General features: G+C 62.8%; 50 protein-coding genes and 1 tRNA gene. 26 read left to right on the top strand and 25 right to left on the bottom strand.

What is annotated here, in order from left to right; genetic code table 11:
- Window positions 1-457 precede the first annotated feature (457 nt).
- The 5 genes from THIDRDRAFT_RS12220 to THIDRDRAFT_RS12195 all read left to right on the top strand — a co-directional run bounded on the left by THIDRDRAFT_RS12220 (window position 458) and on the right by THIDRDRAFT_RS12195 (window position 4,320).
- Entirely contained in the window at window positions 458-652 is a 195-nt protein-coding gene (locus THIDRDRAFT_RS12220) for a CsbD family protein (RefSeq protein WP_007041164.1), read from the top strand.
- Window positions 653-729: 77 nt separating this feature from the next.
- Window positions 730-897: a DUF1328 domain-containing protein gene (locus THIDRDRAFT_RS24590; RefSeq protein ID WP_007041163.1), complete on the top strand. Its 168-nt coding sequence runs from the start codon at window positions 730-732 to the stop codon at window positions 895-897.
- Window positions 898-1,168: 271 nt separating this feature from the next.
- Complete coding sequence (locus tag THIDRDRAFT_RS12205; RefSeq protein WP_007041161.1) at window positions 1,169-2,146, top strand: YihY/virulence factor BrkB family protein; 978 nt, start codon at window positions 1,169-1,171, stop codon at window positions 2,144-2,146.
- A 17-nt stretch (window positions 2,147-2,163) separates the two neighbouring features.
- Window positions 2,164-2,973 carry a TrkA C-terminal domain-containing protein gene (locus THIDRDRAFT_RS12200; protein ID WP_007041160.1) on the top strand — a complete coding sequence of 270 codons (810 nt, stop codon included), beginning with the start codon at window positions 2,164-2,166 and terminating at the stop codon, window positions 2,971-2,973.
- Window positions 2,974-3,024: 51 nt separating this feature from the next.
- Window positions 3,025-4,320 (top strand): DUF2254 domain-containing protein, encoded by a 1,296-nt coding sequence (locus THIDRDRAFT_RS12195; protein ID WP_007041159.1) that lies wholly within the window; start codon window positions 3,025-3,027, stop codon window positions 4,318-4,320.
- 80 nt (window positions 4,321-4,400) lie between these two features.
- Here THIDRDRAFT_RS12195 and THIDRDRAFT_RS12190 read toward each other — a convergent pair whose 3' ends face one another.
- The 5 genes from THIDRDRAFT_RS12190 to THIDRDRAFT_RS12170 all read right to left on the bottom strand — a co-directional run bounded on the left by THIDRDRAFT_RS12190 (window position 4,401) and on the right by THIDRDRAFT_RS12170 (window position 8,543).
- Window positions 4,401-4,595 (bottom strand): hypothetical protein, encoded by a 195-nt coding sequence (locus tag THIDRDRAFT_RS12190; protein WP_007041158.1) that lies wholly within the window; start codon window positions 4,593-4,595, stop codon window positions 4,401-4,403.
- A gap of 14 nt (window positions 4,596-4,609) precedes the next feature.
- Window positions 4,610-5,602, bottom strand: a complete 993-nt coding sequence (locus THIDRDRAFT_RS12185) for an aldo/keto reductase (protein ID WP_007041157.1) — start codon at window positions 5,600-5,602, stop codon at window positions 4,610-4,612.
- 15 nt (window positions 5,603-5,617) lie between these two features.
- Complete coding sequence (locus tag THIDRDRAFT_RS12180) at window positions 5,618-6,589, bottom strand: cation diffusion facilitator family transporter (protein ID WP_007041156.1); 972 nt, start codon at window positions 6,587-6,589, stop codon at window positions 5,618-5,620.
- Window positions 6,590-6,809: 220 nt separating this feature from the next.
- Entirely contained in the window at window positions 6,810-8,096 is a 1,287-nt protein-coding gene (locus THIDRDRAFT_RS12175; RefSeq protein ID WP_007041155.1) for a phospholipase D-like domain-containing protein, read from the bottom strand.
- 36 nt (window positions 8,097-8,132) lie between these two features.
- The gene (locus tag THIDRDRAFT_RS12170; protein ID WP_007041154.1) at window positions 8,133-8,543 is read right to left on the bottom strand and encodes an NINE protein; all 411 of its coding nucleotides are present in this window, start codon (window positions 8,541-8,543) and stop codon (window positions 8,133-8,135) included.
- A 379-nt stretch (window positions 8,544-8,922) separates the two neighbouring features.
- Here THIDRDRAFT_RS12170 and THIDRDRAFT_RS12165 point away from each other — a divergent pair, with 379 nt between their 5' ends.
- Entirely contained in the window at window positions 8,923-9,342 is a 420-nt protein-coding gene (locus THIDRDRAFT_RS12165) for a DUF1523 family protein (RefSeq protein WP_007041153.1), read from the top strand.
- Between the two features lie 238 nt (window positions 9,343-9,580).
- On the opposite strand, the gene THIDRDRAFT_RS12160 is transcribed toward THIDRDRAFT_RS12165, so the two are convergent.
- Together THIDRDRAFT_RS12160 and THIDRDRAFT_RS12155 are read right to left on the bottom strand one after the other, a co-directional pair.
- On the bottom strand, window positions 9,581-10,339 hold the full coding sequence (locus tag THIDRDRAFT_RS12160; protein WP_007041152.1) for a PRC-barrel domain-containing protein: 759 nt from the start codon (window positions 10,337-10,339) through the stop codon (window positions 9,581-9,583).
- Between the two features lie 100 nt (window positions 10,340-10,439).
- Window positions 10,440-11,105 carry a ferredoxin reductase domain-containing protein gene (locus THIDRDRAFT_RS12155; RefSeq protein ID WP_007041151.1) on the bottom strand — a complete coding sequence of 222 codons (666 nt, stop codon included), beginning with the start codon at window positions 11,103-11,105 and terminating at the stop codon, window positions 10,440-10,442.
- A 384-nt stretch (window positions 11,106-11,489) separates the two neighbouring features.
- On the opposite strand from THIDRDRAFT_RS12155, the gene THIDRDRAFT_RS12150 reads away from it, so the two are divergent.
- The 6 genes from THIDRDRAFT_RS12150 (at window position 11,490) to THIDRDRAFT_RS12125 (ending at window position 18,601) form a co-directional block, all read left to right on the top strand.
- The gene (locus tag THIDRDRAFT_RS12150) at window positions 11,490-12,881 is read left to right on the top strand and encodes an MBL fold metallo-hydrolase (protein WP_007041149.1); all 1,392 of its coding nucleotides are present in this window, start codon (window positions 11,490-11,492) and stop codon (window positions 12,879-12,881) included.
- Window positions 12,882-13,120: 239 nt separating this feature from the next.
- Window positions 13,121-13,552: a CBS domain-containing protein gene (locus THIDRDRAFT_RS26180; RefSeq protein ID WP_159105407.1), complete on the top strand. Its 432-nt coding sequence runs from the start codon at window positions 13,121-13,123 to the stop codon at window positions 13,550-13,552.
- Window positions 13,553-13,605: 53 nt separating this feature from the next.
- Window positions 13,606-15,597: an ATP-dependent zinc metalloprotease FtsH gene (ftsH, locus tag THIDRDRAFT_RS12140; protein ID WP_007041147.1), complete on the top strand. Its 1,992-nt coding sequence runs from the start codon at window positions 13,606-13,608 to the stop codon at window positions 15,595-15,597.
- Window positions 15,598-15,725: 128 nt separating this feature from the next.
- A complete protein-coding gene (locus THIDRDRAFT_RS12135; protein ID WP_007041146.1) occupies window positions 15,726-17,186 on the top strand; it encodes a glutamate synthase subunit beta in 1,461 nt (486 codons plus the stop codon).
- Window positions 17,187-17,363: 177 nt separating this feature from the next.
- Window positions 17,364-17,870: a PRC-barrel domain-containing protein gene (locus THIDRDRAFT_RS26175; protein WP_007041145.1), complete on the top strand. Its 507-nt coding sequence runs from the start codon at window positions 17,364-17,366 to the stop codon at window positions 17,868-17,870.
- 182 nt (window positions 17,871-18,052) lie between these two features.
- Window positions 18,053-18,601: an NADPH-dependent FMN reductase gene (locus tag THIDRDRAFT_RS12125; protein ID WP_007041144.1), complete on the top strand. Its 549-nt coding sequence runs from the start codon at window positions 18,053-18,055 to the stop codon at window positions 18,599-18,601.
- Window positions 18,602-18,631: 30 nt separating this feature from the next.
- Here THIDRDRAFT_RS12125 and THIDRDRAFT_RS12120 read toward each other — a convergent pair whose 3' ends face one another.
- The 6 genes from THIDRDRAFT_RS12120 to THIDRDRAFT_RS12100 all read right to left on the bottom strand — a co-directional run bounded on the left by THIDRDRAFT_RS12120 (window position 18,632) and on the right by THIDRDRAFT_RS12100 (window position 26,291).
- On the bottom strand, window positions 18,632-19,981 hold the full coding sequence (locus tag THIDRDRAFT_RS12120) for a class II fumarate hydratase (RefSeq protein WP_007041143.1): 1,350 nt from the start codon (window positions 19,979-19,981) through the stop codon (window positions 18,632-18,634).
- An 87-nt stretch (window positions 19,982-20,068) separates the two neighbouring features.
- A complete protein-coding gene (locus THIDRDRAFT_RS26170; protein ID WP_007041142.1) occupies window positions 20,069-20,227 on the bottom strand; it encodes a hypothetical protein in 159 nt (52 codons plus the stop codon).
- Window positions 20,228-20,436: 209 nt separating this feature from the next.
- On the bottom strand, window positions 20,437-20,724 hold the full coding sequence (locus THIDRDRAFT_RS12115; RefSeq protein WP_007041141.1) for a sll1863 family stress response protein: 288 nt from the start codon (window positions 20,722-20,724) through the stop codon (window positions 20,437-20,439).
- A gap of 298 nt (window positions 20,725-21,022) precedes the next feature.
- Window positions 21,023-21,637, bottom strand: a complete 615-nt coding sequence (gene wrbA / locus THIDRDRAFT_RS12110) for an NAD(P)H:quinone oxidoreductase (protein WP_007041140.1) — start codon at window positions 21,635-21,637, stop codon at window positions 21,023-21,025.
- 362 nt (window positions 21,638-21,999) lie between these two features.
- A complete protein-coding gene (locus THIDRDRAFT_RS12105; protein ID WP_007041139.1) occupies window positions 22,000-25,125 on the bottom strand; it encodes an efflux RND transporter permease subunit in 3,126 nt (1,041 codons plus the stop codon).
- A complete protein-coding gene (locus tag THIDRDRAFT_RS12100; RefSeq protein ID WP_050984711.1) occupies window positions 25,122-26,291 on the bottom strand; it encodes an efflux RND transporter periplasmic adaptor subunit in 1,170 nt (389 codons plus the stop codon). The genes THIDRDRAFT_RS12105 and THIDRDRAFT_RS12100 overlap by 4 nt, the downstream gene beginning before the upstream one ends.
- Window positions 26,292-26,548: 257 nt before the next feature.
- On the opposite strand from THIDRDRAFT_RS12100, the gene THIDRDRAFT_RS12095 reads away from it, so the two are divergent.
- The 6 genes from THIDRDRAFT_RS12095 to THIDRDRAFT_RS12070 all read left to right on the top strand — a co-directional run bounded on the left by THIDRDRAFT_RS12095 (window position 26,549) and on the right by THIDRDRAFT_RS12070 (window position 35,949).
- Window positions 26,549-26,836 carry a hypothetical protein gene (locus THIDRDRAFT_RS12095; protein WP_139058714.1) on the top strand — a complete coding sequence of 96 codons (288 nt, stop codon included), beginning with the start codon at window positions 26,549-26,551 and terminating at the stop codon, window positions 26,834-26,836.
- Between the two features lie 26 nt (window positions 26,837-26,862).
- The gene (locus tag THIDRDRAFT_RS12090) at window positions 26,863-27,897 is read left to right on the top strand and encodes a sodium:calcium antiporter (protein WP_007041137.1); all 1,035 of its coding nucleotides are present in this window, start codon (window positions 26,863-26,865) and stop codon (window positions 27,895-27,897) included.
- Between the two features lie 193 nt (window positions 27,898-28,090).
- A complete protein-coding gene (locus THIDRDRAFT_RS12085) occupies window positions 28,091-30,958 on the top strand; it encodes a sensor domain-containing protein (RefSeq protein ID WP_086009932.1) in 2,868 nt (955 codons plus the stop codon).
- Window positions 30,959-31,219: 261 nt separating this feature from the next.
- A complete protein-coding gene (locus tag THIDRDRAFT_RS23825) occupies window positions 31,220-33,850 on the top strand; it encodes a CHASE domain-containing protein (RefSeq protein ID WP_007041135.1) in 2,631 nt (876 codons plus the stop codon).
- A 17-nt stretch (window positions 33,851-33,867) separates the two neighbouring features.
- A complete protein-coding gene (locus tag THIDRDRAFT_RS12075) occupies window positions 33,868-34,245 on the top strand; it encodes a response regulator (RefSeq protein ID WP_007041134.1) in 378 nt (125 codons plus the stop codon).
- 36 nt (window positions 34,246-34,281) lie between these two features.
- Entirely contained in the window at window positions 34,282-35,949 is a 1,668-nt protein-coding gene (locus THIDRDRAFT_RS12070) for a diguanylate cyclase (protein ID WP_040844720.1), read from the top strand.
- A gap of 133 nt (window positions 35,950-36,082) precedes the next feature.
- Here the strand turns inward: THIDRDRAFT_RS12070 and THIDRDRAFT_RS12065 are convergent.
- The 5 genes from THIDRDRAFT_RS12065 to soxX form a co-directional block, all read right to left on the bottom strand.
- Window positions 36,083-36,167: transfer RNA gene (locus THIDRDRAFT_RS12065), tRNA-Leu, on the bottom strand.
- A 116-nt stretch (window positions 36,168-36,283) separates the two neighbouring features.
- Entirely contained in the window at window positions 36,284-36,958 is a 675-nt protein-coding gene (locus THIDRDRAFT_RS12060; RefSeq protein WP_007041132.1) for a rhodanese-like domain-containing protein, read from the bottom strand.
- A gap of 74 nt (window positions 36,959-37,032) precedes the next feature.
- The gene (locus THIDRDRAFT_RS12055) at window positions 37,033-37,590 is read right to left on the bottom strand and encodes a hypothetical protein (protein ID WP_007041131.1); all 558 of its coding nucleotides are present in this window, start codon (window positions 37,588-37,590) and stop codon (window positions 37,033-37,035) included.
- Window positions 37,591-37,654: 64 nt separating this feature from the next.
- Complete coding sequence (soxA, locus tag THIDRDRAFT_RS12050) at window positions 37,655-38,497, bottom strand: sulfur oxidation c-type cytochrome SoxA (protein ID WP_007041130.1); 843 nt, start codon at window positions 38,495-38,497, stop codon at window positions 37,655-37,657.
- Window positions 38,498-38,523: 26 nt separating this feature from the next.
- A complete protein-coding gene (gene soxX, locus THIDRDRAFT_RS12045; protein ID WP_007041129.1) occupies window positions 38,524-38,904 on the bottom strand; it encodes a sulfur oxidation c-type cytochrome SoxX in 381 nt (126 codons plus the stop codon).
- Between the two features lie 353 nt (window positions 38,905-39,257).
- Between soxX and soxB the strand changes: the two genes are divergently transcribed.
- Window positions 39,258-41,039: a thiosulfohydrolase SoxB gene (gene soxB, locus THIDRDRAFT_RS12040; protein ID WP_007041128.1), complete on the top strand. Its 1,782-nt coding sequence runs from the start codon at window positions 39,258-39,260 to the stop codon at window positions 41,037-41,039.
- Window positions 41,040-41,134: 95 nt separating this feature from the next.
- On the opposite strand, the gene THIDRDRAFT_RS12035 is transcribed toward soxB, so the two are convergent.
- The 4 genes from THIDRDRAFT_RS12035 to nifJ form a co-directional block, all read right to left on the bottom strand.
- A complete protein-coding gene (locus THIDRDRAFT_RS12035) occupies window positions 41,135-42,853 on the bottom strand; it encodes a cation acetate symporter (protein WP_007041127.1) in 1,719 nt (572 codons plus the stop codon).
- Window positions 42,850-43,158 carry a DUF485 domain-containing protein gene (locus tag THIDRDRAFT_RS12030; protein WP_007041126.1) on the bottom strand — a complete coding sequence of 103 codons (309 nt, stop codon included), beginning with the start codon at window positions 43,156-43,158 and terminating at the stop codon, window positions 42,850-42,852. Before THIDRDRAFT_RS12030 ends, THIDRDRAFT_RS12035 begins: the two co-directional genes overlap by 4 nt.
- Window positions 43,159-43,483: 325 nt before the next feature.
- Window positions 43,484-44,500, bottom strand: coding sequence for a dihydroorotate dehydrogenase-like protein (locus THIDRDRAFT_RS12025; protein ID WP_007041125.1), 1,017 nt, complete (start codon window positions 44,498-44,500; stop codon window positions 43,484-43,486).
- A gap of 78 nt (window positions 44,501-44,578) precedes the next feature.
- A complete protein-coding gene (gene nifJ, locus THIDRDRAFT_RS12020) occupies window positions 44,579-48,160 on the bottom strand; it encodes a pyruvate:ferredoxin (flavodoxin) oxidoreductase (RefSeq protein WP_007041124.1) in 3,582 nt (1,193 codons plus the stop codon).
- Window positions 48,161-48,471: 311 nt separating this feature from the next.
- On the opposite strand from nifJ, the gene rimI reads away from it, so the two are divergent.
- The 6 genes from rimI (at window position 48,472) to THIDRDRAFT_RS25595 (ending at window position 53,319) form a co-directional block, all read left to right on the top strand.
- On the top strand, window positions 48,472-48,942 hold the full coding sequence (gene rimI, locus THIDRDRAFT_RS12015) for a ribosomal protein S18-alanine N-acetyltransferase (protein ID WP_007041123.1): 471 nt from the start codon (window positions 48,472-48,474) through the stop codon (window positions 48,940-48,942).
- A gap of 95 nt (window positions 48,943-49,037) precedes the next feature.
- Window positions 49,038-50,618, top strand: coding sequence for a peptide chain release factor 3 (locus THIDRDRAFT_RS12010; RefSeq protein ID WP_007041122.1), 1,581 nt, complete (start codon window positions 49,038-49,040; stop codon window positions 50,616-50,618).
- Window positions 50,619-50,738: 120 nt separating this feature from the next.
- Window positions 50,739-50,984: a BolA family protein gene (locus THIDRDRAFT_RS12005; protein ID WP_007041121.1), complete on the top strand. Its 246-nt coding sequence runs from the start codon at window positions 50,739-50,741 to the stop codon at window positions 50,982-50,984.
- Window positions 50,985-51,089: 105 nt separating this feature from the next.
- Window positions 51,090-51,344 carry a group II intron maturase-specific domain-containing protein gene (locus THIDRDRAFT_RS12000; protein WP_007041120.1) on the top strand — a complete coding sequence of 85 codons (255 nt, stop codon included), beginning with the start codon at window positions 51,090-51,092 and terminating at the stop codon, window positions 51,342-51,344.
- A 346-nt stretch (window positions 51,345-51,690) separates the two neighbouring features.
- Window positions 51,691-52,638 carry an IS1595 family transposase gene (locus tag THIDRDRAFT_RS11995; protein WP_007041119.1) on the top strand — a complete coding sequence of 316 codons (948 nt, stop codon included), beginning with the start codon at window positions 51,691-51,693 and terminating at the stop codon, window positions 52,636-52,638.
- A gap of 171 nt (window positions 52,639-52,809) precedes the next feature.
- Window positions 52,810-53,319 carry a hypothetical protein gene (locus tag THIDRDRAFT_RS25595; RefSeq protein WP_139058713.1) on the top strand — a complete coding sequence of 170 codons (510 nt, stop codon included), beginning with the start codon at window positions 52,810-52,812 and terminating at the stop codon, window positions 53,317-53,319.
- A gap of 178 nt (window positions 53,320-53,497) precedes the next feature.
- On the opposite strand, the gene THIDRDRAFT_RS26165 is transcribed toward THIDRDRAFT_RS25595, so the two are convergent.
- The 3 genes from THIDRDRAFT_RS26165 to THIDRDRAFT_RS11985 all read right to left on the bottom strand — a co-directional run bounded on the left by THIDRDRAFT_RS26165 (window position 53,498) and on the right by THIDRDRAFT_RS11985 (window position 55,145).
- On the bottom strand, window positions 53,498-53,659 hold the full coding sequence (locus THIDRDRAFT_RS26165) for a hypothetical protein (protein WP_159105405.1): 162 nt from the start codon (window positions 53,657-53,659) through the stop codon (window positions 53,498-53,500).
- Window positions 53,660-54,377: 718 nt separating this feature from the next.
- Entirely contained in the window at window positions 54,378-54,650 is a 273-nt protein-coding gene (locus THIDRDRAFT_RS27315; RefSeq protein ID WP_083827478.1) for an HGGxSTG domain-containing protein, read from the bottom strand.
- Window positions 54,651-54,674: 24 nt separating this feature from the next.
- On the bottom strand, window positions 54,675-55,145 hold the full coding sequence (locus THIDRDRAFT_RS11985) for a hypothetical protein (protein ID WP_007041117.1): 471 nt from the start codon (window positions 55,143-55,145) through the stop codon (window positions 54,675-54,677).
- 693 nt (window positions 55,146-55,838) lie between these two features.
- Here THIDRDRAFT_RS11985 and THIDRDRAFT_RS24580 point away from each other — a divergent pair.
- A partial coding sequence (locus THIDRDRAFT_RS24580; protein WP_007041116.1) for a transposase occupies window positions 55,839-56,041 on the top strand: 203 nt, incomplete at its 3' end.

Genomic DNA, 56,041 nt, shown 5'->3' with positions numbered 1-56,041 from the left:
TTGCGCTCAAGCGCGCGTGCGGCTGGGAATGCGGATCGTGCCGCTACGGAATCTGCAGGTCGTCATCCTGGCGCCCTCGGGTGCCCCGCGCCCTCGCTCAGCCGGTTGAGAAGCACCGATGTCGATGCGGGGGTGGTGCGAATGCCCCGAACCGATTGGCCGGTGCGTCTCGACGTTGATCGATTCTTCTGTGTGCCGCGCGCTGATTCGCGGCCCATTCATTCGCCTCCCCGAGTCAGACAATCCTCCTGATAGAAGGCGCGCCAAAGGACAGGTCCCTCCCTGGCCTGACCGTGCGCGCACCGAGCGTGAAAATACCCGAGCGCAATAGTTGGCATGCGAACTGTATGTCCAGGTCTTGAGGGCCATCGCTGAGTCGATTCGACTCGATACCGTAATGCATAGTCTTGGCCCTATTAAGGCGTACGACGCCATAACTCAACGCGAGAGGTGACGCATGAATTGGGATGAAGTCAAGGGTAAGTGGACTGAAATGAAAGGGCATGTGAAGGAGCATTGGGCCGATCTGACCGACGACGACCTCTTGGCCATCGAGGGCGAGCGAGACAAGCTCGTCGGGAAAATCCAACACCGTTACGGCGTGACCAAGGAAGAGGCGGAGCGCCAAATCGACGAATATGAAAAAAGCTGAATGCGTCGGCGGGCGTTGCGGTCTCCGCCGCCACGCTCGTCGCAGACAACGAATCTCATGTTAATGTGGAGGTGCTGATGTTAAGGCTTGCCCTAATGTTCCTTATCGTGGCCGTGATCGCCGGCGCGCTGGGCCTGACCGGTGTCGCGGGCGTGGCGTCTAACATCGCTTGGATACTCTTTGTGGTCGGCCTCGTCTTTGCCGTGGTGTTCTTTGTGCTCGGGCGCAGACCGCCCACAGTCTGAGCGATCGCGAACACCTAGGAACCGCCCAACGACAGATTCCCGATGTTCGTAGGTGCGAATGCATTCGCACCTGCATGATTTCCGAAACCCAGATATCGGGAAGCCATTGATGGACGCTCACTTAACCTGGGATCCGGTCGCTGAAGGCTTGATGTGCGACGCATCGTTCGGTCGCGATCAAGAGCGACGCTTCCCGCTGGCCCGTCGCTTGGATGACGGGGCCGTCCGCTGGATCCCGGCCCACGTCTTTTAGCAAAACGGGAGAGATTCGATGGATTCAGACGCTCAGACCGGACAGGCGATCGGTCGCCTCGCCAATTCGCCCGGCGAGATTCCGCTAGGCGGCTGGCTCAAGATACTGGCGCGTGCGTGGCGCAAGACCTCGGAAGACAACATTTCGCTCGCCGCCGCCGGGGTTGCCTTCTACGGTCTGCTGGCCGTGTTTCCCGCCATCGCGGCGCTTATCGCCCTATTCGGGCTGGTTGCCGACCCGGTGCAAGTGCAGAGCCAATTCTCCTCCCTGAGTGCCTTTCTACCGGCAGAGGTCTATCAGCTGCTGTCGCAGCAGATGCGCGAGGTCGCTTCGGGTTCCGGGCAGGCGCTTGGCGCCGGACTGGCCGGCGCGATTCTTCTGTCCGTCTGGAGCGCGACCCGGGGCACCCGGTCCGTGATGGCGGCCCTGAACATCGTCTATGACGAGCGTGAGGAACGCGGTTTTCTGCGGCTGAATCTGACGGCCTTCTCCATGACCTTCTCCCTGGTGATTCTGGTCGTCGTCGTGCTCGCCCTGATCGTCGCGGTGCCGGTCGTGATGGGCTATGTCGGGCTGGGATCGTTCGCGCGCACGCTCGTCAATCTGGTGCGCTGGCCAGTGTTGGCCGCCTTGGCGCTAACCATGCTCGCGATCCTGTATCGCTTCGGACCCTCGCGCGCGCTCGCGCGCTGGCGTTGGGTCTCGGTCGGCTCGGTGTGCGTCGTCGTGCTTTGGTTGGCGGCATCCGCGCTCTTCTCTTTTTATGTCTCCCAATTCGGCAACTACAACGCGACCTATGGGTCGATTGGCGCCGTCATCGTGCTGCTGATGTGGCTCTATATCTCGGCGCTGATCACCATCCTCGGCGCCGAGCTCAATGCGGAGATCGAGCGCCAGACCTCCCGCGATACCACCCGGGGCGAGGAGCGTCCGCGCGGGGAGCGCGGCGCCTATGTCGCGGATCATCTGCCCGGCGAGCAGCCGTCGTCGGCCTGAAGGGCTGGAGGTGAGTCGTGACCGCCATCTTGTCCCTGCTGTTGGTCGTTACCCTGTCGATTCTCGTCACCCGCATTGCCGCCATCGCGTTGCGTCATACCGGGCTTGCGCGTCAGAGCGCGCGCTTCCAGGCCCGGTCGGCCTTTTCCGGGGCGGGTTTCACCACCGCCGAGTCGGAACAGGTGGTCAACCATCCCGTGCGTCGCCGCATCGTTCTGACCCTGATGCTGCTCGGCAATGCGGGTATCGTCACCGCCGTGTCCTCCTTGATGCTGGCCTTCGTCGGGGGCGGGAATGCCGAGGGTATGGCCTTGTGGATCAAGGTGGTCTTGTTGGTCACCGGTCTGGTGCTGCTCTGGGCCTTCGCCTCCAGCCAGTGGGTCGACCGGCTGTTGTCACGCATCGTCGATCGGGCGCTGAGTCGCTTCACCCGTCTCGACGTCTCCGACTACGAAGGTCTGTTGCACCTGGCCGGCGACTACAAGATCGTCGAGCTTGCCGTCGAGGACGGTAGCTGGCTCGATGGCCAGCCCCTCCGCGCGCTGCGTCCGGCCGAGGAAGGCGTGATGGTGCTCGGGATCGCCAAGCCCAACGGTGAATGGCTCGGCACACCGGGAGGCGACACCGTGGCACGGAGTGGGGACCGGCTGATCGTTTACGGTCGTACGGAGGCGATTCGCGAGCTGGAGGAGCGGCGTGCCGGTGACGACCGCGCGCACGCCGAGGCGGTCGACGAGCAGCGCCGCGTCGCCGAGGCCGAGCGCAGGAGCGCGGAGCGCAACGGGACCGAAGACAGGATGGGGAGTCATGGCGCTTCGAGGGACTGACAGGTTCGTCGAAGAATCCGATACGAAGCCAACAGCACACAAGAGATCTCTATGTCAGCCATCATCTCGCGCGGCCGGCTCAAGTTACTCGGTCATCGGCTGCGCGAGCGGCTGTGGGTCAAGCCGTTGGTGATTTGTCTATTGTCGATCGCGAACGTCTTTGTCGCCAAGCTCGCGGACGACACGGATCTTGCGCAGTTCACGCCGGCGATCTCCGCCGATTCCATCGAAAGCCTCCTTTCCATCATGGCCTCAAGCATGCTGGTGATCGCCACCTTCGCGGTCGGATCAATGGTGTCGGCATACGCTTCGGCCAGCAGCACGGCAACACCGCGCTCACTCCGGCTGGTCATTGCCGACGATGTCTCGCAGAACGCCCTCTCGACCTTCATCGGCGCCTTCATTTTCAGTGTCGTGGCCCTGACGGCCGTGAAAAACGACTACTTCGAAAGCGCGGGTCTCTTTACGCTTTTCATCCTGATGGCGGCGGTCTTTAGCGTCGTCATCCTGACGTTTCTACGTTGGGTGGATCGCATTGCACGTCTTGGACGGCTGGGAATGACCATCGACGTCGTCGAGAAGGCTACGGCCGACGCCCTGAAGCGGCGTCGCGATGCGCCCAGACTTCAAGGCGTGCCGAAACGCTCTCAAGACGCCGTTGGGACAGCCGTGTTCGCGACCAGTGTCGGCTATGTCCAGCACGTCGATATCGCCGCGCTTCAGGCCTGCGCCGAAAAGGGGAAGGGACGCATTGTCGTCACGGCCTTGCCGGGAACCTTCGCTGCGCCTGGACAGGCGTTGGCACACGTCAGCGATAGCCCCGATGGGGACACGGCGATCGACTGCGATCAGGTGATCCAGTCTTTCGTGATCGGAGACGACCGCACGTTTCAAGAAGATCCTCGATTCGGTCTGGTGGTACTGTCGGAGATCGCCGGTCGTGCGCTGTCCCCGGCGGTCAACGATCCCGGTACTGCGATCGACGTGATCGGAACACTCGTTCGACTGTTTGTGCTCTGGAACGGTTCGGGCGCTCAGGAAACGGATGAGGCGCCCCAGTTCGACCGCGTCGAGGTGCCGGAGCTTGCGGTGACGGACCTGTTTGATGATGCCTTCACGGCGATTGCGCGTGACGGCGCCGGTGCGGTGGAGGTTGCCGTGCGTTTGCAGAAGGCGTTGCGATCGCTGGCCCTGGTCGGCGATTCCGCCATGCGGGGCGCCGCTGCCTATCATGGACGACTGGCGCTGGCGCGTAGCGAGCGGGCGCTCGATCTGCCGGAGGACGTGGCAACCGTGCGTACGGTCGCCACCTTGACTCAGTCGGCCGCGTTTGAGCAGGCGAGCTAGCACGCGGCGCTCCTGTGGAGGGGCGGCATTCTGGCTCACCCCTGTTCTTCCGCGACACGAGCGGATCTTCACCAGGCCGTTTAGGGGAGAGGCGTCGCGTCCGGATCTCCTTCGATCTCAATGTTGCCCTTCTCTACTTGGTCGTTGATGACATCGATGGCAGTGAATGTGCTCGCGGGTTTCCCGTTGGGCGCGACGGTGCTGCAACCCATACTCGGACCGCCGAGGGCCACACAAGCAAGCACGATCCAATAGACAGGTGTTTTCGCCTTCACGAGATGCTCCTTCTTTAACGGCTCGGAGGTGCCATGAATTCCGGCCCCACGGGGTCGGTAACATGCTCCAGAACGATCCGGTCGATGGCATCGAGCGCCTCGCGGTCTAGGCTCCAGCCGTCGATGATGTTGACCGGGTCCATCTGATCGGGACGACGTCCGCCCCAGAGTGCGACGCTGTGGCCAGGTTGGTCGAGCAGCCAGCGTAGGGCCAGCGCCATGACGTCCTTGCCGTAGTGCTCGCGGGCGAAACGGTCGAGCGCCGCGACTGCCGCCAGGTACTGGTCGAAGCGCGGCTGCTGGAACTTCGGGTCGCTTCGGCGCAGATCGTCGCCGTCGAATTGGCGCTCGCGGGTCATCTTGCCGCTGAGCAGTCCACGGCAGAGTGCGCCATAGGTCAGGGTGCCGATGCCGTGGCGCGCGCAATAGGGCAGCACCGCCTCCCCGGTTTCGCGCTCGAAGAGATTGTAAGGGGGTTGGTTCGCGTGCAGTGGGGCGACCGCGCGGAAGGCGTCCATCTGCTCGGGAGAGAAATTCGAGACGCCGATCGCGCGAATCTTGCCCGCTCGCAAAAGATCGTCCATGGCACGCGCGGTCTCCTCCATCGGCGTTTTCGGGTCCGGCCAATGGATCTGATAGAGGTCGATGCGGTCGGTGCCCAAACGGCGTAGCGAATCCTCGACCTCGCGCTCGATGCGTGCGCGCGTCGCCTCGCGCCAGACCTTGGTCTCGTCGTCGGACCAGTTCAGCGCGCATTTGGTCGCCAGCACCACCTGTTCGCGCAGTCCGTGGCGGGTGATGGCCTTGCCGAGGATCTCCTCGGAGCGGCCCATGCCGTAGACCGGCGCCGTGTCGATCAAGGTCACGCCGAGTTCGACGGCATGGCAGATGGTGTCGATGGAGGTCTCCTCGTCCGTGCCGCCCCACATCCAGCCTCCGATGGCCCAGGTGCCCAGACCGATACGGGAGACGTTGAGGTCGCTGCTGCCGAGCGTGGTGTATTCCATGGTTTCCTCCTGCGTTTAGTTGGATGAAGGGCGAGCGGCGGGGTCATCCCCGTCGCGACGCAAGGATTCGGCCTCGATGAAGATACGCTTGATCTCCGGGTGGCGTTCTCGGATGCCGCGCTCCAGCCGGTCTACCACGCCCATGATCGTCTCCGACGACAGGTCGGCGCGGAAGCGGACGTCCAGATTCAGCAGGACCTCGTCGGGGCCGAAATGCATGGTCAGCGGACGGCCGGCTTCGACCACGTCCGCGTCCTCGCGGGCGAACTGGCGGATGCTGTCGATCACCGATGGATCCGCCGCTTCGCCGATCAGCAGGCTGCGGCTCTCGTAGGCGAGGAGGAGGGCGACGCCGGACAGGGTCACGCCAATCAGCATGGAGGCGATGCCATCCCACACCGGATTGCCCGTGATCTCGGTGAGATAGACGCCGGCCAGGGCGAAGAGCAGTCCCGCCAGCGCGGCGGAGTCCTCGAAGATCACGGTGACCGTGGTGGGGTCCTTGGCGTCGCGCAGTGCCTGCCAGAGGCGCTTGCCCTTGACCGAGGGCAGAAATTCCCGGAGCGCGATCGTCCAGGAGGTGCCCTCGGCGATCAGCGCAATGGCGATGACTGCATAGTTCCACATGACATTGCCGCGCTCCTCCGCAGCATGGCCGGTGATGTGGGTCAGCCCCTCGAAGAAGGTCAGTCCACCGCCAATCCCAAAGAGCGCGACGGCGACGATCAGGCTCCAGAAATAGAGCTCCTTGCCATAACCGAAGGGATGCGCCTGGTCCGGTTTGTGCCCGGAGCGCTTCATGCCGTAGAGGAGCAGCCCCTCGTTGGCGGTATCGACCAGCGAATGGATGCACTCGGAGAACATCGCCGAGCTGCCGGTGTACAGGGCCGCGATCCCCTTGGCGATGGCGATCACGCCGTTTGCCGCCATGGCGCCGTAGACGGCGATCGGTTTTTCCCGGTTCTTCGCAACAGATGACGCGCTCATTGTTTCTCCTTCGTGGGGTGTCGGCGGAGGGCGGTTCCGTCATTCCGAAAAGTGCAGGCGAGCTGCGCAAGTGGATTGCTGGAGGCGCCCCGCTGGATCGCAAGTAGCAAATTTCACTCCAGGGGGATTGGTTTGGCGCAACAGTGGGACAGTAGATCGGTTTTCAGCCAGCGTGATTCTGGGCCATTGACCGTCCACCGACGTCCCATCTCCCGACGTTTCAGAGGAACGGTGTCAGCAGGCGGGATCCTCGGATTTTGATCCAGTCCAGCCTGGATTCCGGCAGCAGATCCCGAGGGAGCAGTTCCTTGGAGTCCTCCAGATCGGCGAGGAAATGCTGTTCGAGACACTGGGCAATGGTTTCGTCGCGGATGATCAGGGCAACCTCGTCATTGAGGGTCATCGAGCGATTGTCGATGTTGAAGGTGCCGACGGTCGCCCAGCAGGCGTCGGCGACGAAGGTCTTGGCGTGCATCATTCCCGGCTGGTAGGCGTAGATGCGCACGCCGGCATCCATGAGTTGTCGATAGATGGCGCGTCCAGCGTGCCAGACCATGGGTTGATTGGTGTTGCTCCCCGGCGTCAGGACACGCACGTCGACCCCTCTGTCCACCGCGTTCATCAAGAGCCAGCGCATGCCGTGGGTCGGTACGAAATAGGCGCTGGCGATGTAGATGCGCTCGCGCGCCGAGGTAATCGCCAGAAAGAAGAAGCGCTCGGCGTTGGTGCTGCCCAGTGACGGCGAGCAGGCCATGATGCCTGCGGCCTGGGGCTCGTCCACGGATGGCATGCGGTTGAAAGGGGAGATGGTGTCGCCAATCAAAAGGTCGCCGGTCGCCTCCGCCCAGTTGTTGGAAAAGGCGACCTGCAACTGCATTGCAGCCGGTCCGGCGATCCGCACATTGGTATCCCGCCACTGGTCTTGGGCGCGTCCGCTGCCGAGCCATTGATCGGCGATTCCGAAACCGCCGGTGAAGCCGATGTGTCCGTCGATAACGATGGCGCGCATGTGCATGCGCTGCTGGAACTTATACGCCTCCTTCAGTCGGAGCGGTCGGTAGATGGCCACCTCTGCGCCGGCAGCGATCAGACGTTGCCGATAGCTTCTGGGCATCTGCCCGGAGCCGATGGCATCGAGCAGCACCAGCACCTGGACGCCAGCCTGGGCGCGTTCGCTGAGGGCGCGCAGCAGCGTGTCGGCGACCTGGCCAGGATTGACCTCGTAGACGTGCACGCAGATGACGTGTTTGGCGTCCTTGATCGCGTCCCAGATGCGCGGAAAGGTCTGGTCGCCGTTGAACAACACCTCGATCTCGTTGCCGCCGACGACCTGGACGGACGTCAGCAGGCCGAGGTGGATGTTGAACTTACCCTCGCGCGCGTCGAGGATATCCTGCTCGCCGCCGAGCGTGCGCATGCGTCGGATGGCGGTTGTGCGCGTCAGATAAGCGAGCAGCATCCCGAGCAAGGCTGCCAGGAAGACGAGACCGCCGAGTGACATCAGCATGACGCAAGCCTCGGTGTCGCGGAATCGAGGAGGCGGTCAACCATGATCGGCGTGCATGTTGACGGCGTCGATTTGTTCATTGAGCGTCCAGTAGTCATAGAGATAGCCAATCAAGAAGAACCCGCCGGTGAGCAACCAGATGAGTCCGGTAATCCATTTCCCGAGATAGAAGCGGTGCACGCCGAACAGACCAAGGAAGGTCAGCAGGATCCAGGTCAGGTTGTAGTCTTTGGGGCCGCTGACGAAGCGTCGGTCCGCTTGACGGTCCATGCTCGGTATCAGGAAGACGTCGATGATCCAACCGACGAACAGCAACCCCAAGGTCAGGAACCAGAGGGTGCCGGTCACCGGTTTGCCGTAATAGAACCGATGGGCGCCCAGAAATCCGAAGATCCACAGCAGATACCCCATGACCGTCGAGTGCGTGTCGTCGGTGTGCTCTAGCATCGTTTCCTCCGCAGATAGTTGTCCTGAAGCAACGCGGCTACCGTGAAGTGCTCGACGCGCTCGGTGGCATGCCCGGTTGGACGGCAGAAGCGTTGCCGATCGTTCAGTGATCCGGCGAGTGCCCTTGGATGGGAGAGAAGGTGGATATCACCCGGTCCGAATCCGATCAACCGGTGCAATTCCACCTGTGGTGGTCGGTGTTGCCTGTAGCGTAAAAAATAATCATTTTTATCAATGCGTTGCGTCATTTTCCGGGTTGGCATCCTGGTTGCTTCAGCTAGTGTGTGTTCGTGAGTTCACGGGTTTACTGCCTTCTTCCGCAGTTCGAGCACACGCCTGAATGCACAGCGTTTAGTCTTACATAAGGGGGGTGACACTTATGAAACAGAAATTCACGATCGGTTTTGCCGTTGTTCTCGTCATTGCAATCGTTCTGCTTTGGCTTCGTTGGGGACCGGATTCCTGGGAGGTACAGATCACTGGCGTGACCGGCGATGGGCGTGACGTCCAGTACCGTATCGAGACGGTCTATGCGGATACGGCGGATACGCTGATCTTTCGTAACGAGGATGCGGGATTCCTGCCGCCTTATTTCAAGTTCGATTCGGCGGACCTTCAGTCGGTCGCCAGCCGGATCACACGCGAATGTCCTGATGTTGCTGTGACCGTGAACGGCTATAGCCTGCGTATCCCGTGGCTGGATATGTTCCCGAATGCAACCTCCATCGATGCGCCCCAGAACTGTATCGATGCGCCTTCCGATTCCTCCTCTGCTGTGGAGGCGGGCGCCCAGCAGTAAAAGGAGGTGGGAATCCAGCGCCAAGGTGCCTAGTCTCGCACCAGTGGCTTGATGAGGGATCGTCCTCTCGGCGTAATCACCGGCACGGATGTGCGCCGGTAAGAGGACGATCCTTCGATCGAATCGCCAAAATCCCGGCTTTGCTCCTGTTGCCGGGATTGATGACAGAACATTCACGTCGGGATGGGCTGCAGGCGGTGGAGGGCGCGTCCCCAGAAGATGCCGGTTCAATCTCAGGTCAACTCGAACGGCGTCTGGCCTGCGGTCTGCCATAGTAGTCGTAGAGCACCGTCTCCGCTTCCTCGTTGACGAGGGTTTCGGGATCGTAGGACGGCGCGTGTTCAAGTTGATCGGCGCCAACATCGAGCTTCAGTTCGCCGTCGATCCAGTCCACGTCGGAGATCCAGTCGCTGGCGATCAGCAGCTTCTTGGAAAACGGCAGGTACGAGGTGTCGAGCACGAGGTAGCGGATCGCCCAGCTTTCGTCGTCGACGATGAAATCCACCGCATGGCCGGCGTTGCGATCCTCGAGCGTGCGGATTCTATAGCCCGCGACTTCGTCGACCGACCTGAGGTGGGTTTCCTCCTCCGCAGGCTCCTCCGCGAGTTCCTCTGGTTGCTCCCGAGGAATCAAGAGCTCCGGATACCCATAGTTTCCCCAGAGACCAGCGCCCATCCAATAGTACGGCGTCGCGAAAAAGTCGTGATAGGCCCGCTCGTAGCGGCGTGAGACCGGCGCATCGGTGTCGAGCGGCGGGCTCTCTTCGAGCTGCTTGGATGTCAGTTTGACCGGAATCGATTGCGTCTCCCAGCTCGCGCGCTCGATGTGCGTCGGTGAGACCAGTACCTCGCGTCCGAAGAGCCAGGGGCCGGTCTTCGCGACCATGTAGCGCACGGCCCATCCTTCGTCGTCGAAGAGAAAATCGCTGCAGTGGCCGATGTCTCCATCGGTCGCGACCAGGCGATAGCCTTTCAATGCGGTAAGGCTTCGAAGCATTGAGACCTCCAAAGGGGCTTGTGCCCCAAGTGATGTATGTCACTGGAGATAGGCATAATCCGCGCCATTAAAAGGGCGAATGGTTCCGAGTCGGGCGCGCTCAGCGCTCGTAAACGAGGCTATTCGGGTGCACACCCAGGCTCAGCAGGTGCGCGTTGATCGACTCGACGAATCCCTGTGGTCCGCAGACATAAAAGATCTGGTCTGGGGTATCGATGTGCGCGGAGAGGAAGGTCGCGTCGATATGACGGCCTTCCTGACCGGGATCGTGCTCGTGGGTGAAGGTCAGCACGCAGCGCTCGCCCAGATAATGCTGGAGTTCCTCGCGGCAGATGACGTCCTGCTCGGACTTGTTGGTCAGCAGGAGTTGGTGGCCCTCCAATGACTCCTGGAGGGCGAGCTTCCTCAGGATCGCCAGAAAGGGCGTGACGCCCGTGCCCGCCGCGATGAAGGTTCCGGGCCCCTGATAGCCGATGCTGCCGAAGGGGTCGCCGAGCAGCAGCTGGGCGCCGGGCCGCAGACCGTGCAGGGCGACGGTGAAGCCGTCGTGCTCGGGATACCGCTTGACCGAGAGTTCGAGGATTCGGTCCTCCGGCAGCGAGGTCGGGGTGAAGGGGCGTGCCTCCTCGCGCCACTCGTCCGCGTCGATCTGGACCTCGATGCCTTGGCCTGGCCTCCAGTCCATTCCCTCCGGCTTGCTCAGCAGCAGGCGCTGGACGTCGTGGGTGAGGATTTCGCTCATCAATAGTGTGCTCGGTGTGGGCATCGGGTTTCACCTCCGTCTGAAGAGAAGACGCCTTTCGGCTTGCTTCCGGGTCTTTGCCATCCGAACGACGAGCAAAGGCCGTGCCTCGAGTTGCCCTGCATCCCCAGGCCGACCGAACCGTTTCATTCGGTCTCCCAGCGGTGAATGCCCACCGTATCGGCGGTGGATTTCCCCCTGAATCCGGTCAAAAGGACCGCCCGAATCCAGCCTTGCTCCAGGCGCATCCGTTTCTCGTCCGCATGATCGCCCGGTTCCGGCGGTTGGTACGTGACTTGCGCGTCACCTGTGACTTGGCTCGATCCCGGTCGGTCACGCCCTTGCCGTATCGCAGCGGATCTGTACCTCCCGTAGCGGGATTCGAGCCGCCGACTTCAGGAGACCCGTATGTTTTTCAAACAGTTTTATCTGGAGAGTCTCGGTCATGCGTCCTATTTCGTCGGCTCGGAGGAGACCGGCGAGGCCTTCGTGCTCGACGTGCGCCGCGATGTGGATACCTATTTCCAGACCGCCCGCGAGCAGGGCATGCGGATCCGCTATGCCTGCGACACCCATCAGCACAACGACTATCTGACCGGGATCTGCGAGTTGCCCGAACGCGGCGACATCGAGCTGCTCTCGGGTGCCCGTGCGGAGCTCGGTTACAGTGTGACGCCGATGGACGACGGCCAGCGGCTGGAGATGGGCGAGGTGTCCCTCGAGTTCCTGCATACGCCGGGACACACCCCCGAGCACATCAGTCTCGTGCTCACCGACCGCTCGCGCGGCGACGAGCCGGCCATCTTCTTCTCCGGCGGTGCCCTGCTGGTCGGCGACCTGGCGCGCCCGGATCTGCTCGGCGGTCCGGAGGAGGCGAAAAAGAGTGCGGAAGCCTTCTGCCAGACCCTGCAGAGCAAGGTGCTGACCCTGCCGGACTTCGTCGAGGTCTATCCGACCCACGTCGCCGGCTCGCTCTGCGGGGGCAACATCGGCAGCCGGCTCTCGACCACGGTTGGCTACGAGCGGCGCATGAACCAGCTGCTCGCGCGTCTCACCGACGTCGACGGCTTCGTCGGCCAGTGCATGGATCTGACCGATCTGCCCTCGGTTCCGCCCTATTGGCCGCGCATGCGCAAGCTCAACAGCGAGGGGCCGCCGCCGCTCGGCGTGCTGGCCGATCCGCCCCCGCTCGGCGTGGACGAGGTCGAGCGGCTGAGACGCGATGGCGTCACCCTGCTCGACTGCCGTTCGCCCGAGGCCTTCACCGCCCATATCCCGGGCGCGCTCAACGTGGGCGTCGGGACCTCCTTCGCGACCTGGGCCGGGAGCGTGGTGCCCTACGACCGGCCCATCTTCCTGGTGCTGGAGCAGCCGGGCGACCTCTGGGAGGTCTGCTGGCAGCTGCTGCGGATCGGGTACGAGCTCCCGCTCGGCTGGCTCTCGGGCGGCATGCTCGCCTGGCGGACCGCTGGGATGCCGATCGACATCCTGCCGCAATGGACCGTGTGGGAGCTGAACGAGCAGATCGGGAAGCCCAACGATCTCATGGTGCTGGACGTGCGTCAGCCGGCCGAATGGAGCGCCGGACACATTCCCCAGGCCGTCCATATCACGGGTGCCGAAATCCGGCGTCGTGCCGACGAGATCCCCAAGGGCCGGCCGGTCGCGGTCGTCTGCGGAAGCGGCTTCCGGTCCTCGGTCGCCGCGAGCGTCCTCAAGCGCCAGGGGCACGAGGCCGTGTTCAACGTGCTCGGCGGAATGACCGGATGGCAGGCGGAATCCCTGCCGCTCGCCCTATAGCCGGCCCTCTGCCCGCGATCCGGTCGGGAATCCCGCCCGCCCGCATGCTCGCGGGGCATAAACACCGGTCGTCGGTTGGTATCAACCGGGCGGCCGGGCGATTCCGGCCCGGTGCCGGGGCGAGGCACGCGTTGGCATGGAAGCCGCTCGTGCTTTTTGCAGGACGGTGCGGATCCGCCGAGGAGACGCATCTTCGAGACACGATGAAGAAGGTATCCAAAATGACATTGATCCAAACGATGAGAACGCAGTTCAAGGCGCTGGATCCCGACACCTCGCTGGACGTCGCCGCCAAGGAGATGGCCCTGTCCGGGCAGTGTCTGCTGCCGGTGTGCATCGGTTCGCGGCTGGTCGGAAGCCTGTTGCTGCAGGACCTGGTGTTCGATTGCTTCAGCGATCAAGGGCCGGGTTTGGACGAGGCGCGGGCGCGCGACCGGACGGTTGCCGATGTCATGAAGCGGGATCCCCTGAGCTGCGGGATGGAGACCAGCCTGGAGGACGTGCGGAGCCTGATCTTCAGCCGGCGTCAGCCGGCGGTCTGCGTGACCAGCTCCGAGGGGGATCTGGTCGGCATGATCGATGCCTTCGAGGTCGTGGATTCGCTTTCGGTACCCCAGTCCTTTTCCGGTCCCGAGCCCGATGAGGTGCACCAGATCCGCGGCGACACCTGATCGATCGGCCGAGTGCCGCAATCCATCAGGTCCGAAGAGAAGGAGAACAGCAGATGACGCACGATCAGACCACTCGCAAGGCTCAGCCGGGCCATCCAACCCCGCCGGACGGCGATAGCCTGAGGCGCCGGTTGCTCCTCGCTCTGGGCATGACCCTGGTTCTCTGGATGATTCTGGCGCCCTGGCTGGCACCTGGCCCAACCGAGCTCAGCTACACCCGCTTCAAACAGGCGGTGAGTCAGGGGCAGGTGGCCGAGGTCACCTTCGAGCGCGATCGCATCAGCGGACGTTTCGCCGATCCCTTGCCGGATGCCTCGGCCGGTTCGAAGGCCGAGGGCGACAAGACGACGGCATCCGCCGGATCCCAGGACGCGGGCTCGGTGGTGAGCGCGGGCGAGTCCTTCGAGACCACCATGCCCCAGGTTCAGGACGCCGAACTCCTGCCGCTCCTGGAGAAACGGGACGTGGAGATCGCCGCCAATCCGGCCGAGTCCGGGGTCTGGACGCGGGTACTGGCGACCCTGCTGCCCTGGGCGATCCTGCTCGGCGGCTTTCTCTATCTCAGCCAGCGGATGCAGAAACGCATGATGGGCGGCGGGCAGGACGGCGGTCTCTTTAGTTTCGGCAAGACCAAGGCCAAGCGTTTTCGCCACCAGGACAGCAATCTGGGGATGGATGACGTCGCCGGGCTCGAGAACGCCAAGGCCGATCTGCAGGAGATCGTCGACCATCTGGCCGACCCGGAGCGTTTCCGCCGTCTCGGCGCCACCATGCCCAAGGGCGTGCTGCTCATCGGTCCGCCCGGGACGGGCAAGACGCTGCTGGCGCGCGCGGTCGCGGGCGAGGCGGGCGTGCCCTTCTTCAGTCTCAGCGGTTCCGAGTTCGTCGAGATGTTCGTCGGTGTCGGCGCCTCGCGCGTGCGCGACCTCTTCGAGGCCGCCAAGAAGGAGTCGCCCTGCGTCATCTTCATCGACGAGATCGACGCCGTCGGGCGCAGCCGGGGCGCCGGACTGGGCGGCGGACACGACGAGCGCGAGCAGACGCTGAACCAGATCCTCAGCGAGATGGACGGATTCACCCCCACCGAGGACGTGGTGGTGCTGGCCGCCACCAACCGCCCGGACGTGCTCGACCAGGCCCTGCTGCGTCCCGGGCGGTTCGACCGCAAGGTCCACATCGACCTGCCAGACCGCAAGGCGCGCAAGGCCATCCTGGAGGTCCATGCACGTAAGATCCGGCTCGACGCGGACGTGGATCTGGGGAAGGTCGCGGTGCGGACGGTCGGCTTCTCGGGCGCCGATCTGGAGAACCTGATCAACGAGGCCGCCTTGCTGGCCGGACGCGAGCGCCGGGACGCCGTGGACATGGCCCTGCTGGAGTCGGCTCGGGACAAGATCGTCCTGGGTGCGGAACGCGATCAGGGCATGGGCGACGAGGAGCGCCGTCTGGTCGCCTACCACGAGAGCGGGCATGCGCTCATGGCCTGGATGCTGCCCGCTGCGGACCGGCTCGACAAGATCAGCATCGTTCCGCGCGGACGGGCGCTGGGGGTGACCCAACAGCTGCCCGAGGAGGACCGGCGGACCTACAAGGAGAGCTATCTGCGCGATCGCATCGGCGTCATGCTGGGCGGGCGGGTCGCCGAGCAGACCGTCTTCGGCGAGGTGACCACGGGTGCCGAGTCCGATCTGGCCCAGGCCACCGAGCTGGCGCGGCGCATGGTCTCGCGCTGGGGCATGAGCCGGCGGATCGGCCCGGTCGCCTTCCGCCGCAGCGACGAGCCGGTCTTCCTCGGCCGGGAGATGGGCCAGTCCCAGGACTTCAGCGACGCGACGGCGCGTCTGATCGACGAGGAGATCCGTCAGCTCGTCGAGGACATCGAGGGACGCGCGCGCCGGCTCATGGAGGAGCATCGCGACCGCCTCGAGCGCCTGGCCGAGGCGGTGCTGGAGGACGAGAGTCTGGACCGCTCCGCCATCGACGCCATCCTCGGCGAGCCGCCCAGATCGGGCGAGATCCGGCGCATCGCCGGGGCCGGGGGCTGAAGAAGGGCGTCGTTGCCTTGGGTCCGGTGTCCGTTCAGTCCTTGGACCTCGAAATCAGTCGCAGCCGGCACCTCGCGTGAGAGCCGCTGCGCCCTCCGCATCCACCCGCGTGGCGGGAGGTGATTCCCATGCATAGCCCCACTGCATTTCTCCGCATCCCGAGGGTCGAGCCGGAGCGCCAGGCGCCCGGCCGACGTATCCGCCACTGGCACGAGTACGAGAATCCGCTGCCCGATCCACGGGCCGCCGAGCAGGGCGCGCGCTGCATGGACTGCGGCGTGCCCTGGTGTCACGGCCATTGCCCGGTGCACAACCAGATCCCGGAGTGGAACGCCCTGGTGAGCGAGGACGAGTGGCGCGCGGCCTGGGAGCAGCTCGAGTCCACCAACAACTTCCCCGAGCTGACGGGGCGGCTCTGCCCGGCGCCCTGCGAGGACGCCTGCACGCTGCGGCTCAGCGGCTCTCCGGTGACCATCCGCGCCATCGAGCTGGCGATCGTCGAGCACGCCTGGCAGCGTGGCTGGGTGAGGCCGCAACGGCCGACTCCGGCGTCCCTGGACGCGCCGAGGGGACAGGTGTCCGTGGTCGGCTCCGGCCCCGCCGGGCTCGCCTGCGCCCAGCAGCTCGCCCGCGCCGGGCATGCGGTCACCGTCTACGAGGCGGCGCCGAAGATCGGCGGACTGCTGCGCTATGGGATTCCCGACTTCCGTCTCGAGAAGCGGATCCTGGACCGGCGTCTGGATCAGATGCGCGAGGAGGGCGTGCGCTTCCGGACGGGCGTCAGGGTCGGTGCGGACCTGCCCGCGCGGGACCTGATGACGGAGGGCAGCATCCTGGTGCTCGCCTGCGGATCGAGCACGCCACGGGACGTCACGGTTCCGGGCCGAGAACTCGGAGGCGTCCATTTCGCGCTCGATTATCTGAGCGGACAGAATCGCTCGCTCGACTGCGGCATGGACAAGGGACGGCACATGGATGCGCGCGATCTGGACGTGGTGGTCATCGGCGGCGGGGACACGGGATCGGACTGCGTCGGCACGGCGATCCGCCAGGGGGCCCGAAGCGTCACCCAGATCCAGTATCACTCCGAGCCCCCGCATCAGGGCGACGTGCTGACGCACTGGCCCGAGCCGGTTCCCGAGCTCAAGCCCAACGACCACGAGGCCGAGGGCGGACGACGCATCTGGGGCTGGGAGACGGTTGCCTTCCGCGCGGACGCGGACGGGGAGCGCGTCGCCGGGGTCGATCTGCAGCGCCTGCACTGGTCTCGCACCGACGACGGCCGCTGGCGGCGCGAGCCGGTGACGGGCGAGTCGCGGCATCTGCCGGCCCAGCTGGTGCTGATCGCGATCGGCTATCGGCACCCGGCCCACGGCGACGTCATCGCCGAACTGGATCTGCGCCTCGACGGACGCGGAAACATCGCCGCCGGCGACGGCGACTACCGCTCGAGTCGCGAGGGCGTCTTCGCCTGCGGGGACGCGCGGCGCGGTCAGTCGCTGATCGTGTGGGCCATCCGCGAGGGGCGCCAGTGCGCCGAGTCTGTGGACACCTATGTGCGCGGAGGCAGCGAGCTGCCGAGGGTGTGATGTTTCGATCGGGGCTTATCCCCCGGGCCTGGTGGATTCCACGCCTTACATCGGTCGATCCGGGCGGCGGTTTGGCCGTCAGACCGGGTTGCGGCCGATATTCGAGCTCTTGGCAAGGTGAATGCAGGAATCCAGATGAACGCCAACGTCGCAACCACGATAGACAGGAGGAGATCCATGATCAGCTTGCGCACACTTGCACCGGCGGCATTTGCGATCACGGCGCTGGCATACGCGCCTGTCGCGGCAATCGCTGAGGGAGACGGCAGCTATTATGAGATGTCGCCTAATTCCGAGCACTTCGAATCCCGTACCCAAACCTCACGGGACATCCCGAGACAGGTGGAATCGCGCACGAAGCCCTCGCGGTCCGGCACGGCGACCGGATCGGTCGCGACGGGAGCTGCGGATTTCGTCGGCAAGACGCTCGTCAACGATTCGGGTGACGCACTGGGGACGATCGAGGGGATCGTGCGTCATCGCACGACCGGTCGTCTGAATGCGCTCGTCTCGGTCGGCGGATTCGCCGGTGTCGGTGCCGAGTTGGCCGCAGTCCCGCTGAAGGATCTCGAGCGGCGCAGCGAGGGCTACGCGGTCCCCGGCTTCGCCGACTCGGAGCAGGCCCTGATCTCCCGTCTCGAGTACGACGCATCCGATTACGTGCCCGTTTCGGTGTCGAACTGACGGCGGAACAGGAGTCGGACTCGCGACTCTTCTTTCCGCTGAGGTCGAGCAGGGACGCTCGTCCATCAACCGCAACGGGCAGGGCATTCGGGGCGCGTGGCCGAGGGGCGGTTGACATTCCGGCCTGACTGGGTCCAACTCGAAACCTGTTGCATTCGTCGAACGATAGGAGACCTTGGGTCATGAAGGTATTGGGTATCAGCGGCAGCCTGAGGGCCGGTTCCTACAACAGCGCACTGCTGAGGGCCGCCGAGCAGCGGCTCGGGGAAGGTATTCGCCTGGAGATCCATGATCTGTCCGGGATCCCGCTCTACGACGCGGCGCTGGACGGGGAGGTCAAGCCAGAACCCGTCCGGGCGCTGCTGGAGGCGATCGCATCGTCTCAGGCGCTGCTGTTCGCGACGCCCGAGTACAACTACAGCATCCCAGGAGTTCTCAAGAACGCGATCGACTGGGCCTCGCGTCCGGCCTACGCCTCCGTGCTGGCCAACAAGCCGGCCGGCATCCTGAGCGCGTCCATGAGCGCGGTCGGCGGCGCCAGGGCACAGGCGCATCTGCGTGACGTGCTCGCGGCCACGCTGACCCCCGTCTATCCCTATCCGGACCAGCTCCTGCCCATGGCCCAGAACGCCTTTGACGCTCAGGGCATCCTGCAGGACCGTGGCGCGCTCGAGCGCCTCGACCGCTATCTGCGGGGGTTCGCTGACTGGGCGATCGCGCACGACCGCTAGCGCTGCTAGCGGATGGTTCCTGGACCGCGCCTACTCCTGGTGGGTCATGCGACTCGGTTCGAGCAGCGCCTCGAGCTCTTGATCGGATAGATCGGTCATCTCGCGCGCGACCTCGATCACTTCACGGCCTTGCGCGTGCACCGCGCGTGCGATCTCGACTGCTCGATCGTAGCCGATGCGCGGCGTCAAGGCCGTTGCCAGCATGGCATTGGAGCGGACGCGCTTGCCCAGGGACTCGGCATCGACCTCGAAGCGGTCGATGGTCTGGGTCTCCAGTGCCTCGGCCGATCCGCGTAGGAGATGGAGCTGCTCCAGCAGGTCGAGGGCGATGAGCGGGAGCATGGTCGCGAGCTGAAATCTGTTGTCTTGACCGGCCAAGGCAATCGCGGCATCCAGTCCGATGACTTGGGTACAAGCCATGGACACGGCCTCCGGAATGACGGGGTTGACCTTGCCGGGCATGATGCTGCTGCCAGGCTGCAGCTCTGGCAGTCGAATCTCCGCGAGTCCGGCGATCGGACCACTGTTCATCCAGCGCAGATCCGTGGCGATCTTGAGTAGGCTGATCGCGGTCACACGCAGCTGACCGCTCAGCTCGACGGCCGTGTCCTGGGCGGAGATCGCCGCGAAGGTATTGGGTGCCGGCTGGAATGCCATCCCGGTGCGGGCCGCGAGCAGCGAGGCGAAGCGCTCGGCGAACTCTGGGTGGCTGTTGAGTCCGCTGCCGACGGCCGTGCCGCCCTGGGCGAGCCTGAGCAGGCGTCGCTCGACGTCGTTCAAGCGCTCGGCGTCGGCCGCGACTTGGGCCGCCCAGCCCGACAGTTCTTGTCCGAGGGTGATGGGCACCGCATCCATCAGATGGGTGCGACCGGTCTTGACGACCGAATCGAGCGCTTGCGCACGGGTCTCGATCGCACGCTGCAGCGAGCCGAGACGTTCGGTGAGCGCGCGCAGGGCCAAGGCCGCGCTGACATGGATCGCCGTCGGGATGACATCATTGCTGCTCTGTCCACGATTGACGTCATCGTTCGGGTGGACCGGGCGTCCGAGTCGGCGCTCGGCCAGTGCCGCGATCACCTCGTTGGCGTTCATGTTGGTGCTGGTGCCCGAGCCGGTCTGAAAGACGTCGACTGGGAATTGGTCCTGGTGGCGACCCTCGGAAACCGCGTCCGCCGCCTCGGCGATGGCCTCGGCCATATCCGTCGGCAGGAGCTCCAGCGCGCCATTGACGCGCGCGGCCGTTGCTTTGATTAACCCCAGGGCGCGAATGAAGGCGCCGGGGAGCGGTTGGCCGCCAATACGAAAATTGTCGAGCGCAAGCCGCGTCTGCTTGCCGTAGAGCGGTTGGTCTTCTGCCTTATCTGCGTCGGGTGCATGCATGGCGTCTCGACCTCTTTGAGTGACTGCCTGTCTGGTTTGGGCTCAAGGTGGTCGGACCCTCTTGCGTCCGCGCTTGACCGCTAACCCTCAGCGGGGCGCATACGTCATCAGCCCGGCCGCCTCTTGCATGAACGTCGTGGCCGAGCCGGCTTGGATGGCATCCGTGGTCGCTGCATGGCTGTTTGCTGCGAGTCCGATCATTGCGATGCCGCCGACGATCAAGGCTCTGCTCAGAAAGGTTTTCATCTCGGTTCTCCTCTCAGTCTTGGGGTGAGTCGCGAGCGAATGAAAATAGTGGGCCGGCAGGTAACCGGGTTTGCTGGCGCGGTCTCAAGGGGGACTGGGGCCGACTGGTACTGCGTGCCTCAATGGTTGGGGCAGGGCGAAATCGACCCCAGCCCCCAGCCCGGACCGCCGCTGGCGGCGGCTGCTGATGGTCCGGGAACGCTCTGGGTTTAGTGGAGTTTGGACTTTGCGGACTTCAGCGCCTCGCCCAAGGCGTCCGCAGCTTGGCTGGCGCCATGGCGGATTTCCTGCCAGGCGTCGCCGCTCGAGTCGCGTAACTCCGCGAGCCGCGCCGATGCGTCGGCCTGTTTTTCCTTCAGCGTCGAGAGGTATTCCTCGTACTTCACCTTGGCATCGGCACCGGCGACCTTTGCCTTGGCCTCGAGTACGCCGATCTCGTCGTTCCATTGGTCGAGCTTCGCTTTCATCTGGTCGATGTAGGCTTCTCGTTCGCTCATTTGAATTCCTCCTTTGTCGTTGTTGCAAAAAGCAATGAATACTAAGCAAAGACCAGGCCAAGCATTGCAGGGCACCTTCTGGCGCTGGTTTGTGCGTGAAATCAGGCGAAGAGGCTGCACCGGGCGCGACGGAGTGGTGGGTATCAACTATCGGGTGGGCTATAACCACCGTAGGTTTCTGCCGTGCCTCCATTCATAAAGTTGCGCGCGTCATCAATCACCGGTTGACTGGCATGCTGTGATCGACGGATAGGCCGGCTCGCGGCCGGAGAACCCGTCAAGCGGCATCTCGTGAGCGCTATGTGGCACCGATGGTGAGCCAGCGCGTGATCTGCGCGACATGGCGTCCCTGGAAACGTGCGATGGCCAACTCGTTGTCCGAGGGCTGGCGGCTGCCGTCGTCCTTGGCCATGGTGCTTGCCCCGTAGGGGGTTCCGCCGCTGATCTCGTCCATGTTCAGGAGTTCCTGGCAGGAGTAAGGAACACCGACGACGACCATCCCCAGGTGTAGGAGATTCGAGTGGAAGGAGGTGAGCGTGGTCTCTTGTCCGCCATGCTGCGAGGCGGTCGATGTGAAGACGCTGCCCACCTTGCCGATCAAGGCGCCCTGCATCCACAGGCTTCCGGTCTGATCGAGAAAGGTGCGCATCTGTCCGCACATGTTTCCGTAGCGCGTCGGTGTGCCGAAGATGATGCCGTCGTAGTCGGAAAGCTCTTCCGGTCGGGCGAGCGGCGCGGCCTGATCGAGTTTGGCTCCGGCGGCGCGGGCCTGATCCTCGGGCATGGTTTCGGCGACCCGTTTCAGGCTGACCTCCAGACCCCGCACGCTCCGCGCACCATCGGCGACGGCCTCGGCCATCGTTTCCACATGGCCGTACATGCTGTAGTAGAGCACCAGCAGTTTGGTTGTCATTGCTTGCCTTTCCTCTCGTGGCTTGGATCAATGCTGTGGGGTTTGAACCTGAAAAGAGCTGTCAGCTTCCAGCCTCCAGCAGCCAGCTATTAGGGGCGCTCTGCCAAGGCTCACCCATTCGGTGAAGCCCGCAAGAAGCGAAAACCTCGAGAAAATAGCCGCTGGAGGCTGATCGCTGGCGGCTGACTGCTTTTTCTAGGTTGAACGGTTGCCCAGAAGGCGATTCTTGAACGTCCTTCAGTGCGTCTCATGGGCCACGCAGATTCGATGCCAGGCCGTGGGCGCGCCGGAACCGAGTCGCGGGCTTCGTCGTGGCGGGCCCCATGAGCAACCTCGCGGGGCATTTCAGCCGGTCGTTCGGGTCAGGGTTCCTGCGCGCTCGCTTGTGCATCCTTTGCACGCTGCTCCTCCAGCGCATGCGCTAGAGCGGCGCGGGGACGTGTGCGCCGCGCGAGCAGCAGATAGAGCACAGGCACCAGGAAAAGCGTCAACAGGGTCGCCGACAGCACGCCGCCTAGGATCACGAGCCCGAGGATCTTGCGTGTCTCGGCCCCAGGTCCCATCGCCAGGATCAGGGGTAGGGCGCCGAAGAAGGTGGCGATCGAGGTCATGAGAATGGGCCGCACGCGCGCCTTGGCGGCTTCCTCGACCGCCTCGTGTAGCGCACGACCCCGATCGCGGAGCTGGTTGATGAATTCCACCAGCAGGATCGCGTTCTTGGCCATGATGCCGATGGCGAGGATGAAGCCGATCTGGCTATAGAGATTGATCGAGCCGCCGCCGATCCACAGCGCCATGAGGGCGCCGAAGACCGCCAGCGGCACACCGGCGAGCAGCACCAGCGGCTGGACGAAGCTCTCGAACTGGGCCGCGAGCACCAGGAAGACGATGGTGAGCGCCAGCGCGAAGGCGAGCGCAAAGGTTCGGCCAGAGCGCTGATAGTCCTGGCTGGCCCCGAGCCAACGGATTTCCACCTCCGGGGGTAAGAGCGCTGCGGTCTTGGCCTCCAGCGCGGCGAGGGCATCGCCCAATGCGGTGCCGCTGGTGAGTGTGGCCTTCAGCGTCACCGCCGGCAGCCTGTCGACCCGATGCAGTTCGGCGGCGCGTCCGATGACCTCGGTCTCGATCAGCCCGCTCAGGGCGACCAGCGAGCCGTCTGCGGCACGGACATTGATCTCGCCGATGTCTTGCGGCGAGGCGCGATCGGCTTGGCGGGCGCGGACCATGACCTCGTAGGTCTTCGCATCGATGGAAAAGTCCGTCACGTCTTCGCCGCCCATCAGGAGCTGGAGCGTGCGGCCGATGTCGGCGATCTCGATACCGAGTGCCGCCGTGCGGTCGCGATCGATGTGGATGCGCAGCTGCGGATTGGTCGGTTGATAGTCGAGCCGCGCCTGCGCCAGTTGCGGCATCGAACCGGCCTGTGCCAGTACCTGCTCGGCCAGTTGATGGAGCTGATCGAGATTCTCGCCCACCAGCGCCATCTGCACCGGCTGCCCGGCGTTGGATCCGCCGAGACTGGGCGGGTTAATCGCAAAGACCTGAGCGCCGGTGATGGCGGCCAGTTTCGGCTGTAGCGAGGCGGTGATGGCGAACTGACTCTGTTTGCGCTTGCTCCAATCCTTCAGCCGCAGGATCACGATGGCGGAGTTGACCGGCCCCTGACCGGCGCTGCGCGGCGCCACCAGCGAGATTACATGCCGTGCCGGTCCCTCATTGTCGGTCAGCGGCAGCAGCACGGTCTCGATCTTCGACAGGATGTCGCGCATGTAATCGAGGGTCGCGCCCTCGGGCGCGGCCACCGGGATGAAGACGACCCCACGATCCTCGCGCGGCGACAGTTCGCGCGGCAGCTCCCGATACAGCCAGACCGTCGCGCCGAGCAGCGCCAGAGACAAGAGGACGACCAGCCAACGCCATCCGAGCACGCCGCGCAGCAGGCGCAGATAGCCGTTGCTGGTGTGCTCGAAGCCTCGCGAGATCGCCCGATAGAGCGCGCCGTCCTGAATGCGCTCGGCGGCGATCAGCTTCGAGGCCAGGGTGACCCCGAGCGTCAAGGCGACCAGGCTCGACAGTGCCAGCGCGCCGCCGAGACTGGCCGCGAATTCGCTGAACAGACGTCCCGCGTCGCCGGTCAGGAAACCGAGCGGGGCGATGACGGCCAAGAGTACCGTTGTGGTCGCCAGGACCGCGAAGGCCACCTCGCCGGCGCCCAGGTCGGCGGCCAACAGGCGTGGCTTGCCCCGCTCGGAAAAACGAAAGACGTTTTCGCTGACGACGATGGCGTCATCGACGAGCATGCCGATGGCCAGGATCAGCGCCAGCAGGGTCAAGACATTGATCGAGAAGCCCAGCGCGTAGAGCAGGATGAAGGCGCCGACGACCGAGGCCGGGATTGTCGCTGCGGGCACCAGGGTCGCGCGCCAGGAGCCCAGGGAGAAGAAGACCACGGCCACCACCAGCGCGACCGTGATCGCCAGGGTCAGCAGGATCTGGCGGATGGAGGTCTCGACAAAGGTCGCCGAGTCATAGGCGATGGTCAGATCGACATCGTCTGGAATGCGGTTGGCGAGCTGTTCGATACGCTCGCGCACGCCCGACGAGACCGCGACCAGATTGGAGCCGGACTGTCGGACGATGCCGAGCCCGATCGCATCCTTGCCGTCCAGGCGCACGGCGGTGCGATAGCTTTCCGGTCCATAGTCGATGTCGGCGAGGTCGCCGAGGCGCACCTGCGCGCCGTCGCGGTTGGCGACAATGAGTTCGCGAAAGGCCTCCGGTTTCTCCAGCTCGGTCATGGTGCGCAGGGTCAACTCGCGGCTGTCCGAGACCAGACGCCCGGCCGGTAGCTCCAGATTGCGCGCGCGCAGGGCCTGCTCCACGTCGAGCACGGTCAGTGCGTGCGCGGTCAGTTTGGCCGGATCCAGATCGATGCGCATGGCATAGCGGCGCTCGCCGCCGAACAGTACCGTCGCCACGCCGGAGACCGTCGACAGGGGATCGACGAGGACACGATCGGCGAGATCCGAGAGCTCCAGGCGGTCCATGGTGTCGCTGGTCAGCAGCAACCACATCACCACCTGGGCCTGGAGCGAGCGCTGTGCGATCTCGGGTGCCTCGGCCTGCTCGGGCAGTTCGTTGCGCACCGTGGAGATGCGGTCGCGCACGTCGGCGGCGGCCAGATCCAGGTTGCGGTCCAGCGTGAACTCCACCTCGACGCGGCTGCGCCCGTCGCGCGAATTGGAGCGGATCTGGCGCACACCGTCGATGCCGCTGAGCGCCTCTTCGATGGGTTCGGTCACTTCGCGTTCGACCACCTCGGCGGAGGCGCCGGGATAGATGACCGTGGCGGTCACGGTCGGCTCGTCGACATCCGGGTACTCGCGCACCGGTAGCGTCAGCACGGCGAAGATGCCCAATACCAGCAACAGCAGCGACAGCACGGTGGCCGCGACCGGCCGGGTGACGGCGAGGGTCGTCGGCTTCATCGCCGCTCCTCCGTCGATTCGTTGGGAGGCGTCGATTCGGCGGGAGGCGCGCCGCTGTCGGACGCCTTGGACGCGGAGGTGGGGCGCACGGCGAGACCGTCCCGCAGTCCCTGGAGCCCGGCGACGACGACGCGCTCGCCCGCCGCGACGCCGTCACGAATCTCGACCCAACCGTCGCGGCGCGTGCCTGTCTCGACCCGTCGGCGCTCGACCTTGGCGTCGCTGTTCTTTTCATCCTCAGCCGGTGGTCTCAAGGCATAGACCAAGGTGTTCGGCCCCTCGGTGATCACGGCGGCCTCGGGGACGCGTAGCGTGTCGCGCTGACCGACGATCAATGCCACCTGCATGAACATCCCCGGTTTGAGCAGGCCATCCGGGTTGTCGAAGGTTGCCTCCAGCGGCAGGGTGCGGGTGCCTGGATCGACCTCGGTGCCGATCAGGGTCAGGGCGCCGTCGAAGCGGCGCGACGGATAGGCCGGTGTCGTCGCTTCGACCCTTTGATCGGGGGCGATGCGTCCGATCTCGACGCCGGGAACCATGAACAACAGATCCAGCGGTTGGGTGCGGCTGAGACGCGCGATCGGATCGCCGGGCTTCAGCAGGGCCCCGATGCTGATCAGACGACGCCCGATGACGCCGGCGAAGGGTGCCTCGATACGCCGGTCGTCGAGATCCTTCCTGGCGATGCGCAGCTGTGCCTTGGCCTCCCGGGCGGCGGCCTCGGCGCTGTCCATCTCCGAAGCGGAGACGAAATCCTTCGCCATCAGTTCCTTGCGTCTGGCCTCTGCGCTGGAGCGCTGCTCCAGACGCGCGGCGGCGCGCTCGACCGCCGCCTCGGAGCGATCGCGTTCCAGCTCGACCAAGAGTGCGCCCTTGGCGACGCGCTGGCCCTCCTCGAAGTGGATCTTATCGACACGCCCGGCTGTGCGCGCGGTGATGGTCACCGCCTCCGGCGCTTGCAGCGTGCCGGTCGCGCGGATCCTATCGGCAATGGTCGCGCGCTCTACCCGCGCTGTCTCGACCGCCGGCGGCGGTCGTCCCTGCGCCGCGTCTTCCTGGCCACCGTTGGCGAACAAGGTCTCGCGGAAGAGCCAAGCGGAGAGGGCTGTTCCGACGGCGAGCGTCAGCAGCAACAGCAGCAGGGTTCGTCGTGTGTGAGTCGTCATCGCATTCCTGAGCAGCCGAAAGACAGAGCCGCTTCTTCCGGGGGTGACATCGGTGACAGACGAAAAAGCAACAGCTGTACCGGTTTTGGTCACGCCATCCTGGAATGGCGCATAGGGATCGTGCAGAGAGGTCACGACCGTCTGGATTTGGCGGTCAGCCGTGCAGGCTTCCATTGGCCTGGGCCTGCGGTTGAGCGCGGTTTAGATGCCTTCGATTGAGGGGGATTTGCCCCGGCGAAACAGCCGAAACGGCTGAAATGCACCCTGATGGTTTGGCTACGGCTGCCATTGGCGCGACACGGGCGACGATCGCGATTGGCATCTCGTTTGCTTTTTTGATGCGTCATACGTTCAACCGCGCCCCGCTGGGTGGTTTCCGTCATGCGCAACGCAGGGAAACCCGAAGCGACAGGGCTCGATCACCAGCGCGCGGAGCGCGACACACGAACTGCATCGAGGAGGCACCGAGACTGATGACCGAAGCGAAAGATGCTGCGGCGATCCGCGATCATCTGCCTGGGCGTCTCTTCGGCCTGCTGAGCTGAGTCGGATTAGGAAACCGCGATCCCCCATGCCTGCTCCCGAACACTGGCCCTTGGGCCTGACGCTCCTCGTCTTTGTCGCGAGCGGAGCGACCATTGCCTTGGTCGGAACACGCATGGCGCGCTTGGCGGACCGGTTGGCCGATCTGACCGGGCTTGGCGAAGCGGTGTTCGGTGCGATCCTGCTCGGGGCCAGTACCTCGCTGTCCGGCATCGTCGTGTCGATGACCGCCGCCTCCGCCGGCAAGGCGGAGCTGGCCGTCAGCAACGCCGTGGGCGGTATCGCGGTGCAGACCGTCTTTCTCGTCGTCGCAGATCTTTTTTACCGGCGAGCCAATCTCGAGCACGCCGCCGCCTCGCTGCCGAATCTCATCAACGGCGCCATGCTCTGTGCCTTGCTCGCGGTGCCGCTGATGGCGGCGACAGCGCCGCCGGTGACGCTGTTTGGCGTACATCCGGCGTCGATCTGCCTGTTGATCCTATACGGGTTCGGTCTGCGCCTGGCGTCCTTGACCCGGGATGATCCGGCCTGGCATCCAGTGCGAACCGGCGAGACCTTCGAAGACGTTCCGGGCGAGAGCGTCGCCGATGGAGCCGGGCAGGGTCGACTCTGGATGGGATTCGCGGTGGCCGTGGTTTTGGTGGGAGTCGCCGGTTATCTCGTGGGACTTTCAGGGATGTCGCTGGTGCGTCTGACGGGCCTGTCCGAGACTCTGGTCGGCGCCTTGTTCACCTCGGTGGTGACCTCGCTCCCGGAGCTTGTCACTGCGGTTGCGGCCGTCCGCCAGGGGGCCTTGACGCTCGCCGTGGGTGGCATCATCGGCGGCAACACCTTCGATGTGCTGTTTCTGGCGCTCTCCGATGCCGCCTACCGGCCGGGGTCGATCTACCACGCCATCGGCGAGCAGCCGCTGTTCATCATCAGCCTGACGATCCTTTTGACTGCCACGCTGCTGCTTGGCCTGATTCGGCGTGAGCGCAACGGGATCGGAAACATCGGTTTCGAGAGTTGGTTGGTACTGATGTTTTACGGCGTCGGTTTCAGCGTCATCGTCATTGGCTGAGCGGCGATCGACCATACCCGGTGTCTGGGGCACCGGATCCTCCTGTGCCGATCAGGGCGCTGTCGCCGGCAGTCCTTGGTCGCTTGAGCTTGGCCTTGGCCTCTTGTCTGGCGTCGCTGGACTTCCTTCCCAGATGACGCGGATACTCAGTGGTCATAGGTTCCTGTTTTTTAGGATGGAGGTGGCCGGTATCATGGACGTGAACGAACGCCGGACGTTTGAATCCGCTTTCATCTCCGCCCCGAACCGCAGGCGTTTCTGCGAGACGGCCGTCCGTCATACCGCCGAGACACTGATGCTCGACCCTGTCCTCGTCACCCATCTGATTCCGGGCCAGCCGCGTATCGCTCCCCTGGCCGCCTGGCAGGTCGGACGACCGATTCCCAATTGGTTCTACGATCCAGCCTTCACCGCCCGCGATCAGCTCTTGAGTGCGGGCCGTTGCATCATTGAATCCGATATGACGCACCCTGGGATCGCCCGCACGCCACTGATCGACATCGACCCGATCCAGGTGGACCCATGCATCCTGGCGACGCGCACGGGCGTCGAATTCGAGCCGTGCGATGGCGATGCCATGGAAAGGCTACGTCAGGAGCACGACACGATCCGCAATATTCTGCAGACAGTCGAGGCCATCATCGTCGCCCTGGATGTCGAGGGCCGTATCACACTGGTCAACCGCAAGGGCTGTCAGTTGCTGGGCTATCAGGAAGCGGAATTGATCGGCCGGGACTGGTTCTCAACCTGTCTTCCTCACGATATCGATGTGGCGGAAATCCGCGCCATCCATCGCAACATCTTGAACGGGGACCTGCTGGGCTCGGAGTGTGTCGATAACCCGGTCCGTACCCGCTCGGGCGCGGAACGCTTGATTGCGTGGCACAACAACAGTATCCGGGACGCCGAGGGCCGGGTGATCGGCAGTCTCAGCGCCGGCGAGGATATCACCGAACGCCGACGGGCCGAACGCAAACTGACCGACAGCGAAACGCGCTATCGCCTGGCCTTTCAGACCAGTCCCGATTCGATCAATATCAACCGGCTCTCCGACGGGTGCTACCTGGATGTCAACGATGGCTTCGTGCGTTTGACCGGCTGGAGCCGTGACGAGGTGATCGGCCAGAGGTCGCGCGACATTGGAATTTGGCACGACCTGGCCGTTCGCCGGCAACTCGTGAATGCGCTCGCGCGCGATGGCTATTGCGAAAATCTAGAGGCCTGCTTCGTCAAAAAAAACGGCGAGATCGTCATCGCACTCATGTCGGCTCACCTGATCACCCTTGAGGGCGAAACCTGCATCCTTTCGATCACGCGCGACATTACCGATAAGAAGCGGGCGGAAGAGGCCTTGCGCGACAGCGAGGCGCGTGCCAATAGCATCTTGCGCGTCGCGCCCGTGGGCATCGGCGTGGTGGTCAGGCGTCTCTTCATGGAGGTCAACGATACACTGCTGCGCATGACCGGTTACCGCCAGGACGAGTTGATCGGTCAGTCGGCACGGCTGCTCTATCCGTCCGATGCAGAATTTGAGTTCGTCGGGCACGAGAAATACGACCAGATCCGGGCACAGGGCATCGGCACCGTGGAGACCCGCTGGCGATGCAAGGATGGATCACTGATCAATGTCATTCTGTCCTCGTCGCCGATCGATCCGGACGATTTCGACAAGGGCGTGACCTTCACCGCTCAGGACATTACTGCGCGCAAGGTCCACGAGGAACAGATTCGCAATCTTGCCTATTTCGATCCCCTCACAGGGCTTCCCAACCGCCGTTTGCTGGTCGATCGGCTGGAGCACGCACTGATCGCCAGTCATCGCAGTCGCCAATACGGCGCCCTGATGATGCTCGACCTGGATCAATTCAAGGCCATCAACGATACCCTGGGGCATGATGTCGGCGACCGGCTGCTGGTCGAGGCCGCACAACGTATGACGACCAGCGTTCGCGAGGGCGACACGGTCGGCCGTTTGGGGGGGGATGAATATGTCGTGATCCTGGAAAACCTCGGAACCGAAGAACAGGCGGCGGCCAACGCAACCGAGATGACGGCGGAGAAGGTGCGTTTCGCCCTCAACATGCCCTATGCGCTGGCCTCCGCCGAGCCGGCCCATTACTGTACGTCCAGTATCGGCCTGACACTCTTTCGCGGTCACGATACCTCGATCGAGGTACTGCTCAAGCAGGCGGACGTCGCGCTCTATCAGGCCAAAGGTGCGGGACGCAACACGGCCCGCTTTTTCAACCCGAACATGCAGAAGACCATCGAGTCGCGCATGGCGCTGGAGACCGCGCTGCGTCAGGCGCTGTTCAAAGGCGAGCTACAGCTCTTCTATCAGCCTCAGATCGACCAGAATGGTCGCTGTTTCGGCGCCGAGGCCTTGTTGCGCTGGCGCCGGCCGGGTCATGGTTTGGTCGCGCCGCTGGAATTCATTCCACTGGCGGAGGAGACCGGACTCATCCTGCCGATCGGTCAATGGGTCATGGATACGGCCTGCGCTCAGATCAAAGCGTGGGAGGCGAGTGAACGGACCCGCTTCCTACGTATGGCGGTCAATGTCAGCGCGCGGCAATTCCATCAGCCCGACTTCGTCGCCCAGGTCCAGGCCAGCCTGGAGCGATACGGGGCCAATCCGCACCGGCTCAAGCTGGAGCTGACCGAGAGTGTCGTGCTGGAGAACGCCGAACAGGTCGTTAGCCGAATGAACCAGCTCAGGGCGCTGGGGGTGAGCTTTTCGATGGACGACTTCGGCACAGGTTACTCCTCGCTGTCCTATCTCAAACGACTGCCGCTGGATCAGTTGAAGATCGACAAGTCGTTTATCCGCGACATCGCCACGGATCCAAACGATGCAGCCATCGTCCGGGCGATCCTTGCCATGAGTCAGTCACTCGGACTGGAGGTCGTCGCCGAAGGGATAGAGAACGAGGCGCAGCGGCGTTTTCTATGCGAGAACGGCTGCCACCGCTTTCAGGGCTATTTGCTCGGGAAACCCAAGCCGATTGAGGAATGGGAAACGCGACCCGACCTTGGAGCGGATGTGGATAGGACGACATAAGTCGTCTCTGAGTGAATTGACATGCCTTGATGGACGAATGGCTCGGATCAGGCGTGCAGACCGACGACGACCGGGCGCGGTCGCAGTAACCCGAGCATCCTTGATCACGGGCGGTCGATGCCCGAGGTATCGCACGTAGCTGTTGGGGACGTACGTACGATTCCGTGATGCGGCTGTTTTCGCGCCGTTTCGGCAGATCAGGGAGTCGATCGAATCCAAGAATGCTGCGTGGGTTACAGCAAAACATCTCGGAAATTTGGTATGCAAGATAGGACGCAAGCCATTCGCTCATCCCCCCCAGAGTCCGTACGAGCAGGGAACGCCGGGATTCGAAGCCTCATCCCCTGGATCGTGCTGCTGGCCACCCTGCTTCCGGTTCTGCTGGCGTGGAACGGCTTGACCGAACAGCGACAGGTGCTCGCGAATCGACAGTTCGAGCTGCTCAGCCGCGAGATCCGCGAGGCGATCGCCCAGCGTCTGCTCGACCACAAGCAGATCCTGCTCGGTGGTGCCGGCCTGTTCGACGCCAGCAAGGAGGTGTCCCGCGAGGAGTGGCACACCTATGTCGAGCGACTGAGCTTGGCGAAGAACTACCCCGGCATCCTGGGTGTCGGCTACAGCCAAGTCATCCAGCCCGATCAGCTGGCGGCGCATATCGCCGCAGTGCGCGCACAGGGCTTCCCCGACTATCAGGTCAAGCCGCCCGGCGCGCGTCCGCTCTATACCGCCATCGTTTATCTGGAGCCCTTCTCCGGGCGCAACCTCGCGGCTTTTGGCTACGACATGTTCTCGCAGGAGACCCGACGCGCGGCCATGCAGTCGGCCGTCGACACCAACACCACCACCATCTCGGGCAAGGTCCGCCTGGTGCAGGAGACCCACGGCAAGGAGCAGGCCGGATTCCTCATGTACGTGCCCATCTATCGGCCCGATCTGCCTCTGGACACGGTGGAGGCACGCTGGAAGGCGCTCCGGGGCTTCGTCTACAGTCCCTATCGCGTCGATGACCTGATGGTCGGGATCCTCGGCGAGCGCAGCAGCCGGTCGATCGATTTTAGGATCTACGATAGCGATCACGCCGAGCCCAATGCCCTCATGTTCGAGTCTGCCGAGCACCACGCCGATGAGTCGAATCTGCAGCCCAGCCATCGCAGTCAGGAGCAGATCCATGCCTATGGTCGTACCTGGACGCTGAACCTATACAGCCGACCGGGCTTCGATGCCGAAACCGATTCGGTGACCGTTTGGCTGGTGCTTGGACTGGGAATCGGCATCAGCCTGGCCCTTTTTGCCCTCACTCGCCTGCTGGTCGATCGCCGCGCGCAGGCGCTGGCGCTGGCCGCGGAGATGACCGCCCGACGCCAGGAGTCCGAAGATCGTTTCCGCTCGGTCTACCTGCACCTGGGACAAGGCGTGGTCATCCACGACGCCGACGCGCGCATCCTTGATGCCAATCCCGCCGCGCAGCGCATCCTCGGCACCACCCTGGAGCAGATGCGGGAACTGACCTCGGTCGACTCACTGTGGCAGGTCGTCCACGAGGATGGGAGCAGCTTTTTCGCCACCGAGTACCCGGTGATGGTCGCCTTAAGGCGCAGCACGCCCGTCACGGATGTCGTGATGGGGATCCGCCACGACCGAGCCGTGCCATGGCGCTGGATCCTGGTCGATGCCTATCCCAGGCAGGACGAGGTGAGCGGCCGGGTGCACCGGGTCTATGCGGTCTTCACCGACATCACGGCGCGCAAGCAGGCAGAGTTGGCCCTCAAGGATCAGTCCCGGCACACGCAGGCTATCCTGGACAATGTGATCGACGCCATCATCACGGCGGGTGCCGACGGCATCGTCACCTCCTTCAACCTGGCCGCTGAGGGCATCTTCGGCTATGCGGGCGCCGAGGTGGTCGGAAACAACCTCAGCATGCTGATGCCCGAGCCCTATCACTCCGCTCACGATCGCTATATGAGCCACCATCTGCGCACCGGCGAGCAAAAGGTCATCGGCCACACGCGCGAGCTCACCGGGCGGCGCAAGAACGGCGACACCTTTCCCATGGAGCTGGCGGTCTCCCGTATCGAGCGCGACGGTCAGCCCTTCTTTATCGGCATGGTGCGCGACATCACCGCGCGCAAGCAGTTGGAGCGCATGAAGAGCGAACTCATCTCGACCGTCAGTCACGAGCTGCGCACCCCCGTCACCTCCATCCGTGGTGCGATCGGCCTGGTGATCGGACGCTATGCCGACGCCCTGCCCGAGAAGGGGCGCAATCTGCTCCAGATGGCCGAGCGCAACAGTGCCCGTCTGACCTTGCTCATCAACGATATTCTCGACCTGGAGAAGCTCACCTCCGGGCGCATGAACTTCGATCTCCATCCCTGTGATCTCGTCTCGATCGCAGGCCAGGCATTGGAGGCCAATGAGGGCTATGCCCGTCAGCACCAGGTGACGCTTTCGGGGTGCTTCGAGCTGACGCGCGCACCGGTGTTGGCCGACGACAATCGCTTGCTGCAGGTCTTTGCCAATCTCATCTCAAATGCCGTGAAGTACTCACCGTCGGGCGCCGTGGTCCAGATCGGGCTGCGGCGCCAAGGGGAGGGATTCCGCGTCAGCGTTCAGGATGAGGGGCCGGGCATTCCCGAGGACTTCAAGGGCCGCATCTTCGAGCGCTTCGCCCAGGCCGATAGCTCCGATACGCGCGAGAAGGGCGGCACCGGATTGGGGCTGTCTATCACCAAGGTGATCCTGGAGCGGCACAATGGGCGCGTCGACTATCTCTCTCAGGCAGGGATCGGCACGACCTTCTATTTCGACCTGCCCGAATGGATCGAGCGCAGCTCAGACGGCACGGTTGCCGATCCGCAGCCAGATCCGCCGACGAGCGAGCAGGATTAGAGTCTTAGGAGCACACCATGACACTGCATATCCTACATATCGAAGACGAGCCGGACATCCGGGAGGTTGTCGATTTCGCGCTGGAAGAGGGTGGTTTTCGGTTGACTCAGTGCGCTTCCGGGGAAGAGGCGTTGACCTGTGCCCCGGAACTCTCACCGGACCTCATCCTGCTTGACGTCATGATGCCGGGCATGGACGGTCCGACCACGTTGCAAAAGTTGCGGGCGCTGCAGAATCTGGCCCGTACCCCTGTCATTTTTATGACCGCCAAGGTTCAGCCGAAGGAGTGCGAGTACCTCAAGGCACTCGGGGCGCTCGGGGTGATCTCCAAGCCCTTCGATCCCATGCGGCTCGGTGAGGAGATTCGCGCCCTCCTGCAGCATCCTCTCGTCTGAAGCCATCTCATGCCCAAGCCCTGTGGAGAGCCGCTTATGTCTTCATCTCAGCCGAGTCGTCGCGGGAGACTGCGCCAGATGGAGGCGCAATTCCTCAAGGAACTACCGACTCTGCTCTATGAGTTGGAGGCGGCCTGGTCGCATGCGTTGGAGCCTGCAAGTCCGCCAAGCGCCTTGGATGGCTTTATTCATCGGGCGCACAGTCTCGCGGGTACTTCCGGAACCCTCGGGCAGCCGGCGCTCGGTCGCCACACCAAGGAGATCGAGTGTCTGGCCGAGCGGCTCCGCCAGACGGAAGGACCTGTCCGCTCCGAATTGGCCGCTCGCATCAGCGCACGTATCCGGATGCTGAAACCGCAATCGCCACAGGTTGCGGAGGGCCAGGAAACCGCCGAAGAGGACGGCGCCGCCCTCTCCGGCTCCAGCCGGACGAAGACGGCGGATGGGCAAGCCCCCTGTCTGCTGCTGATCGAAAACGATCCGCGAGTCGCCGCAGAACTGTCGGAACAGCTCGGCCACTTCGGGTGGGATGTCGTTCGGTGCGCGCGCACGCAGCTCGACAGGATGCTGGATGCCCGTCGGCCCGTGGCGATCATCTCGGATGAGATCCTGACGGAAGGACACTCGTCAGATCCGAGGCTCGGTCCCTCCACGCAGCGGCTCGCCACCCATACGCCCGTCATCATCGTCTCCGATCGCTGGGACTGGGACAGCCGGCTGGCCGCCGTGCGCACCGGGGCCGACGCCTATCTCACCAGGCCGCTCGATATCCACCGCTTGGCCGACCTGCTCGATAAGCTCACCGGCGAGCAGCCTCAGGACGCCTATCGCGTGCTGATCCTCGACGACGAGGCGCGCTCCGGCGACTACTACGCCGAGGTGCTCAGGGGTGCCGGCATGCATGCCGTCGCCATTAGCGAACCGCGCAGATTGCTCGACAGCCTCAATGAGGTCAATCCGGAGCTGATCTTGATGGATCTGCACATGCCGGACTGCAACGGCATCGAGGCCGCACGCATTGTCCGTCAGGACGAGCGCTATGCCAGCGTGCCCATCGTTTTCCTGTCCGGCGAGTCCGATCGTCAGCGGCAATTGTCTGCGATGGGAACCGGGGCGGACGATTTTCTCACCAAGCCCATCGGCGATACCTACCTGGTGAGCGCAGTCGAGCTGCGGATCGCCCGCTTTCGCTCGCTCACCGCCCTCATCCGCCAGGACAGTCTGACGGGGTTGCTCAACCGGATCGCCTTCGACCTCCAGGTCGAGGCCGAGACGTCGCGCGCGAGCAGGAGCGGTTCCCCCCTAGTGCTCGCCATGCTGGACATCGATCATTTCAAGCGGATCAACGACACCTATGGCCATCCTGTCGGCGACCGGGTCATCAAGAGCCTGGCGCAACTGCTGCGCAAGCGACTGCGTCGCTATGACATCATCGGGCGCTATGGCGGAGAGGAATTCACCATCCTCATGCCGGATACTCCGCTCGCGGCCGCCGAGAAGGTCTTGAACGAGCTGCGCGAGCAATTCTCCCTGTTGCACCTGTCCAGCGTGGGCGACCAATTCCATTGCACGTTCAGCGCAGGGCTCGCTGCTCTGGACGACCACCCCAGCCAGGAGCTGACGGCCGTTGCCGATGCTGCTCTCTATGAAGCCAAGCGGCTCGGGCGCAATCGGGTCGTGTGCGCCGACACAGGCATCGGGTGAACATCAGGGCGCCAATCGCATCGATCTCGCGCTCGACGAAGCGCTTGAAAGCTTGAACCCGCGATTTCAGGCCGCTCAAGCGCACAAAAAACCGGGCAAAGCCCGGTTGATGTGTGTCTATCGCGTTGATGTTTGGTGCGCGAGGGGGGACTCGAACCCCCACAGGTTTCCCCACTGGAACCTAAATCCAGCGCGTCTACCAATTCCGCCACTCGCGCGAATCGGCGCATTCTACAGTGGATTGGATCAAACGCGTAGTGCTGGAACGAACCTTCCCCCTCGCCGGCCGGGGTCCGGTCGGCGGGTTTGAGCGTTGCGAACGCTGTTTTGTGGGTCAGGGTTGGACCGTGGTCAGGCCGACACTCACCCAGTCCTGCATGCCCCCGCGATACCACTTGAGCTTGTAAGTCGGGTAGCCGATTCCGACTAGGGTCTTGAGATTGGCGGTCGATTGGGGACACCAGATACCGTTGCAGAAGAGCACCAGGGTTTTGGCCTCGCTGAAGTCCCACTCGCCGGTTTCGGCGTTGCGATCGGCTCCGAATTCATCTTCCAGAATGTGATCGAAGGTGTCCGCCTCCGAGGGTGTCTCGAAGGTGCCGGCCGAGTCGCGGCTGATCTTGTTCCAGGGAACGTTGACCGAGCCAGGGATGGTGCCGCGCATGACCCAGTCGGGTGTGCGGGAATCGACGACCATGATGTTCGACTCGCCCTGGGCGATGCGTTTGAGGTATCCGAGCACCTCCAGTTCGCCGATGGTTTCGACGCCCTCAATGGCGACGATCGGCTGGACGCAGAAGGGCGGGCAGCCGCGATCGGTTTTCTGGAAGATTTCGGGCAGGGTGGCGTCGCGGTCGTGACCGCGATAGATGCTGATGGGCTTGCCTTGGTAAACCGCTTCGACGCTCTCGAGCGTCGGGGTGATCATATTGTCTCCAGCGAACGCGGAGATGGATAGCGTCAAGCAGGCGAGCAGCACCAGCGTGGTCAGATGCAGTGTTCTACGCATGATGGAATTCTCCCCAACGAGGTAATGCGGGTGTGTGGTCGAGATGGCCTTCGTGATGTGTTGTTGCGGCATTCCTATTGCCGTCTGGGCACATAGGACGGGAAGTCCGCGTCCTTCTCGGCCATGGCCTGCTCGTATCCGAGCGTACCCTGATGTTGGGCCTTGGTGGCGAGTTCGGTTGCCTCCTCAAAACGGCCTGATTTTTCGAGGTCCTTTGCATTTTTGATCATCTTGGCTGTATCCCGCCATTCTCCGCCGACGGAGGCGGCCTGCTTGCGCGCCTTTTCGGCGGCGTCGATCGCCTGTTTGGCCTTGCGGTCGGCGGCCACGTCGGTCGTGATGCTGCCGCTTGCCTGCTCGTAGGCGAAGGTGTCCTGCATCTTTGCCTTATTGGCGATCTTGACGGCCTTGGTGAACTGGCGCGAAGGCATGAGCTTCTCGGCCTGCTCGATCAGGGTTTGGGTCTCCAGCGAGGCGACGTCGGCCTCGGCCGCCTTTTCGTGGGCCGCCTTGGCTTCCGCGATGGCCTGCTCCGCCTCGGTGCGATGCGTGGCCCAGGCGCTGGTCATGGGGACGATGCCCAGCGATAGCGCGGCGACGATGGCTGCGATGGAATGGTGACGGTTCTTCATCTGTTTTGGTCTCCTCGTCTTTCGTATTCGGCCGGCCGGGGCATTGGATCCCCGGCGCCGGGCATCACTTGCGCGCGCCCGGCCCATTCAGTTCGAGGCCGTTGTTCATATAGGTCAGAAAGAACTCGAGATCGCGATATTCCTCGCCCTGGAGCTTGAAGGGTTTGGCGCGAACCTGTTTGTTGCAGCCAGAAAAGCGGCGATGCAGGGTGCCCATTTCACCCCATTTGGAGCGGTACACGGGGAAGTGCGTCGTATGTCCGAAGGCGGGGCTGAGGATCTCGGTGCGCAGCGTGGTGCCCGAGTTGCCCATGTGACACTGGGCGCATGAGAAGTTGAGCTGGCCGCGTCGGGCGAAATAGAAATGCTTGCCCTTTTCGTAGGCCTCCAGGGCACGCGGATCGTCGTTTGGGATCACGACGTTGGTGATCTGTCCGCGTGACTGGAAGGCGATGTAGGACAGCAGGTCGGCGATTGGGCCCTTGCCGTATTTGAGCGGCGTTTCATCGTTCTTGGCACGGCATTCGTTGATGGCGAGTGGGAGCGTGACGACCATGCCGCGATCGCTGTCCCAATAGGGATATTTGGACTCGATTGCCGGACCGTCGGGGAAACAGTCTTTGTAGGTCTTGCCGTTGGCGAAGGCGGTGTTCCACATGATCTCGCCGTTGCTGATCGCGTTCTCGTAGGGCGGGAATTCCTCGATGGCCTCCCAGTTTTCGCGTCCGATGGGGTCGATCGCATAGGAGCCGTTCTTGAATTCGTCGAGCGGGACGGTGGGAAAGCGATGCTTGAAATACTGCTGGAAGGTGGCTTGGTCTTCCGGGGGCGTCGCGGCGATCGCGGCTGGAACGGCCAGCAGGCAGGCGAGGGCGGTTGCGAGCAGGTGGGTCGGTGTAGGGTTCATCGGCTGTTGCCTCCCGTGACGGTGGGTCAGAGCGACCAGATGTATTCGACGACGTCGACGAATTCCTTCTGAGTCAGGATCTCGTGCTTGCCGAAGGGCGGCATCACCGCTTCGGGGTTCTTCACCGTCGGATCCCAGATCTGCCGGGCCAGCGCCTTTTTGCTGGCGAAACGGGTCTGCATGGTGATCAGGACCGGGCCGATCGCGCCCGGCCCCTCCGAGCCGGCCATCATGTGGCAGGCGACGCAATTGCCTTTGGCACGGTCGTTGGCAATCACTTTTCCGGCGGCGGCGTCTCCGTTGAGATCCCAGTCGGGCATGTCGACGAATGCGGCGCTCGCCGTCAGGGCCGCCAGACCCAGTGGGACGGCAAGCAAGGTTTGGCGCGATGGGCGAAAGGACAACATGAGCGAACCTCCTCGGCTTATTGGTGTGTCTATGTCATTGGATCCGGTCGCCGTTCGCTAGAGGCGGCCGGCTGGATTGCGCAATGTCATGGCGGTCGCGTTCCGGAGATGATCCGGTTGCCGCGCTTCGAATCCTAGCATGGACACGGCTTTTGACCGCTAGTGTAAAAAGCGACCTCTAGTGGTTTGGGCTCAGATGGGGGGTAAACCGGATTCCCAAAGGGGTGAACGGCTGGTATTCCAGTGGCTTGGCCAAACATAGAGTCATTCAATTGGCCTCGACCCCGGTCTGCGCCGCACACATGAAAAGGGACACATCGCGTCTCTTTACTACCGAGGAGGAAACTCATCCAATGTCGCTATCACGACGGGACTTCATGCGTCTCTTGGGCCTGGCCGGTGCGGCCGGGATGCTTCCCGGTGGCGCCTTCGCCGCCAAACGTCTTCCTGCCGATCTCTACGAAACGCCCAAGTTTGGAAATGTGCGCCTGCTTCACATCACGGATACGCACGCCCAGTTGAATCCGATCTATTTCCGTGAGCCCAACGTCAACATCGGGATCGGCGATGCACTTGGCAAGGCACCGCATCTGGTCGGACAGGCGCTGCTCGATCATTTCGGTGTCGAGCCGGGCGGCATCGAGGCCCATGCCCTAACCTATCTGAACTATGCCGAGGGCGCCGAACGATTCGGGGCGGTCGGCGGCTTCGCCCATCTCAAGACCCTGATCGAGCGTCTGCGCACTGAGGCCGGCGACGGCAACAGTTTGCTGCTCGATGGCGGTGATACCTGGCAGGGTTCGGGTACCGCCTATTGGACGCGCGGCATGGACATGGTCGGCGCCTGCAATCTGCTCGGGGTCGACGTCATGACCGGGCATTGGGAGTTCACCTATCGGGACACCGAGGTCATCCGCAATATCGGTGCCTTCAAGGGCGATTTCGTCGCCCAGAACGTCAAGGTTCGCGAGGAGGCCCTGTTCGACTACAAGTTCGAGGATTTCGCCGGATTCGACGAGGACATGGGGCTGGCCTTCCGTCCTTACAGTATCAAGGAGATCGGCGGCGTGAAGGTGGCCGTGGTGGGCCAGGCGTTTCCCTATACGCCGATCGCCAACCCGCAGCGCTTCATCCCCGACTGGACCTTCGGTATCCAGGACGGGCGGATGCAGGAGATCATCGATCAGGTCAGGGCGGAGGAGAAGCCGGCTCTGGTGGTCGTCCTATCGCACAACGGGATGGACGTCGACCTCAAGATGGCCTCGCGGGTGACCGGGATCGACGTCATCTTTGGCGGCCACACGCACGATGGCGTGCCGGCGCCGACCATCGTTGCCAATGCCAGCGGCAAGACCTTGGTCACCAACGCGGGCTCTAACGGTAAGTTCGTCGGGGTGATGGATCTCGACGTCAAGGATGGCAGGCTGCACGATTATCGCTATCGTCTGCTGCCGGTGTTCTCGAATCTGCTCAAGCCCGATCCGGCCATGGCGGATTATATTGCCGGGGTGCGCGCGCCCTACAAGGCGAAGCTGGAAGAGAAATTGGCCGTGGCCGAAGAGACTCTGTTTCGGCGCGGTAATTTCAACGGCACCTTCGATCAGCTGATTTGCGATGCACTGCGCAAGGTCCATGATGCCCAGATCAGTCTCTCGCCTGGATTCCGTTGGGGCACCACGGTGCTTCCGGGGCAGACGATCACCATGGATAACGTCATGGATCAGACGTGTATCACCTATCCCGAGACCTATCGTCGTGAGATGACGGGGGCGGATCTGAAGGCGATTCTCGAAGACGTTTGCGACAACCTCTTCAATCCCGATCCCTATGTGCAGCAGGGTGGCGACATGGTTCGGCTCGGAGGCATGAACTATGTCTGTGATCCGACCGAGAGCATCGGCAAGCGGATTCAGGAGATGACACTGGACGACGGGACCAAGATCGAGTCGGACAAGAATTACGTGGTGGCGGGTTGGGCGACGGTCGGCAGTCAGTCGCCGGGCGAACCGATCTGGGAGACGGTCGCGACTTATCTACGCGATATCAAGACGGTCAAGATCGAGCGTCTGAACACACCCAAGCTCAAGAACGTCAAGGGCAATCCTGGAATCGCCGATTATCCGTCATTGGTCTGAAACGCGGAAACGGGAACGGGGTCCTGGACCCCGTTCTTTTTGCCTGCCGCTCACGGAACGTCCCTGTCCCGTGGTGACGGCTGTCCTGCGATGCCTCAGTGGCTGGCTGCGCCCTCGGCTCCGATGCCGGTTTCGCAGCGGATCTTCTGGGCATCGAAGGCGGCCCGATCCAGCTTGGCGCGCTCCGAATTGTCGAGGAGAGAGACCAGCCAGATGAAGAAGAACGCCAGCGGCATGGAGATGATCGCCGGGTTGTTCAGGCCGATCAGGCCAACCGCGATTTCCTTGCCGTCGACCATGGCCGTATGACCGAGCACGTCACCCCAGACTGCCTTGGATAGGATGGTCAGGATAACGGCGCTGATCAGACCCACGAGTCCACCGACGACTGCGCCCCGGGTGGTCATCTTGCCCCAGAAGATCGAGGTGATGAGGACCGGGAAGTTGGCGCTTGCCGCGATGGCAAAGGCCAGACCCACCATGAAGGCCACGTTCTGGGTCTCGAAGGCGATACCCAGGCCGATGGCGACCAGACCCAGTGCGAAGGTGGCGAACTTGGAAACGCGGATCTCGGTGGCCTCGTTACTGCGTCCGCGTGCGATGACGCTGGCATAGAGGTCGTGCGAGATGGCCGAGGCGCCGGCCAGGGTCAGTCCGGAGACCACTGCGAGGATGGTGGCGAAGGCAACGGCCGAGATGAAGCCGAGGAAGAGATTGCCGCCGACGGCCTCGGCCAGTCGGATGGCGACCATGTTGGTGCCGCCGCTGACGCCCTTGACGTCGACGATGGTGCCATCAAGGAGTGCGCCGGGCTTGAAGAACTCGGGGTGCTGGGTGAGCAGCACGATCGCCGCGAAGCCGATGATGAAGGTCAGGATGTAGAAGTAGCCGATGAAACCGGTGGCATAGAACACCGATTTACGCGCCTCCTTGGCATCCGGAACGGTGAAGAATCGCATCAGGATGTGGGGCAGGCCGGCGGTACCGAACATGAGGGCCAGACCCAGCGAGATGGCGTTGAGCGGGTCCGTGACCAGAGTGCCGGGACCCATGATGGCATCCCCCTTGGGGTGGACGGCGACGGCCTGACGGAACATTTCCTCGGGCGAGAAACCGAAATGCGCCAGTGAGGCGAGGGCCATGAAGGTCGCGCCTGCGAGCAGCAGCATCGCCTTGATGATCTGCACCCAGGTGGTGGCGGTCATGCCGCCGAAGATGACATAGACCATCATGAGCACGCCGACCGCGACCACGGCGATCCAATACTCCAGACCGAACAGCAGCTGAATCAGCTTGCCGGCGCCGACCATTTGGGCGATCAGGTAGAAGGCGACCACGACCAGCGAGGAGATGGCCGCCATGCTGCGGATCGGGGTCTGGCCGAAGCGGTAGGAGCTGACGTCGGCGAAGGTGAACTTGCCCAGATTGCGGATCTGCTCGGCGATCAGGAACATGATCACCGGCCAGCCGACCAGGAAGCCGATGGAGTAGATGAGACCGTCGTAGCCGGACGCGAACACCAGGCCGGAGATGCCCAGGAAGGAGGCGGCGGACATGAAGTCGCCCGCGATGGCCAGACCGTTCTGGAAACCAGTGATACCGCCGCCGGCGGTGTAGAAATCCTTGGCCGAGCGGGTACGCTTGGCGGCCCAGTAGGTGATGCCCAAGGTGCCGGCGACGAAGAGCAGGAACATGCCGATGGCGGTGTAGTTGATCGTCTGCATCTCGACCTCGCCGGTCATCGCCGGCGCGGCGACGAGTACGAAGGGCGTGAGCAGCGCCAACAGGGTGCCCCAGATTGCGAAACGTTTCATTGCATGTCCTCTCGGATCTCTTTGGTCAGGGCGTCGAAGCGGCCGTTGGCCCGGGCCACGTAGATTCCGGTGAGGGCAAAGGCGGCGAGAATGATGGCGACGCCGACCGGGATCCCGATCGTGGTTGTCGCGCCAGCCGCGATTGGTGTGCCAAGCCAGGAGGGCACGAAGGCGATGACCATGATGAAGCCGTAGTAGATGGCCAGAATGATGAACGTTAGGTTCCAGGCGAAACACTTGCGTGAGCACACCAGTTCCTGATAACGCGGATGCGCCTTGATGGCGTCGACCGATTCTTGTTGCATGAGCTTCCTACTTTTGCGTTGGAATTGTTATGTGAGAGTCGGGCAGCACGGATCGGCCTCTAAGGTGCCGAGGCTAGTACGGGATTTCCCGTTGGTCGGAACGCGCGCAAAATGCTACCCGCCTGCTCGTTGGGCGAGCGCGGTGCCTCTCGTTATTGCTTTTAGTGATTGTGTGCGCGCGAGTTGGGGCGCGACGGATTCTGTTGGTCTATGCTGACAATCGTCAATCAAAGAATGATTGATTATTTCAATCCCGTAGATTGATAAGTGCGCGAAGGCAGTGGGGGCGCGGATCGCGCCCCTCTGGTGAGAGGAGGGGAAGGGGTCAGACTCGCACGCCGGCCGCCGGGCTATAGCTGTCGAGGACGTTGAGATAATTGGCGCGCTCGAGCTCCGCCGGGTTGGGGATCGAGAGCGCGCTCACCCGTCCGCGGAAATCCTCGACCGACTGGAATCCCTGCTCTTGCATCCAGTCCGAGATGTCGGCAAGCAGCAGTGCGACATAGCTCGGCCCCTTGTCGAGCAGCGCGCTGCAAACGTGTACGACATCGGCCCCGGCGAGCAGCAGCTTGATGGCATCCTCGGCGGTGTGGATGCCTCCGGTGGCACCCAACGAAAGCCCCTGGATACGGCCGTGGAGGAGGGCGATCCAACGCATGGCGAGCAGCGACTCGGCGGAGGTCGATGGTGTGAGTCTGGCCTGTAGCCTGAGGCGGCCGATGTCGATGTCGGGCTGGTAGAAGCGGTTGAAGAGCGAGACCCCGTTGGCGCCCGCAGCCGCGAGACGCGTGACAAAATTGCCGACCGCGCTGAAGGCCGGTGAGAGCTTCATGTTGATCGGGATGGAGATCTGGCCGCGCAGATCGCGCAGCAGCTTGAGATAGAGGTCCTCGACCTCCGTTCCGGTCTGATCCAACTTGGCCGCGACGTAGTAGACGTTCAGCTCGATCGCGTCGGCTCCGGCCTGCTCCAGCTCGATCGCATGCTTGATCCAGCCGCTGTCGGTGACCCCGTTGAGACTGGCGATGACGGGGATGTCGAGCGTCTCCTTGAGCGCGCGGACCTGATTCAGATAGCGTTCGAGTCCGTTCTCGAAATCCTGATGGTCGGGCAGGAAGCCGGTCGTGCTCTCGGCGAATCCGATGTCCTGTTGGTGTAGGAAGCGCACCATGGATTCGGACTCGGCCGTGATGGCCTCCTCGAACAGTGAATACATGATGATGGCGGCTGCGCCGCTGTCTTCGAGTTCGCGCGCGATGTCGAGGCTCTTGGTCAGCGGGGAGGCCGAGGGAACCAGCGGGTTCTTGAGTTCCAGGCCGAGGTAATGGGTCGTCAGGTTCATGGTCGGGTACGCCTCGTTTACGAAACTGTGGGGGCAATGACGGATCCCTGGCGCGGGATCCGTCCTCGATCGTCGGGCCTACTCGCTCGACGGTGCCTTCTGGACCGCCAGATGGGCCAGCTGTTCGTAGAGATCGAACCGCGTTGTTACATGCTTCTGCGCGAGCTGCAGAAAGTGCTCCGCAGCCTCCGGATGGGTGCGGTTCAGCAGGCTGAATCGGGTCTCCGAGTTCGTGAAATCCCGATAGGGAATGCTCGGCGGCTTGGAGTCGATCAGAAGCGGATTCTCTCCTCGGGCGGATCGGCGCGGATCGTAACGGAACAGCGCCCAGTGGCCTGCATTGACGGCCATGTCCTGCTGGCGCAGGTTGTTGGACAGATCGACGCCATGCGCGATGCAGGGCGAGTAGCAGATGATGACCGAGGGGCCGTCGTAAGATTCGGCTTCCATGAAGGCGCGCACGGTCTGTACGTCCTTGGCGCCGAAGGCGACCTGGGCGACGTAGACGTTCTCGTAGGCCATGGCCATCATCGCCAGGTCCTTCTTGAAGGTCGGCTTGCCGCCGGCCGCGAACTTGGCGACTGCACCCATCGGTGTCGCCTTGGAGTTCTGTCCGCCGGTGTTGGAGTAGACCTCGGTGTCCAGGATCAGCAGATTGACGTTGCGTCCGCTGGCCAGGACATGATCGACGCCGCCGTAGCCGATGTCGTAGGCCCAGCCGTCACCGCCGACGATCCAGACGCTGCGTCGGACCAGCTGGTCGCAGATGCTCTCCAGCGTGCGCGCCTCCGGGCCCTCGATTCCCGCCAGACACTCGCGCAGCGCGCTAACCCGGTCACGCTGTTCGTGGAGACCCGCTTCGCTCGATTGGTCGGCGCTCAGCAGGGTCTCAGCCAACTCCGATCCGATCCGATCCGCCAGGCGGGCGACCAGTTCGCGGGCATGGGCGCTCTGCTTGTCGACCGCGAGGCGCAGTCCCAGACCGAACTCGGCATTGTCCTCGAACAGCGAGTTGTTCCAGCTCGGGCCGCGACCCTCGGGGGTCGTGGTGTAGGGCGTGGTCGGCAGGTTGCCGCCATAAATGGACGAGCAACCGGTGGCGTTGGCGATCAGCATGCGGTCGCCGAAGAGTTGGGTGGCGAGTTTGATATAGGGCGTCTCGCCGCAGCCGACACAGGCCCCGGAGAATTCGAACAGTGGCTGCATCATCATGGCGTGCTTGATCTTGGATGCATCCAGCCGGGTACGGTCGTATTCCGGAAGGGTCAGGAAGAAATCCCAATTGGCCCGTTCCTGCTCATGGATGCGTTCGGCTGCGACCATGTCCAGCGCCTTGTGCTCGGGATTCTTGCGGTCGCGGATCGGACAGACCTCGACGCAAAGTCCGCATCCGGTGCAGTCCTCGGGCGCGATCTGATAGGTGACCTGATAGCCCTCGGGGAAGTCCTTGCCCTTGATGGTCGCGTGCAGGAATCCTTCGGGCGCTGAATCGACGAGATCGGCCGGATAGACCTTGGCGCGGATCGCCGCGTGTGGACAGACCAGTGGGCACTTGCCGCACTGGGTGCAGAGATCCTTGTCCCACGTGGGCAGCTTCAGTGCCAGATCGCGTTTCTCGAAGCGCGTGGTTCCGGTCGGCCAGGTGCCGTCTGCCGGCATGAGGCTGACCGGAAGCTGGTTGCCTTGTCCGGCCAGCAGGGTGGCGGTGACGCGGCGCACGAAGTCGGGTGCGTCATCCGGGACTACGGGCGGGCGATCGAAGGTGCTCGATACCTCGGCAGGAATCTCGACCTGGCGCAGGCCGGCCAGTGTTGCGTCGATGGCCTGGTAGTTGCGGTCCAGCAGGCGCTGGCCCTTTTTGCCATAGGTCTTTTTGACCGCCTCCTTGATGTGGGCGATCGCCTCGTCCTTGGGCAGGATCCCGGAGATGGCAAAGAAGCAGGTCTGCATGATGGTGTTGATGCGCCGCCCCATCCCTGTCTCGGCGGCGATGCCGTAGGCGTCGATGACATAGAAGGTCAGCGCCTTGTCGAGCATGATCTGCTGCATCCGGCGCGGCAGATCGTTCCAGACCTGGTCGGGCGGGGTGTGAGAGTTGAGCAGGAAGACACCGCCCGGGCGTGCCTTGTCGAGCATCTCGTAGCGGGTCAGGAAGGTCGGTTGATGACAGGCGACGAAGCTCGCCTCGTCGTCGCCGATCAGGTAGGTGCTATTGATGGGGCGCGGTCCGAAGCGCAGATGGCTGATCGTGATGGCTCCGGCTTTCTTGGAGTCGTACTCGAAATAGCCTTGACCGAAGTTGGATGTCTCCTCGGCGATGATCTTGATCGAGTTCTTGTTGGCCGAGACGGTTCCATCGGACCCGAGACCATAGAAGACGCAGGCGGTAACGTTCTGAATGGCGCTCGACTTGAAGCTCGGATCCCACTCCAGGCTGCTGTGACCGACGTCGTCGATGATGCCGACGGTGAAATGATTGCGTGGGGTTGGCTGGGCGAGTGCGTCGAAGACGCCCTTGACCATGGCTGGGGTGAACTCCTTGGAGGACAGACCATAGCGACCGCCGAAAACGCGTGGCATGCGGTCGATCTGTCCCTCGCCGTGGGCCTGGGCCAGGGCGGTCAGGATGTCCTTGTAGAGCGGTTCGCCGTCGGCGCCGGGTTCCTTGGTGCGGTCGAGCGCGGCAATGCATTTGGCCGTGTCGGGCAGGGCGGCGATCAATCGAGCTGGGTCGAATGGGCGGAACAGTCGGACCTTGATGAGTCCGACCTTCTCTCCCTGCGCGACTAGGTGATCCACCGTTTCCTCGGCGGCACCGATGCCTGAGCCCATGAGCGCGATCACGCGTTCGGCATCGGGCGCGCCCACGTATTCGAAGAGTCCGTACTGGCGTCCGGTGAGCGCGGCGAGACGGTCCATGACGCCTTGGACGATATCCGGCGTCGCGGTGTAGTAGGGATTGACGCTTTCGCGGCCCTGGAAATAGACGTCTGGATTCTGGGAGGTGCCGCGTAACTTGGGGCGGTCCGGATTCAGTGCCCGCTCTCGGCAGTCCGCGACCAGATCTTCGTCGATCATGGCGCGGATGGTTTCGACCGGCAGCTTCTCGATCTTGGTGACCTCGTGCGAGGTGCGGAAGCCGTCGAAGAAATGTAGGAAAGGAATTCGGCTTTCCAGTGTCGCCGCCTGAGCGATCAGGGCAAAGTCCATGACCTCCTGCACCGAGGCGGCGCAGAGCATGGCGTATCCGGTCGCCCGGCAGGCCATGACGTCCGAATGGTCGCCGAAGATCGACAGGGCCTGAGCGGCAAGGGAGCGTGCCGACACGTGGAAGACCGTCGGCGAGAGTTCGCCGGCGATCTTATACATGTTCGGGATCATCAGCAGCAGCCCTTGCGAGGCCGTGAAGGTGGTGGCTAGCGATCCGCCCTGTAAGGCACCATGGATGGCGCCGGCAGCGCCGGCCTCGCTCTGCATTTCGACGACATCGGGGATCGTGCCCCACAGGTTTGAGATCCCCTGAGCGGACCAGTCGTCCGCCCACTCGCCCATGTTGGAGGAGGGCGTGATGGGGTAGATGGCGATGACCTCGTTGGTCATATGGGCGACGTAGGCGGCGGCTTCGTTGCCGTCGAGTGTGACCATGCTCTTGTGCGACATCGAACTATCCGAAAGGTGTGTGGAAAGGGGATGACCGCGACGCGGCATTGCAGCGCTGGACTCCGAATCCGTCGAATCGGGTCGGTTAGGTGGGCCGTCGGCATCTCGATGCCGTACAGCCGTTTCGAGTGTTCAAGGTTTAAATAATGAAGAACTATAGCCCGAAAGCCTAGGCCATTGTGGGCGTCCCGTGCGTCCCTTTTCGATCAAACGGCCGTGACATGATCCCCGTCATCTGCCTATAGTGCCGCGCCTTGCGATCCCGAGATCGACGTCCGGACACGCGATGAGCGGCTTTGTTGGAGAACTCCATGTTGACCTTTAGACCCATGTGCGACGATGACCTGAGCCGGGTTCTCGGGGTGGAGCGCGCGTCCTACGAATTCCCCTGGACCCTCGAAACCTTTCGGGATTGTCTGCGGGTCGAATATTCCTGCTGGGTTGGCGAACTCGGCTCCGAGATCGTGGCGCATGGGATCATGTCGGTCGCGGTCGGTGAATGTCACGTCTTCAATCTTTGCGTCCATCCGGCGCATCAGCGGCGCGGCCACGGTCGAGAGATGCTGCGTCATCTCATGGCGCTGGCGGTCGGTCAGGGGGCCGAAACGGCGTTTCTGGAGGTGAGGGCATCCAATGCGAGTGCCAAGGAGCTGTACGCCTCCGAGGGGTTCTGCGAGATCGGTCTGCGCCGTCGTTACTATCCGGCGCGCCAGGGGCGCGAGGATGCGGCCGTGCTCGCGCGTCAGTTGATGGGGCTCGATAGCGGGCATCAGGTCGCCTGAGGTTCGGCGAGCGCCCTCGCGGGTCGTGCCTGAGTCGCGGGGATTGGATATACTCCCGCGATTTACCAGCGTAATCGTATCTCCATCCCTGTCCTATGAGCGAGCTCCAAGAGCAACTCCACAAGCGCCGTACCTTTGCCATCATCTCGCATCCCGACGCGGGTAAGACCACTCTGACCGAGAAGCTGTTGCTGTTCGGCGGCGCGATTCAGCTCGCCGGCACGGTCAAGGGCCGCAAGGCGGCCAGGCATGCCACCTCCGACTGGATGGAGCTGGAGAAGGAGCGCGGCATCTCCGTAACCTCGTCGGTCATGCAGTTTCCCTATGGCGAGGCCATCGTCAACCTGCTCGACACCCCCGGCCATGAGGACTTCTCCGAGGATACCTACCGGACGCTGACGGCGGTCGACTCTGCGCTGATGGTGATCGACGTCGCCAAGGGTGTCGAGGAACGGACCATCAAGCTGATGGATGTCTGCCGGCTGCGCGACACCCCGATCCTGACCTTCGTCAACAAGCTCGACCGCGAGGGGCGCGATGCCATCGAGATCCTTGATGAGATCGAGGCGGTGCTCAAGATCCAATGCACGCCTCTGACCTGGCCCATCGGCATGGGTAAACGGTTCAAAGGGGTCTACGATCTACGTTCGGGCAAGACGCATCTCTTCAGCGCCCAGCATGGCGGCAAGATCGCCGAGGGCGAGATCATCGATGGGATCGACAATCCGCGCATGGACGAGGTGCTGGGCGATCAGGCCCAGGAGTTGCGCGACGAGATGGAGTTGGTCCAGGGGGCGAGTCATGCACTGGACATGGACGCCTATTTGGCCGGGAAGCAGACCCCGGTTTTCTTCGGTTCGGCGATCAACAATTTCGGCGTGCGCGAACTGCTGGACGCCTTCGTCCAATATGCCCCGCCGCCGCGTCCGCGCTCGACCCAGCAGCGCGCGGTTTCGCCCAGCGAGGAGGCATTCACCGGCTTCGTGTTCAAGATTCAGGCGAACATGGACCCGGCGCATCGCGACCGCGTCGCTTTCATGCGGGTCTGCTCGGGGCGCTACAAGAAGGGCATGAAGATGCGCCATGTGCGCACCGGAAAGGCCATTCAGGTCGCCAATGCCATCACCTTTCAGGCTGATGAGCGCCGTCATGTCGAGGAGGCATGGCCGGGCGACATCATCGGTCTGCACAACCATGGCACCATTCAGATCGGCGATACCTTCAGCGAAGGCGAGGCGCTCAAATATGAGGGCATTCCCTATTTCGCGCCCGAGCTGTTCCGCCGTGTCGTGCTCAAGGATCCGCTGCGGATGAAGGCGTTGCAGAAAGGGGTGTTGCAGCTCTCGGAGGAGGGCGCGACCCAATCCTTCCGTCCGCTCAAGAACAACGAGCTCATCCTGGGCGCAGTGGGCGTACTGCAGTTCGATGTGGCGGCCTATCGTCTCAAGGACGAGTATGGTGTCGATGCCATCGTCGAGGCGGTCAGCGTCAAGACCGCCCGCTGGATCGAGTGCGACGATTCCAAGATGCTCGAACGCTTCAGGGAGAAGAATTACGAGCATCTCGCCCTGGATGGCGACGATCAGCTGGTGTATCTGGCCCCGACCATGGTCAACCTCAACCTGGCTCAGGAGCGTTGGCCGGACGTTCGCTTCCTGGCTACGCGAGAGCTCTGATTTCAGACAGTCTCATCGGGACCGCAAAGCGCATAGAAACGTGAATGATCCAACGGGTTGCTGTGCCTCTTTGCGGTTCCAATTGCTGGATTCCGGTTAACCCACCGACGGAGCAAAATGATGGAAACCGAAGCAGTGGCAGATCTCATTCGCGCCGGCATCCCTGGCGCCGAGGTGCGTGTGAGCGGTGACGATGGCGGTCATTTCGAGGCCATCATCGTCAGCGAGACCTTCGAGGGCATGCCCCCGATCAAACGCGAGCGTTTGGTGATGGAGACGGTCCGCGATCAGGTCGCGAGCGGCGAACTGCATGCGTTGTCCGTCAAGGCGCGCACCCCGGCCCAGCAGGCCGCAATTGGGGAGTGAGCTGTCGGCGCTGATTCATGCGATGTGCCTTGGCGTTTGGGGTCGTAGTGCCGGGCCTGCTCGGATGATTTTTGGCTGGGGAGACGCTGGAGCAGGTCATCGATAATGCCAAAGAAGGTATGCCGCACGATCAGCGAGCTGACCAGCCGACGATGGCTGCTGCTGGACCCAGCGGAGCGCGTAGGGCGTCTCAACCGGACCTTGATCGGTTGGGCCAACTACTTCTTCCTCGGGCCGGTGAGCAACGCCTATCGAGCGGTCGATCAGCATGCACACGGGCGGCTGCGCTGGTGGTTATGCAACAAGCACAAACAGCCTGGTCAGGGAACCGCACGCTTCCCTGACAGCTACCTCTATTGACACGCTGGGGTTGCAACAGCTGACGGTGCGCACGCGTGACCTTCCGTTGGCGAAGACATGACACCTCGTCCGAGCGCCGGATGCGGGAAATCCGCACATCTGGTGCGATGAGCGGTGACTGGAAACGGAACTATGGTTCGGACTGAGGCACCGGCGCAGGTGGAAGCCGTCGGGAACAGCTACTCCCCGAGACCTGTGGTTACCGTGCCAGTCGTCGACTTAATTCTCCGGAATGCAGATTGAGCCATTAGGAAAACGTGATGCGACCTGATTATTTACGAAGCTCAGCCTACGAGTGCTGAGTCGGCGCATACTGAGACCATCGCGAGTTCCTGGAGAAACGCTGATGGCACAAAACCCGATCCAATTTCAGAAGGGTTTGAGCTTGCAGGAATTTATGACGCACTACGGCCGTGAAGCTCTGTGCGTTGAGGCCCTGGAGCAATGGCGCTGGCCGCAGAGGTTCGTCTGCCCGAGCTGTGGTCACAGCGGCGTACCGGTGCGACTGCGCACGCGCGCCCTGTTGCAGTGCCGCCATTGCCATCACCAAACCTCCGTAACGGCTGGGACGATCTTCGAGGCGACCAAGCTGCCGCTCACGACCTGGTTCCTGGCGATGTTCTTGTTGACGCAGCAGAAAAACGGCATCTCTGCGCTGGAGCTCAAGCGTCATCTGGGCGTCTCCTATCTCACCGCTTGGCGGGTCAAGCACAAGCTGTTGCAGGTCATGAAAGAACGTGACGACCAAACCCGACTCAAGGGCGTTATCGAGGTCGACGATGCCTACTGGGGCGGGGAGCGTCACGGCGCCAAGCCTGGGCGCGGCTCACCGAACAAGATTCCGTTTATCGCCGCTTTGTCCTGCAACGAAGAAGGCCACCCGATCGGGCTATGCCTGGGCAAGGTGGCCGGCTTCCGCACGCGCGAAGTCGAGCGCTTCGCCAAGCGCCATTTCGATCCCAATGCCATCGTGCTCACCGATGGGTTGGCGTGCTTTCGTGGCGTCGCCAGCGCCGGGTTCGAGCACCAGCCCGTCGTCACCGGTGGCGGCTATCGCAGCATGGCCTTGCCCGAATTTCAGTGGCTTAACACCGTCCTCGGTAACGTCAAAAACAGCCTGCATGGTTCCTATCATCAGGTGAGCAGCAAGCATCTGCCGCGCTTCCTGGCCGAGTTTTGCTATCGCTTCAATCGCCGATTTGATCTGGCCTCCATGCTCCCGCGCCTTGGATGGGCTGCCGTGCGAACTCCACCGATGCCACACCGTCTCCTGAAAATGGCTGAGGCATGTTAATAATCAGGTCAGCTCTTAACCACGCTTACCCAGCATCTCGCAGACATAGCGTCCAAGCTTAACTGGAGCGATTGGATAACAACAGCTTCCACTGTTCTGCTCACAGTGTTCACGTTTATATATGTGAGGCTTACAAGAAAAATCCTTGATGCGCAATCAGATCCTTGCGTCGTGGTAACTGTTGTCCACCAAGATGATCATCCAACTGTCCTACAGCTAGTAATCAAGAATATCGGCACGGGATTGGCGCGCGATGTGCATTTCTTCCTGTCTGACCTGATACCAGAGCGGGCTTTCGGTTGGGGGGAGGAACCGCGCGAATCAAGTGAGATCGCCCCAATGAAAAGCGGGCCACTCATCAATGGAATTCCTGCACTTGCACCTGGAGAAACTCGACGGATCTTTTGGGGGCAATACGGTGGATTAAAGAACGCAATCGGGGAAAAGAAGATTTATGTCACCTGTAAATTCAAGAAGGGCAAGAAAGAAATGACGCCGGTTGTTTGCCCTCTAGATGTCGATTCCTTTCTTGGCACAGATGCCGCGTCATCGCCAGAAGCAAGATCAGCAACACAGCTCGAAAAGATTGCCAAAGAAATTGAGCAGATATCAACAGGTTTTCGCGAGCTAAAAATCAAAGTTGTTTCTATGCCTCAAATAGATTCAGACGATAATCACTAACTGTGCAAGGCAATCATCCTTTTTCTGACATTAGGGTTGGCCATGCGGGTTTCGAGGACGCACGAGGCACTCGCGCAGAGGGGACAGGGGATGCCTTGGGTCATGGTGCCAAGGATAGCGGATGCCCGGTCTTTGCTGGTGCCGGCGCCGGGCGGGCCGATGCGTTCCGAACGGGCTATCAGATCGGTACGCTCTGCTTCTTGCGGGCCGCTCGCTTGGTGAAGGCATGATCCAGGAATTCGAGCATGAAAAAGCCCGCCCCATTGCTGAGGCGGGCCGGCGCTCTAGGACCCTGGGGCTCGCCCGTTCCCTCAGCGGCACGATCAGTGCTTGTGTTCATCTGCTGTCGAGCGCTCCAGGGGGCCGAAATCTTGTCGAACCCCGCGCTGTCGCCGCCCGTGGTTCGACCGGCAGAGGCAGGGTTCCATCCACTCGGCATCGTCGGGTCGGCCTCAACCATCGGTGGAGCACTCCCGATCGCTTCCCGGCATTGTTCGCAACAGCTGGTCGAGGACCTTGGCTCGGCGCGCTCCGTCGTCGGTCGACTGGAGATCAACCAGCCCGTCCGCGAGCCTCTTCGCGCCGATCGCGGGCGTCCTGGGGACCTATCTGGGGGCAGCCTCTACCGAGGAATGAGAGGTTCCCCGCATACATCCCCCTGCGGATTCAGGCTGTCAATGAATCTCGCTGGACGTTGTAAGACAAATAGGCAATAAAAAAACCCGCACTTAGGCGGGCTTGATGACGTTCTTGGATCTTGCTGGATGGGTATTTGGTGGGCCGAGGTCTATCGAATTAAACGCTCAATTAATTGTATATAAAAGGATATTTTTTGTGTCATTCATCGGGTTGCCCCTATAGTTGCCCCCAAATGGCGCCGGATACCCTTGTTGTCTGGCAGGGTCTCATAACGTCCAAAGACAACACACCCGCATGGGCCGGTCCCGGGCGGACCTGGATGCAATGCTCATAGGCCAACTTCAACGGCCTACCTCTGGGTTGGGCTGCCAACCTCTGAGGGGCGAACTCGCGCCGGATTCTGGACTTTTCTCTTCCCTTCATGGGCTTCGCTTTCTTGGCCTCCCTCCAAGCCGACCATTAAGCGCCGATCGCGCCTTGCCCTCGGCGGTTCGCGGTCCTGTCGAACCTCCACCGTGCAGCCAACAGCGGCCGTTCGAGTAGATGTCTCGCCGCTTGCAAGGCGTGCCCTTGCGGGTCTTGGCGCCGCATGTCTCGTTGGCCGGGACCGGAGTTGGATCGACTCCACGCTGGCGTGCTGTGTAGGCGGCGTGCTCATTGATGACGCTTTTGACGTTGGGTGGCAATGGCATAGCTGAATTCCGCAACAGTGACGTTTAATCGTTCCCCAGCCGCCCAAGGATCTTCCGAACGGTCCCGTCCGAGATCCCCAGCTCGCGGCCGATCGCCCGCTTGGTGGTCCCTTGCTGGTACAGATCCCGGATCCGGCGGTCCCGGTCGGATAGCTCCGGCTCCGGGTGCTCGGTCTTCAGCCACGCCTGAAATTCGGCCTCGAGGTCAGGGTTCGGCGGTAGCGGCTCGTCAGGCGCGCGAGGTCGGGCTGCCAGCTCCTCGGCGAGCACGGCGATCTCGCGGCGCTGCTTCTCGATCAGGGCTCGAGCTTCGGCCAGTTCGCGCTCCAGGGCCTCGACTTCATGGTTACTGGTTACCGCCTCGCCGTTGCGGAGCTTGGTCGCGATACCTTTGAAGGTCTCTCGGGCGGTTACTGGTACCCACTCGGTGACCTGGGTCAATCCCATCTCGCGCTGGCGGGCCTTGAATGCGGCCTGTTTCTCTCGGTTGTTCATGGCTCGGCTCCCTGGTTACTGGTTACTGGTTACTGGTTACTGGTAATCAGAGGGTAGCCGGTTACTGGTAATCGTCAAGCATCAATGCGGGTGCGGGAAGGGGGAGGTCTTGAACCTCTTCGTCGGTCAGTGGGGCGAGGGGGCGGAGTTGCCGCTCAGGCAAGTTGCCCATGGGCAACTCAAGCGACTTCTCGACATCTGCTGCATTGGCGAGGTGGTAGAGATGTCTTCGCGCGCGGGAGACGGTCGACCGAACACCAACAACAACCTATAACCCCGAAATTCGATCGAAACCCGCGACCTCGCGCCCCGTGGTCCGGACGGTAACGCCAGGGTCCCATTATGCGGTAGGCGTTGACCTGAATCGCGCGGAACAGAGGGGTAGAGCTAATTGATGCATCTTGAAGATGACGGTTAATCAGTCTTAGATAAGCAAAGATGATTGAGTGCGTTTCCTGCTGTGACTATCGCGCTCGCTGAATCTAAAACAAGATCCAATATCTCATCAGACCAATAATCAGGATAGATTTCTTCTTGTTGTTTGCGCTTGACATATTTGAACCCTTTGAACTTAACCCCAGCCCTGCCGTTTTGAATATCTATCAAAGTCCCACCTGATTATTTACGAATCTCAGCCTGCGAGTGCTGAGTCGGCGCATACTGAGACCATCGCGAGTTCCTGGAGAAACGCTGATGGCACAAAACCCGATCCAATTTCAGAAGGGCTTGAGCTTGCAGGAATTTATGACGCACTACGGCCGTGAAGCTCTGTGCGTTGAAGCCCTGGAGCAATGGCGCTGGCCGCAGAGGTTCGTCTGCCCGAGCTGTGGTCACAACGGCGTACCGGTGCGACTGCGCACGCGCGCCCTGTTGCAGTGCCGCCATTGCCATCACCA

Origin of the sequence: Thiorhodococcus drewsii AZ1 (genome assembly GCF_000224065.1) — a bacterium.
GTDB classification, from domain to species: Bacteria; Pseudomonadota; Gammaproteobacteria; order Chromatiales; family Chromatiaceae; genus Imhoffiella; species Imhoffiella drewsii.
The sequence above is the reverse complement of the archived record's forward strand: the minus strand, read 5'-3'. Positions and strand labels throughout refer to the sequence as shown.

Excerpts from the sequence above, each read along its gene's own strand:
- THIDRDRAFT_RS12170 (WP_007041154.1), bottom strand. The coding sequence starts at position 8,543 with ATGCTAGAGCACACCGACGACACGCACTCGACGGTCATGGGGTATCTG.
- soxA (WP_007041130.1), bottom strand. The coding sequence starts at position 38,497 with ATGAACCCTACACCGACCCACCTGCTCGCAACCGCCCTCGCCTGCCTG.
- THIDRDRAFT_RS12160 (WP_007041152.1), bottom strand. The coding sequence starts at position 10,339 with ATGCTTCGAAGCCTTACCGCATTGAAAGGCTATCGCCTGGTCGCGACC.
- THIDRDRAFT_RS12075 (WP_007041134.1), top strand. The coding sequence starts at position 33,868 with ATGACACTGCATATCCTACATATCGAAGACGAGCCGGACATCCGGGAG.
- soxB (WP_007041128.1), top strand. The coding sequence starts at position 39,258 with ATGTCGCTATCACGACGGGACTTCATGCGTCTCTTGGGCCTGGCCGGT.
- THIDRDRAFT_RS12135 (WP_007041146.1), top strand. The coding sequence starts at position 15,726 with ATGCATAGCCCCACTGCATTTCTCCGCATCCCGAGGGTCGAGCCGGAG.
- soxX (WP_007041129.1), bottom strand. The coding sequence starts at position 38,904 with ATGTTGTCCTTTCGCCCATCGCGCCAAACCTTGCTTGCCGTCCCACTG.
- THIDRDRAFT_RS12060 (WP_007041132.1), bottom strand. The coding sequence starts at position 36,958 with ATGCGTAGAACACTGCATCTGACCACGCTGGTGCTGCTCGCCTGCTTG.
- THIDRDRAFT_RS12120 (WP_007041143.1), bottom strand. The coding sequence starts at position 19,981 with ATGCATGCACCCGACGCAGATAAGGCAGAAGACCAACCGCTCTACGGC.
- THIDRDRAFT_RS12010 (WP_007041122.1), top strand. The coding sequence starts at position 49,038 with ATGAGCGAGCTCCAAGAGCAACTCCACAAGCGCCGTACCTTTGCCATC.
- THIDRDRAFT_RS12000 (WP_007041120.1), top strand. The coding sequence starts at position 51,090 with ATGCCAAAGAAGGTATGCCGCACGATCAGCGAGCTGACCAGCCGACGA.
- THIDRDRAFT_RS12025 (WP_007041125.1), bottom strand. The coding sequence starts at position 44,500 with ATGAACCTGACGACCCATTACCTCGGCCTGGAACTCAAGAACCCGCTG.
- THIDRDRAFT_RS12205 (WP_007041161.1), top strand. The coding sequence starts at position 1,169 with ATGGATTCAGACGCTCAGACCGGACAGGCGATCGGTCGCCTCGCCAAT.
- THIDRDRAFT_RS12195 (WP_007041159.1), top strand. The coding sequence starts at position 3,025 with ATGTCAGCCATCATCTCGCGCGGCCGGCTCAAGTTACTCGGTCATCGG.
- THIDRDRAFT_RS12125 (WP_007041144.1), top strand. The coding sequence starts at position 18,053 with ATGAAGGTATTGGGTATCAGCGGCAGCCTGAGGGCCGGTTCCTACAAC.
- THIDRDRAFT_RS24590 (WP_007041163.1), top strand. The coding sequence starts at position 730 with ATGTTAAGGCTTGCCCTAATGTTCCTTATCGTGGCCGTGATCGCCGGC.
- THIDRDRAFT_RS12055 (WP_007041131.1), bottom strand. The coding sequence starts at position 37,590 with ATGAAGAACCGTCACCATTCCATCGCAGCCATCGTCGCCGCGCTATCG.
- THIDRDRAFT_RS12090 (WP_007041137.1), top strand. The coding sequence starts at position 26,863 with ATGCCTGCTCCCGAACACTGGCCCTTGGGCCTGACGCTCCTCGTCTTT.
- wrbA (WP_007041140.1), bottom strand. The coding sequence starts at position 21,637 with ATGACAACCAAACTGCTGGTGCTCTACTACAGCATGTACGGCCATGTG.
- THIDRDRAFT_RS12005 (WP_007041121.1), top strand. The coding sequence starts at position 50,739 with ATGGAAACCGAAGCAGTGGCAGATCTCATTCGCGCCGGCATCCCTGGC.
- THIDRDRAFT_RS12220 (WP_007041164.1), top strand. The coding sequence starts at position 458 with ATGAATTGGGATGAAGTCAAGGGTAAGTGGACTGAAATGAAAGGGCAT.
- nifJ (WP_007041124.1), bottom strand. The coding sequence starts at position 48,160 with ATGTCGCACAAGAGCATGGTCACACTCGACGGCAACGAAGCCGCCGCC.
- THIDRDRAFT_RS26165 (WP_159105405.1), bottom strand. The coding sequence starts at position 53,659 with ATGAACACAAGCACTGATCGTGCCGCTGAGGGAACGGGCGAGCCCCAG.
- THIDRDRAFT_RS12030 (WP_007041126.1), bottom strand. The coding sequence starts at position 43,158 with ATGCAACAAGAATCGGTCGACGCCATCAAGGCGCATCCGCGTTATCAG.
- THIDRDRAFT_RS12085 (WP_086009932.1), top strand. The coding sequence starts at position 28,091 with ATGGACGTGAACGAACGCCGGACGTTTGAATCCGCTTTCATCTCCGCC.
- THIDRDRAFT_RS12115 (WP_007041141.1), bottom strand. The coding sequence starts at position 20,724 with ATGAGCGAACGAGAAGCCTACATCGACCAGATGAAAGCGAAGCTCGAC.
- THIDRDRAFT_RS12070 (WP_040844720.1), top strand. The coding sequence starts at position 34,282 with ATGTCTTCATCTCAGCCGAGTCGTCGCGGGAGACTGCGCCAGATGGAG.
- THIDRDRAFT_RS12105 (WP_007041139.1), bottom strand. The coding sequence starts at position 25,125 with ATGAAGCCGACGACCCTCGCCGTCACCCGGCCGGTCGCGGCCACCGTG.
- THIDRDRAFT_RS12150 (WP_007041149.1), top strand. The coding sequence starts at position 11,490 with ATGTTTTTCAAACAGTTTTATCTGGAGAGTCTCGGTCATGCGTCCTAT.
- THIDRDRAFT_RS12100 (WP_050984711.1), bottom strand. The coding sequence starts at position 26,291 with ATGACGACTCACACACGACGAACCCTGCTGCTGTTGCTGCTGACGCTC.
- ftsH (WP_007041147.1), top strand. The coding sequence starts at position 13,606 with ATGACGCACGATCAGACCACTCGCAAGGCTCAGCCGGGCCATCCAACC.
- THIDRDRAFT_RS12185 (WP_007041157.1), bottom strand. The coding sequence starts at position 5,602 with ATGGAATACACCACGCTCGGCAGCAGCGACCTCAACGTCTCCCGTATC.
- THIDRDRAFT_RS26180 (WP_159105407.1), top strand. The coding sequence starts at position 13,121 with ATGAGAACGCAGTTCAAGGCGCTGGATCCCGACACCTCGCTGGACGTC.
- THIDRDRAFT_RS12180 (WP_007041156.1), bottom strand. The coding sequence starts at position 6,589 with ATGAGCGCGTCATCTGTTGCGAAGAACCGGGAAAAACCGATCGCCGTC.
- THIDRDRAFT_RS12095 (WP_139058714.1), top strand. The coding sequence starts at position 26,549 with ATGCACCCTGATGGTTTGGCTACGGCTGCCATTGGCGCGACACGGGCG.
- THIDRDRAFT_RS26175 (WP_007041145.1), top strand. The coding sequence starts at position 17,364 with ATGATCAGCTTGCGCACACTTGCACCGGCGGCATTTGCGATCACGGCG.
- THIDRDRAFT_RS12175 (WP_007041155.1), bottom strand. The coding sequence starts at position 8,096 with ATGCTGATGTCACTCGGCGGTCTCGTCTTCCTGGCAGCCTTGCTCGGG.
- THIDRDRAFT_RS11985 (WP_007041117.1), bottom strand. The coding sequence starts at position 55,145 with ATGAACAACCGAGAGAAACAGGCCGCATTCAAGGCCCGCCAGCGCGAG.
- THIDRDRAFT_RS11995 (WP_007041119.1), top strand. The coding sequence starts at position 51,691 with ATGGCACAAAACCCGATCCAATTTCAGAAGGGTTTGAGCTTGCAGGAA.
- THIDRDRAFT_RS12035 (WP_007041127.1), bottom strand. The coding sequence starts at position 42,853 with ATGAAACGTTTCGCAATCTGGGGCACCCTGTTGGCGCTGCTCACGCCC.
- THIDRDRAFT_RS12155 (WP_007041151.1), bottom strand. The coding sequence starts at position 11,105 with ATGCCCACACCGAGCACACTATTGATGAGCGAAATCCTCACCCACGAC.
- THIDRDRAFT_RS26170 (WP_007041142.1), bottom strand. The coding sequence starts at position 20,227 with ATGAAAACCTTTCTGAGCAGAGCCTTGATCGTCGGCGGCATCGCAATG.
- THIDRDRAFT_RS12165 (WP_007041153.1), top strand. The coding sequence starts at position 8,923 with ATGAAACAGAAATTCACGATCGGTTTTGCCGTTGTTCTCGTCATTGCA.
- rimI (WP_007041123.1), top strand. The coding sequence starts at position 48,472 with ATGTTGACCTTTAGACCCATGTGCGACGATGACCTGAGCCGGGTTCTC.
- THIDRDRAFT_RS23825 (WP_007041135.1), top strand. The coding sequence starts at position 31,220 with ATGCAAGATAGGACGCAAGCCATTCGCTCATCCCCCCCAGAGTCCGTA.
- THIDRDRAFT_RS27315 (WP_083827478.1), bottom strand. The coding sequence starts at position 54,650 with ATGCCATTGCCACCCAACGTCAAAAGCGTCATCAATGAGCACGCCGCC.